The organism is Hansschlegelia zhihuaiae, assembly GCF_004103825.1.
Lineage (GTDB): Bacteria > Pseudomonadota > Alphaproteobacteria > Rhizobiales > Methylopilaceae > Methylopila > Methylopila zhihuaiae.
Map to the genome: position 1 here is coordinate 1 of NZ_RYFI01000004.1, position 56,556 is coordinate 56,556.

Consider the following 56,556-nt stretch of genomic DNA (forward strand, 5'->3'; position numbering starts at 1 on the left):
GCAAATATGGCGACACGCAGCGTAACTTGACCCAAAACACGGAAGATGCCCGGATCAAGTCCGGGCATGACGCCGAACGACGCGCCCCTCACCGCCTGCCCTCACGTATAGGCGATCGCGTCCTCGGGCTTTTTCTGCCGCTTGTCGTCGGGGCGGTCGAAGCATTCGCGGAAGACCCGCGCAGGGCAGGTCCGGCAGATCTCGGGGTCGAGCTGCGGGACGATCTTCTCGATCGCGTGGCCTTTGGAGTCGATCACGTTGTCCGGTCCCAGCACGTCCAGGACGTGGAAGCGCTCGAGCGTCTTCACGAGCGGCGGGAAGCGCGCGATGAGATAGAGGTCGCCGCCCGCCGCACGCCGCCGCTTCGCTTCGGAGATGAGGAGCTCCGCACCCGGCAGGTCGACGTCGCCGGTGCCGCGCAGGATCACGCCGAGACGCTTCTGATGCGGCCGCGTCGTCCGCAGCCTGTCGAACTCGCGCTCGAGATAGTCGACCGAGCCGAAATAAAGCGGTCCCTCGAGCCGCGCGAAGGCGAGCTGCGGGCATTCCGGCAGGCCGTAGACCTCGGAGTTGCGGAACGGCCGGTGCGCCTGGTTCTGGTCCGGCGCGCCGATCGAGAGCGCGGGCTTGGCGGTCCGCGAAAGAAAGATCAGCAGCGAGACGATGACGCCGCCATAGACCGCGAATTCGAGATTGACGAACAGGCCCGCGCAGAAGGTGACGGCGGTGATGATCGTCTCGGTCCGGCTGGTCGCGAGGATGTGGCGGATCGCCCTCACGTCGATCAGCCGGTAGGCGACATAGAGGATGACGCCCGCGACCGCCGGGATCGGCACCTCGCCGAACAGCGGGGCCACGACCAAGAGGATCGCGAGCAGGAAGCCCGAGGACAGGATCGCCGACAGCGGCGTCGCGGCGCCGGCCTCGTAGTTCACGCCCGAGCGGGTGAAGGAGCCCGAGGCCGGGTAGCACTGGAACAGGCCGCCGACGACGTTGGACACGCCCTGCGCCGCGATCTCGCGATTGGCGTCGAAATGGCGGCCCTGCTTCAGCCCGAAGGCGCGGCCGATCGAGATCGCCTCGACAAGCCCGAGCAGCGCGATTGCGAAGGCGCCCTCTGAGAGCTGGTGGAGATAGTCGAAGGAGAAGGGCGGCGGCGTCAGCGCCGGGGTGATCGAGGGCAGCGCGCCGACCATCTTGACGCCGAGCGCCTCGGCGTCGATCGCGACGCCGATCAGGCTGCCGACGCCGAGCGCGATGATGAAGGCGGGAAGCTTCGGCGCGAAGATCTTGAACAGCACGAGGGTCGCGAGCGTCGACGCGGCGATGCCGACCGCGGCGAAGTTGATCGCGTCGAACGAGGCCGCGAGCCTCGCGACCTGCTGGAAGATGCTGTGGCCCCGCTCGACCGCGACGCCGAGCGCGTCCTTGAGCTGGCTCACGGTGATCAGCAGCGCGGCCGCCGCCGTGAAGCCGATCATCACCGAATGTGAAATGAAATTCACGAAGCGGCCGAGCCGGAGCGCGCCGAACGCGCATTGCAGCAGGCCAACATAGAGCGTCAGGAACATCGCCATGGCGACGAACTGAGCCGAGAACGGTTCGGCGAGCGGCGCCAGCGCGCTCGAGGTCAGCGCCGAGATCACCAGCGTCGGGCCCGACACCATGACCCAGGACGAGCCGAACAGGCCGGCGACGATCGGGGTCACGATCGCGGTGTAGAAGCCGTATTGCGGCGGCAGGCCCGCGATCGCCGCGAAGGCGACCGCCTGCGGCAGCACAACGGTCGCGCTGGTCAGCCCCGCAAGGGCGTCGGCCTTCAGGGTGCGGGGCGTGACGGAAGACAGCCACACCGGCCGCACGGCCTGGCCGAGCTCCGACCAGAACCGGCCGATCGGCGCGGCGGGATGCGGCTGATCCGTCACGCGGCCCTCGCGCCGTAGAACAGCGTCACGACATGGGTCGCCTCGGCGAAGAACAGCCAGCGCTCGACCAGCACGCCGGCGCCGGCGGAGATCACCGCGAGAACCGCGGCGAAGCCCGCGATCCAGCCTCCGGCGAGAAGCGCGATGAGCGTCAGCAGCAGCGGCGCGCCGAACAGCGCCGCGAGGCAGAGCCGGCGGAGCTTGGCGGCGTGCTTGCGCGCGATGGAGAAGCCCATCTCGCGCATCAGGTAGTTCTCTTCGGTGTGCGGCGCCTCGAACAGGCGCACCGTCCCGAAGCCCCCGAGGCCGGTCGCGCTTTCGGCCGTGCTCGCGCCCCTGCCCTCGATCGAGCGCCAGTAAGCGAGCTTGAGCGCAAGCGTGGCCGCCCCCACAACCAGGACGGCGATATCGACCGCGACGGTCTCGCGTCCGAACAGCCGCAGGATCGCGGCGAACAGCAGCGCGCCGGTGAACAGGCCGAGCGCGTAATAGTTCGGCACGGTGAAGCGGTTGCGCCACTGCCGCACGGTCTTCAGCGAGGCGTAGATCATCGCCGTGCAATAGGTCGTGGCGAGCGCGGCCGGGATCATGAGCAGGGCGGGCAGGATGGCGACGCCGCCGGGCCTCGGCCAGACGATCCAGGCGAGCGCCAGAAGGCCCGCCGGGACATAGGCCGCGATCGCCGCGACGCCCTCGCGAGAGAGCCAGGAGGTGCGCCACTGCGAGAGCGCGCGCCAGGCGCGCTCGGGACGGCCGAGATGCAGCGTGGACGAGCCGAGGCCCGCGCTCACCAGCGCAAGTCCGAACAGCAGAGTCGTCAGCGCGAGCGGCCGGTCGATCCAGTCTGGCGCGGCCAGCGAGCAGAGCGCGAACCAGAGCAGCAGGCCGTAGCCCGCGCCGGACGCGGTCGTGAACAGGATGACGGAAAAAGCGGGATGCATCGCGCGCGGGCCCTCAGCGAGACAGCACGCGGTCGGCCCAGCGCAGGAAGGCCGCGCCCTTGCCATCCGCCTTGGCCAAGGTCGGCTCCGCGCCGGTCTTCACCGCGATCTCGTCCTTGGCCGCGCGGCGCTCCGCGAGGTCGATCAGCGAGAACTCCTCGCTGGCCTTCGACCCGCAGGACGCGCCGGTCTTCTTCGGCCGGGGCGGCAGGTATTTGTTGACGGGCTTGTAGCCCATCTCGGGCATCAAATCGTAGCCGCCGCGCTCCGCGACGAGCTTCGACACCTTGGAGTTGGGATCGCCCAGGTCGCCGAAATGGCGCGCGCTCGCGGGACAGGTCGCGACGCAGGCCGGCTGGCGGTCCTCCTCGGGGAGGTTCTCGTTGTAGATCTTGTCGACGCAGAGCGTGCATTTCTTCATCACGCCGTCGTCTTCGTCGAACTCGCGCGCGCCGTAGGGGCAGGCCCAGGAGCACAGCTTGCAGCCGATGCAGGTGTCGGCGTTGACCAGCACGATGCCGTCCTCGGCGCGCTTGTAGGAGGCGCCGGTCGGGCAGACGGTGACGCAGGCCGGCTCCTCGCAGTGCAGGCAGGAGCGCGGGAAATGCACGGTGCGCGACGCCTCGCCCTCGCCCGCCTCGTAGGTGTGGACGCGGTTGAACCAGACGCCGTCGGACTTCGCCTCGAAGTCGGAGAGCGGTCCGGAATGCCCGCTCGCGTTCCACTCCTTGCAGTTCACCGCGCAGGCGTGGCAGCCGACGCAGGTGTCGAGGTCGATGACGAGGCCGAGCTTCTTCTGCCCCGGAAAGGGCGCGGGCAGGCAGGTCACGAGGCGGCCCTCCGGCCGGCGCGCGGATCGGGGCGCCGGTCCCAGGGCTGCTTGCGGCCGCCGGCCTCGAAGCGCAGCACGTCGGGCCGGTCCGGCATGCCCGGCGGCCTCTCGAGCGGCGGGAAGCTCGGGTCGCAGGCCTGCTCGGTCTCGGCCGCCTTCTCGATCCGGACGCGCAGATCGTACCAGGCGGCCTGCCCGGTCACCGGGTCGGAGTTCGAGTAGCGGTAGCCGTCCTTCTCGGGCGGCAGCAGCTCGGAGATGGTGTGGTTGAGCAGGAAGCCCTGTTCGCCCTCGGGCGCGTCCTTCGGCAGGTTCCAGGCGCCCTTGCGCTTGCCGATCGCGTTCCAGGTCCAGACCGTGTTGGGGTTGACGCCCTCCATCGTGCGCACCGGCACCTTGATGCGTGAATGGTGGCTCGTGACCCAGACGAAATCGCCGTCGACGAGGCCGTGCTTCTCGGCCGTCGCGCGGTTCATGTAGAGGAAGTTCTTCGAGAAGATCTGGCGAGCCAGGCGTTCTGCGAGTGCCAGGAATGGTACATCGCCATCGGTCGCTGGGTCAGCGCCGACAAAGGAAAATCGTCGAGCGCGATCTTCTGCTCCTCGAGCGGCTGGTACCAGATCGGCAGCGGGTCGAAATAGGTCCTGACCCGCTCGCGGTCGCGCTCCGGCGGCTGGATCGCGCCGTGGCCCTCGGCCGCCAGCCGGAACTTCTGCAACGGCTCGCAATAGAGCTGCAGGACGATCTGGTCGGCCTTGTCGATCATGCCGAGCTTCACGGCGTGGTCGAGATAGCCCTTGTTGGAGTGCTTGAAGTAGGCCTCGTCATGCGGCAGCTCGAGCCGCCAGAAGCTCTTATTGGCGATGTAGGCCTCGAGCTGGCCCTTGTTGGGCGCGCCCTTCCCGGGCGTCTGTCCGTCCTCGCCGCGGAAGCCGGCGAGCGGGCCGATGCCGGGCTTGCGCTGATGATTGACGATGTAGTCCGAATAGCCCCCCGGGAACTTGGGCGAGCCGTCCTCATTGGTGAAGCCCGGCAGGCCGAGCCGCGCGCCGAGGTCGATCATCACGTCCTGGAACGGCCTGACGTCTCGGTCGGGCTTCAGCACCGGGCGGCGGATGGCGTCCGCGGGCCCGTGCGCGCTGCCGATCGGCCGGTCGAGCAGAGAGATGCAGTCCCAGCGCTCGAGATAGGTCGTGTCCGGCAGCACGAGGTCGGCGTAGGAGACCATCTCGGAGGCATAGGCGTCCGAATAGATGATCTTCGGGATCTTGTAGGACCCGTCCGGATGCTTGTCGGTCAGCATCTTCATGGTCCCCGCCGTGTTCATCGACGAGTTCCAGGCCATGTTGGCCATGTACATGAAGAGCACGTCGACGGGGTACGGGTCGCCCGCCCAGGCGTTGTGGATCGCCATGTGCATCAGCCCGTGGGCCGACAGCGGCGCCTCCCAGGAATAGGCCTTGTCGAGCCGCTTCGGCGTCCCGTCGGCCTCGACCAGGAGGTCCTCCGGACCCATGGTGAAGCCGAGCGGCATGCCGCTGAGCGGCGTGTTGGGCGCGGTCGTCTTGCCGCCCGGCGGCGGGCCGCCGGGGATCGGCTTCGGATACGGCGCCTTGTAGCGCCAGGAGCCCGGCGTATCGATCGCGCCGATCAGCATCTGCAGCACGTGGATCGCGCGGCAGGTGTGGAAGCCGTTCGAATGGGCCGAGATGCCCCGCATGCCGTGCATCGCCACGGGACGGCCGATCATCTTCTCATGCCGGCGGCCGGCCCAGTCGGTCCAGGGCTGGTCGAGCACGATCTCCTCCTGGAACGCCGCATGGGCGATCTCAGCCGCGATGCGGCGGATGCGCTCGGCCGTCAGCCCGCAACGCTCCGCGACCGCCTCGGGGGCGTATTGCTTGTCCAGATAGCGCTCGGCGAGCAGCTGGAAGGACGGGACCGCCTTGCGGCCATCGGCCAAGTCGAACGTCCCGACGACAGCGGGCGAGATGTCGGCGCGGCTCGACGCCGCGGCTGCGCCCTCGGTCTTGTCCCAAGCGAGCGGGACGCCGTTCGCGTCGCGCGCGAACAGGCCGTGGTCCGGCCCGCCGGGGTTCTGCACCACGAGCCAGGTCGCATTGGTGTATCGGGCGAGGAAGTCGAAATCGATCGCGTCGGCTTCGAGCAGCGCGTGGATCAGCGCGAAGACGAACAGGCCGTCGGTTCCCGGCGTCAGCCCGACCCACTCGTCGGCGACGGCCGAATAGCCGGTCTTGACCGGGTTGACGGAGACGAATTTGGCGCCGTTCGCCTTGAGCTTCGACAGGCCGATCTTGATCGGGTTCGAGTCGTGGTCTTCCGCCACGCCGAACATCACGAAGTAGCGGGCGTGGTCCCAATCCGGCTCGCCGAACTCCCAGAAGGCGCCGCCCATCGAATAGAGCCCGGCGGCCGCCATGTTGACCGAGCAGAAGCCGCCATGGGCGGCGAAGTTCGGCGTGCCGAACTGCATCGCCCACCAGCCGGTGAGCGACTGGCTCTGGTCGCGGCCGGTGAAGAAGGCGAGCTTCTTCGGATCGGTCCGGCGGATCTCGCCGAGCCAGTCGGTCGCGAGGCGCATCGCCTCGTCCCACTCGATCTCCTTGAACTCGCCGGAGCCGCGCTCGCCGGTCCGGAGCAGCGGCTTGCGGAGCTTCGCGGGCGAATATTGCTGCATGATGCCGGCGGAGCCCTTGCCGCACAGCACGCCCCGGTTCACCGGGTGGTCCCTGTTGCCCTCGATGTAGCGGATCTTGCCGTCCTTGAGATGGACTTTGATCCCGCAGCGGCAGGCGCACATGTAGCAGGTGGTGTACTTCACCTCGTCGCCGACCGTGGGCGAGGTCTCCACGACTTCGGGCGGGCCGGCGAGCGCCTCAAGGGGATCACGCCTCGCTCGAGCCGCCGGCCGCGCCGGCGCTTCGGTCAGCGCCATGCGGCGGAACAGGCGGCCCGCCTGACCAAGGGCGTCGGCGATCAGCGCCATCGAGATAAGAACCCTTCCGGTCGGGGCCCGAAAGCGGGCCTGGAACGAGGGCTTAGATTACCGAGACGACCGCGTGTATTCTAACGCCAAAAATCGATCAGAACGTTCGGCGAAGCTCATTACAGTCATAAAAATACGTCTTTGCTGAGTATAATACTGATTATTCACATTCTATATGTGCAATGAAATTGAATGCGCGCGACATCCGCGGACAATGCGTTCGTTCAATATGTCTCCCGCCGCCGGTCGAGGGTCCGGCCAAGATCAATTTTGGGAAAGACACGAAACCTGAAGTGACGCCGGTCCGGGATCAGGCTGAAGACTTCGCCGCGAATTGATCGTCTGCGCAGAACGACCACCCTTGAACAATCGCCGGGAAAGAACGAATGTCACCTGCATGACGGGGACGATGGTCTCCGGCCCCGGCGCGGCCGCCGGTCTGGCGCTCTGCAGGCTTCCCCGATGACTCTCGAACAGCTCCGCATCTTCGTCGCCGTCGCGGAGCTCGAGCACGTCACCCGAGCCGCGGCCGAGCTGCATCTGACCCAGTCAGCGACCAGCGCCGCGGTCGCGGCGCTCGAGGCGCGCTACGCCACCAGGCTGTTCGACCGCATCGGCCGCCGCATCGCGCTGACCGACGCCGGCCGCCAGTTCCTGCACGAGGCCCGGGCGGTGCTGGCGCGGGCCTCCGCGGCCGAGACGGTGCTGGCCGATCTCGCCGGCCTCAAGAAAGGCAGGCTGGCGCTCGGCGCGAGCCAGACCGTCGCGAGCTACTGGCTGCCCGCCTATATCCACCGCTTCCAGGAACGCTTTCCCGGCGTCGCCGTCACGCTCACCATCGGCAACACCGAAGCCATCGCGGCGCTCGCGCATGACGGTGCGGTCGATCTCGGCGTGGTGGAGGGCGAGGTCGACGATCCTGCGCTGAGCGTGACGCCGGTGGCCGACGACGAGCTCGCTCTGGTCGTCGCGCCCGACCATCCCTGGGCCGCGGCCGGCATGATCGGCCCCGGTGGGCTCACGGCCACGCGTTGGGTGCTGCGGGAGCAGGGCTCCGGCACGCGCTCGATCCTCGAGGAGGCGGTCGCGGCCGCGGGGCTTTCGGTGGCCGACCTAGACGTCGCGCTGGAGCTCCCGTCGAACGAGGCGGTGCGCGCCGCCGTCGAGGCCGGCGCCGGGGCGAGCGTCATGTCGAAGCTCGTCGCCGCCGCTTCGCTGCGCGCGGGCTCGCTAGTCGCCGTGGAGCTGCCGCTACCGACCCGCCGCTTCCTCGCGCTCCGTCATGTCGAGCGCTACGCCACCAAGGCGACCCAGACGATGCTGGCGTCGTTCAGCGAAGGCCACGTCGGCGCAGGCTGACCGGCAGTTTCGGCGACGTGCACGCCATGTCGCCCAGTCTGCGCATCGTGCGCCACGCGGCTCGACGTCACGCCGCGCTCAGTTCGGCGCGGCGCAGCGTCGCGCCGCGGACGGCCGCCCCCCGTCGCAGCGTTCGTAGAACAGGGCGTAGAGGATGTTGTCGGCGACGCGGTCGACGGTCTCTCCCGCCTCGGCGGCGTCGGCCGGTCGCGAGTTCATGAACACGACCACGCCGAGGCCGTGCTTCGGCATCACGGCGACGGCGCTCCAGTAGCCCGGCAGCCCGCCGATCTTTGAAAAGATCGGTGCCACGCCATTGACGCGGTCGCGGGGCGCCGCCATCCAGGCGAGCGCGGACCGCGTGGCGCCGGCCGGACAGGTCTTCAGGCTTGGCGGGTTCTCCGTCCCCTGGCAGGCATACGGCGTCTGCGCCACGCGGAAGCCTTCCAGCAGCAAAGCAGGGACCGTCGGCGCCGGCCGTCTCATGGCGGCGCGGGCGAACTTCGCCATGTCTTCGAGCGTGGACGACAGAGCGCCCGCCGGAGCCCAGGCCGGGATGGCGGCGGCGGGGACCGGTTTCCCGGGAGCGATCACGACTGTGAGCGGCTCGACATAGCCGGCGCCCGGATCGTCGACCGACACGTAGCTGACTGCGCCGTTCGACACATGCGCCGTGGCGGAAGCCGCCCGGCCCCCGGGGCCGAGACCGCCGACGACCGTCACCGTCGGGATCCGCTGGTAGCCGGCGCCGCCATGCCGGATCCTGACGCCTATGATCGTCCCATCGGCGATGACCGCCTCGGCATCGGCGGTGATCGTCGAGCCGCCGTCGGTGAACACCACCTGCGGCGGCGGGAGATAGCCCTGGCCGGGCGCCGTCACCGCGATCGAGCCGACGGCGCGGCCCTCGAGAGTGGCGACCGCCGTCGCGCCCGACCCGTTTCCGCCGGTGATGGCGACCTGCGGGGCGACGAGGTAGTCGCCGCCGGGATTGACGAGCGTGACGCCCGTGATCGCGCCGTCCGTCACCTGCGCCAGCGCGGTCGCCCGGTCGTAACCTGATACGCGCCTGTCCGCCAACCGGGCCGGGATCTTGAGGAAGGTGTCCCGCATCGCGAGCGGCTTGAAGATGTCGGACTGCACGGCGTCGAACCAGCCGCGGACGGCGCCGTCGCCAAGCGGCTTGTCCGGCGCGCCTCCCAGCAGGAGGCCCAGCATCCCGACGCTGAAGTTTGAATAGAGGTAGGGCGCCGGAGCGCGCGTGGCCTCCGGTGGCGTCACGGAGAAGTCGAGAGGCACAATGGCGCGAAAATAGGCCGCCATGTCGCCCGGGCCGTAGGCCTCGATGGTCGGACGCTCGGACGGCATGCATCCAGGCGTCGGCGGGGCGCCGCACAGGGGCGCGCTGTTGGCGACGCCCGCCGTGAAGTCTCCAAGCTCCTTCAGCGTTATGCGGCCTGTTGCTGGCTTTAGCTGTCCGAGTTGCGCGGCGAAGCCGGACAGTGGGTCGCCGAGGCGGAGCTCCCCCGCCGCCACGCGCTGGCCGAGCAGGTTCGTGGTGAAGAGCTTCGTGTTCGAGCCGATCTCGAACAGCATATCGGCGCGGAAAGGCCTCGGCGGCGCGCCGTCGGCGGCGACGGTCGCGTCGCCATAGGCGAAGAATTTCGGTTCGCGGTCGCCCTCGAGGATCGCGACCGCTATGCCGGGCGTCTGGCCCGACGTCACCAGCGGCCTGGCCTGGGCGCGCGCGATGTCGCCGACAGACATCGGCTCGGCCGCTCTCGCCGAGACCGGAAGCAGGATCGCGAGCGTCACCGCGGCGATGCGCTTGCGACGAATGAAAGCGCGATGGTGAAGCCGCGTCATCGCAGTCCTTCCCTCAGCGGACGGCGACGACCGCCGCCGACGCTCGCAATCAGTAGCCGATGATCATTAACGCGGAGTCCATGCCCATCCCAAGAGCTCCGCCCCCCGGGTCTCTTCACCGTGCTTCCGGGTCGGGGATCCGAGCTAGCCGAGCAGCGTCGCGGCCAGTTTCCCCGCCGCCGCCCGCAGGGTGGGCAGGTGCCGGCGGGCGTCGTCGAGGTCGAAGCGGGCGCTCGGGCCGTGGCAGGCGACCGCGGCGAGCGTCGCGCCGTCCCGCCCCACCACCGGGGCCGAGATCGCCACCAGGCCGAGCAGGAACTCCTCGCGGTCCTCGCTGAAGCCCTGTTTTCTGATCCTCGCGAGCTCGGTCTCCAGCGCAGTTCGGTCGGTGATGGTCGAAGGCGTGAAGGCGGCGAGGTCGATCGCGTCGAGCATGCGGGCGCGCCGCGCCGGCGTCATGGCGGCGAGGAACAGCTTGCCGCTCGCCGTGCAATGCAGCGGCACGCGCGAGCCAGGCTCGAGATGCATCCGGAGCGGCCAGCGCGCCTCGACGCGCTCGAGATAGACCACCTCATGGCCGACCAGCGTGGTGAAGTTGCAAGTCTCGCCGATCTCGCGGACGACCTCCTCCAGCACCGCCCTCCGGTCGGCGCCGATACCAGAGCGCAGCGCGTCGAGACCCATGCGCAACAGCCTCGGACCGGCCGCGAAGCGCCGGCCGCCGGGCTCCCGCGCGAGATAGCCCTCCGCCTCGAGCCGCTGGCAGAGGCGGTGCGCCGTGGGCTTCGGCAGCGAGAGCTTGTGGCAGAGCTCGGCGACGGTCGGCGCCTCGGCCGCGGCCGCCACGGTCTCCAGAAGCTCGAGCGAGCGCGTCAGCGCCGAACCGGCCGGCTGTCGGTCGCCATCCTCGTCCTGGGCCAAAGCCATGCCGCCTTCCGCCGCGCTGATCCGATGATCTAGGCCCAGCTTCCCGATCGCGGAAGGGCCACGCATTCAGACGAAAGTCTCATCCGCTATCTCATTCAGTGAGACATTTCGTCTCAATATGGCGTTGACTATCGGCCGATAGGAACTCAGCATCACGCCGCTGAGGAAACGTCGCATGGCCAAAAAGAAAATGGACGACGAGTTCGACTTCATCATCGTGGGCGCCGGTTCGTCCGGCTGCGTGCTCGCGAACCGTCTGTCCGAGAACGGCCGTTACAGCGTCGCGCTGCTCGAAGCCGGGCCGCGCGACCGGAGCTTCTGGATTCATCTGCCCATCGGCTACGGCAAGACGATGTGGCACGAAAAGCTGAACTGGCGTTTCTACACCGAGCCCGACGACAACATGGACGGCCGGCGGATCTACTGGCCGCGCGGCCGGGTGCTGGGCGGCTGCTCGTCGATCAACGGCCTGATCGTGATCCGCGGCCAGCGCGAGGATTACGACGGCTGGGCGCGGATGGGCGCGCGCGGCTGGGGCTGGGCCGACGTGCTGCCCTATTTCGTCAAGCTCGAGACCAACCCCGACCTCGCCGACGACCGCCAGCTCCACGGCGCGCACGGGCCGCTGCATGTCAGCAGCATCCCCGTCCGTCACGAGCTGATCGAGGCCGTGATCGGGGCCGCCGAGGCCAATGGCGTCAAGCGCACCCGCGACTTCAACGGCCCCGAGCAGGAAGGCGTCGGCTATTTCCAGCTGACGACCAAGGATGGCTGGCGCATGAGCGCCGCCAAGGCCTATCTCAAGCCCGCCGAGAAGCGCGACAATCTCGCGATCGTCACCGACGCGCACGCCACCGAGGTGCTGTTCACGCAAGGCCGCGCGACCGGCGTCGCCTATCGCCAGGGCGGCGAGACGCGCCGCGCCGTCGCGCGCCGCGGCGTGGTGTTGTCGGCCGGCGCGCTGCAGTCGCCGCAGTTGCTGATGCTGTCGGGCCTCGGCCCCGCGGAGCATCTCCGCGAGCACGGCTTGGCCGTGAGGGCCAACCTCCCCGGCGTCGGCCAGAACCTGCAGGACCATCTGCAGTTCCGCCTGACCTATCGCTGCGCCAAGCCGATCACGACCAATGACGCGCTGAACTCGCTGTTCGGACGGGCGCGGATGGGGCTGCAATGGCTGTTCACGAGGGGCGGCCCGCTCTCGATCGGCATCAATCAGGGCGGGATCTTCACCCGCGTCCTGCCGGAGTCCGACACTCCCGACGTGCAATTCCACGTCGGGACGCTGTCGGCCGACATGGCGGGCGGCAAGGTCCACGATCATCCGGGCTTCACGCTGTCGGTCTGCCAGCTGAGGCCGGAGAGCCGCGGCGAGGTCATGCTGGCCTCCGCCGACCCGCTGGCCGCCCCGCGCATGCGCTCGAACTATCTGTCGGCCGAGCTCGACCGGCGCTGCGCCGTCGCCGCGATCCGCTTCGCGCGCAAGCTCGCCGCGACCGAGCCGCTCCGCAGCTATGTGGCGGCCGAGCTCCAGCCCGGCCCCGAGGTCGGCGGCTCCGACGAGGAGCTTCTCGCCTTCGCGCGCCGCAACGGCGCGACCATCTTCCACCCCTCCGGCACCTGCCGGATGGGGCGCGACGACGACCCCATGACGGTCGTCGACAACCGACTCCGGGTGCGCGGCGTCGACGGCCTCTGGGTCGTCGACTGCTCGGTCATGCCGACCCTCGTATCCGGCAACACGAACGTCCCCGCGATCATGATGGGCGAGAAAGCCGCCGACATGATCCGAGAGGACGTCGAAAGAGGAAACGCGAGGAGAGCGGCATGAAAGAGGAAATAGCCGAAGCGGCGGCCCAACAGCCGACCAAGGAAGACATCAGACGCGTGGTGATGGCGAGCGTCATCGGCGCGACCATCGAGTGGTACGACTTCTTCCTCTACGGGATCGTGGCGGGAATCGTCTTCAACAAGCTGTTCTTCCCGGCCGGCGATCCGGTGGTCGGGATCATGCTCGCCTACACCACATTCGCGATCGGCTTCGTGGCGCGGCCGCTCGGCGGCGTTATCTTCGGCCATTTCGGCGACAAGATCGGCCGCAAGAGCATGCTGGTCCTGACGCTCATGATCATGGGCGTCGCGACGGTTCTGATCGGCCTTCTGCCGACCTACCAGCAGATCGGCCTCGCGGCGCCCGTCCTGCTGCTCGTTCTGCGCATCGCGCAGGGCATCGGCATCGGCGGCGAATGGGGCGGCGCGGTGCTGATGGCCTATGAATACGCGCCGGAGAACAAGCGCGGCTTCTACGCCAGCCTGCCGCAGATCGGCCTCGCCATCGGGCTCTGCCTCGCCTCCGGGGTCGTCGCGATCATGTCGAGCCTGCCCGACGAGCAGTTCATGGCATGGGGCTGGCGCGTCGGCTTCGTCGCCAGCATCATCCTGGTCGCGGTCGGCCTCTACATCCGCCTGAAGATCCTCGAGACGCCGGAATTCGCCAAGGTCAAGGCGTCGCAGGCCGAGGTGAAGATCCCCTTCGTCGAGATGATCACCCGCTATCCGAAGAACATCCTGCTCGGCATGGGCGCACGCTACATCGACGGCGTGTTCTTCAACGTCTTCGCTGTGTTCTCGGTCGTTTACCTGTCGAACTACGTGAAGATGCCGCGCACCACGGCGCTCTGGCTGGTGACGCTCGCGGCCTTCGTGATGATCTTCGCGATCCCGTTCTTCGGGCGGCTGTCCGACAAATGGGGACGGCCGAAGACCTATGCGATCGGCTCGTTCCTGCTCGCGCTCTGCGCCTTCCCGTCGTTCTGGCTGCTGAGCTCGGGCGATCCTCTGCTGGTCGCGCTCGCGATCGTCGTGCCGTTCGGCATCGTCTACGCGATGTGCTACGGGCCGGAGGCCGCCCTGTTCTCCGACCTGTTCGACGCGCGGGTGCGCTACACCGGCATCTCGTTCGTCTACCAGTTCTCGGGGATCTTCGCCTCGGGGCTGACGCCGATCATCGCCACCTGGCTGCTGGCGAAGGGCGGCGGCCAGCCCTGGCTGATCTGCGCCTATGTGGTGTTCGCGGCGCTGGTCAGCATGTTCTCCGCGCTCGCGATCCGCTCGCCTGCGCCAAAGCAGGTCGAAAGCCCAAGCCGCGTCGGCGCCGCTGCCTGACGCCCAAGCGCCACGTCCGGCCCGCGTGACCACGTGGGCCGGGCGATCCCTCGATCGCTCCGCCGGCCGTCATGCCCGCGCGCAGCGCGGGTATCCACGACTTGGGCGTCGAGCTCTTCGCCCGAGTAAGTCGTGGATGCCCGACTGCCGTCGGGCATGACGGGCGCGACAGCGTCTTGTCGGTCGAAGGGTCCCGAGCCGCCTCAGAGCGCCGGTTCGCGAGCCGCCGCGACAAGCGCGAGCGTCTCCTCGGCGATCACCCGCTCCTCGTCGGTCGGCAGCACCAGCGTCGCGACCTTGCCGCCGGGCGAGCTGATGCGCTCCGCGGCCGCCTCATTGGCCTCTTCGTCGAGCGCGACGCCGAGCCATTCGAGGCCACGGCAGACTCGCGCGCGGATCTCCGCCGACCGCTCGCCGATACCCGCCGTGAAGATCAGCGCGTCGAGGCCGCCAAGGATCGAGGTCAGCGCGCCGACCTCGCGGACGATCCGGTAGACGAACTGGTCGGCGGCGAGCCGCGCCTCGGGCGCGTCGCTCGCCAGCACCGCCCGCATGTCGGCGCTGACGCCCGACAGTCCGAGCAGCCCGCCACGGCGGTAGAGCAGCTCCTCGAGGCTTGCGGCCTCATAGCCGTCGCGCAGCAGATAGAGCAGCACGCCGGGATCGAGCGACCCGCAGCGCGTGCCCATCATGAGCCCGTCGAGCGCCGAAAACCCCATGGTGGTCTCGACCGACCGACCGTCGCGCATCGCGCAAAGGCTCGCCCCGTTGCCGAGATGGGCGACGACGACGCGTCCGCGCTCGGCCTCGGAGAGACGCTCGGGCAGCAGGCTCGCGATGTAGGAATAGGAGATGCCGTGGAAGCCGTAGCGCCGCAGCCCCTTGTCGCGGAGCTCGCGCGGCAGCGCGATGGTGCTCGCGACCGCGGGGATCGTGCGGTGGAAGCTGGTGTCGAAACATGCGATCTGCGGCAGCTCCGGCGCGACTTCCGCCACGGCGCGGACGCCAGCGATGTTGTGCGGCTGATGGAGCGGCGCGAGCGGAACCAGCCGATCGAGTTCCGCCAGCACCTCCGCGCCGATCCGCGCCGGCCCATCGAAGACCGCTCCGCCATGGACCACGCGGTGCCCGGCGGCGAGCAGGCGCTCGCGGCCGAACAGCTCGAACAGGCGTTCGAGCGCGATCTTCAGCGCGCTGGCATGGTCGCCGACGCCGCTCGCCTTGAGCCGCTCGCCGTCGACGATGCGACGGCCGTCCTCGCTGACCGTGAGCGCCGGATCGCCCGGTATGCCCTCGACCTGCCCGCGCCATTTCGCCTGGGCGAAGCCTTCGCCCTCCGCCTCATAGGCCGCGAACTTGACGCTGGAGGAGCCGGCGTTGAGGACGAGAACGATCGGGGGCGCCATCGTGGACCTGATGCCTGTCTGGATAGGAAACGCGATCCGGCCAGAATGAACCGTCATTGCCGGGCCTGGCCCGGCACTCCATCTCCTTGGTGAAAGGGATGGATGCCCGGATCAAGTCCCGGCATGACAGAAACGTCTCGATTCAAACGAGATTTGCCGTCGGAGGCGCCCTTCGCCTTAGGCGTAGACGTCAGCCAGCGCGAGGGCGATCTCGTGCGGCGTGTCGACCACCTTGACGCCCGCGCGCTCCAGCGCCTCGCGCTTGGAGGCGTAGCCGCCCTTGCCGCCGGTCACGATGGCGCCAGCGTGGCCCATCTTCTTGTCGGGCGGCGACGAGCGGCCGGCGATGAAGGCCGCGATCGGCTTCTTCATCCCGGCCGCGTATTCGGCGGCCGCCTCCTCCATGGTCCCGCCGATCTCGCCCACCATGGCGATCGCGTGGGTGCGGTCGTCGCGGTCGAGCGCCTCCAGCGCGTCGCGCGTCGTCGTGCCGATCATCGGATCGCCGCCAATGCCGATAAAGGCCGACTGGCCGAGCTTGGCGCGGGTGAGGTTGAGGCAGATCAGCGTGCCGAGGCTTCCCGAGCGCGAGATCACGCCGACATGGCCGGGCTGGAAGATGTTGGGGTTGTGGCCCGGCATGATGCCGACGAAGCCCTCGCCCGGCGTCACGATGCCGGCCGTGTTCGGGCCGACGATGCGGCAACCGGCGCGCTTGGCGCGGGCGTGGATCTCCAGCACGTGCTGCGCCGGGATGTGCTCGGTGAGCACGACGACGGTGGCGATCCCGGCGTCGATCGCGTCGACGATCGCGTCGCGCGCGAGCACGGGCGGCACGAAAATCACCGAGACGTCGCAGGGCGTCGATTTCGTCGCCTCCACGGCCGTGCCGTAGACCGGCACGCCGAGATGGGTCTCGCCGGCGCGCTTCGGGTTGACGCCCGCCACGACCTTCGTGCCCGTCTCCATCATCTTCTGGGCCCAGAAGGTGCCCTGCTTGCCGGTGATCCCCTGGACGAGGACCCGTTGACCGCTGCGATAGATCATTGCGCCGCCTCGACCGCCGCCTTCACGGCGTCCTCCATAAGATCGTAAGGCTCGATGCCGAGCCGGCTGCGGACGAGCTCGACCGCCTCGTCCTCTCCCGTGCCGTGGATCGAGAAGAAGACCGGGACATCGGGCTTCAGCGCCTCCCAGGCCTTGACCACGCCCTCGGCCATGACGTCGGTGCGCGCGAAGGCGCCGCAGAAGTTCACGACAAGGCTTTTGACGCCGGGGTTCGACAGCACGAGGTCAAGGGCGATCTCGGCCTTGGTGTAGGCCTCGCCACCGATCTCGAGGAAGTTCGCCGGCCGTCCCCCAAAATGGTTGACCACGTCCATGGTGGTCATGGTGAGGCCTGCGCCGTTGGCCAGAAGGCCGACATTGCCGTCGAGCTGGATGAACTTGAGCCCGGCCTCCGCGCCGCGCTTTTCGAGCTCGGTCTGCCTGTCGGGCGTCGCGGCCGCGGCGATCTCGGGCTGGCGGTCGCGCGAGGCGTCGTCGCCCACGAACTTGCAGTCGAGCGCCATGACGCGCCCGTCCTTGAGCTCGGCCAGCGGGTTGATCTCGACCAGCTCGGCGTCGCGCTCGCGGAAAATCGCATAGAGCTGCGCAAGAAGCTTCGCGACGCCGTCCTCTGCGGCGCCGAGACCAAGGCCTTTGAGCATCGCCCGGGCCTCGGCCTCGCCGAAGCCCTCGAGCACGTCGACCACATGGCGGCGGATCGCGTCGGGCCGCTCCGCCGCGACCTCCTCGATGTCCATGCCGCCCTCTGTCGAGAACAGCACCAGCGGGCTTCGGTTCACGACGTCGATCAGCACCGCGGCGTAGAACTCGCGCGCGATCTCGGCCTTCTCCTCGACCAGCACGCGCTCCACGACGTCGCCGCCGATCGTCATGCCGAGGATTTTTCGCGCGACCTCGGCGCCCTCTTCGGGCGTGTCAGCGCCCTTGATGCCGCCGGCCTTGCCGCGCTTGCCCGTCGGCACCTGCGCCTTGACCACCGATGGGCCGATCTCGCGGACCGCGTCCGCGACCTCCTCGGGCGTCGCGCAGAGACGCGAGTTCCCGACCGGCGCGCCGGCCGGCCGCAGAACGACCGCCTTCGCCGCATGTTCTTCGAGTTTCATCTTGGTCTTACTTTCCGTACTTGGCCCAATGCGGCCCGAATAGCTCCTCCTCCGAAGGCCTGTCTTCGGGGATCGGCGTCACGAGGTGCGTGATGTTGAGGAAATGGCGGTAATTGAGGTTCTCGGAGATCGAGTTCTTCTGCCAGGAGCCGCAGCCCATGGTGAGGGTGAATTCGAGCCCGCTGTCGAAGCCGCCGCCATTGCCAAAGGTGTGGGCGAAGTTGACCAGCACCCGGACCACGTCCATGTCCTCGGCGAGCTCACGCGCGCGGTCGAGATTTGTGGTGTGCAGGCCGAGCGAATGGCCCTTGCCCTGGAAGTCGAGGATCTCGCCGACCTTGGTCTTGGCGGAGGCGAAGTCCGGGGCGCGGTAGACGGTCAGCACCAGCGCGAGCTTCTCGCCCGACAGCGGATAGCCGCGCCCGACGCCAGTCTCCTCGACCATGAAGAACTTAGCTTCTTGCGCCTCCTCCGGCAGGCCGAACGCCTTGGCGAGCAGCGGCGCCTCGCGCGCCAGCAAATGGCGGTTGAGCTTGCCGTTCTTCCAGAGCTCGGTGATCACCCTGTCCTTGCGGGCGGGCTCGATCAGGTAGCCCCCTACCCGCTCAAGCGCCGCGATCGCCTGGTCGTAGACAGCGTCGACGATGACGACGGCGTTTTCCGACGAGCACGAGGTCGCGTTGTCGAAGATCTTGGACGCGCAGATCTTGCGCGCCGCGGCGTCGAGGTCGGCGGTCTCGTCGATGATGACCGGCACGTTGCCCGCGCCGACGCCGATCGCCGGCGTCCCGCTCGAATAGGCGCGCCGGACATTGTCCTGCGAGCCGGTGACGACCACGAGGTCGACGGCGTTCATCAGCGCCTGGGTCGTCTCCTTGGTGACGGGCGCCGGGATGATCTGCACGAGGTCTTCGGGCAGGCCGATGCGTTTCAGCTCGGCGCGCATGTAGTCCACGACCTTCTGAGTCGTGCGATAACCGAGCGGCGACGGCGCGATGATGATGGCGTTGCGCCCCTTGATCGCCATCATGGCCTTGTTGACAGGCGTCGCGCCCGGATTGGTCGAGGGAGTCACCGCCCCGACCACGCCCATGGGCTTGGCGAATTTCACGAGGCCGCGCTTCTCGTCGCGCTCGATCTCGCCGACCGACTTCGCTCTCAAGAGGTCGCGCAGCGTGCCGAACGTCTTGCGCTGCTTTTTCACCACCTTGTCCGGCACATTGCCGAGACCGGTGTCCTCGACCGCAAGCTCCGCGAGCTCCTGCGCCCGCTCCGGCTTGTAAAGCGCCCAGGCGAGCGCCCGGACCGCCTCGTCGGCGCGCTCCTGGTCGACATTCGCGAAGGCCTTCTGGGCGGCCCTAGCCCGCGCCATCAGCTCGGCGACGGGGCTCTGTTCGTCGGAAGCGACGGAAAGTGCTGCGGCGCTGGACATTTCAAAGGCTCCTGACATGGAGGAAGATGGCCGCCCGCCGCCTGCGGACGGCGCTGTCATCGTGCTGCGGGTTCCGCGGGGATCGACGTGCCGCCCGGCGTCGGATCGCCGGACCGCCGGCCGCGGATCATCCCGATGATCGGCAGCAGCAGGGTCACGGCCGCGAGCGCCATCACCGTTCCGGCGATCGGCCGGGTGAAGAACACCGTCCAGTCGTTCGAGAAGGAGATCATCGAGTTCATGAACGACTCCTCGGCGAGCGGGCCGAGGATGACGCCGAGAACCAGCGGCGCGATCGGGAACCGGAACCGCTCGAACAGATATCCGAGCACGCCGAAGCCGATCATCAGCCAGAGATCCGTGACGTTGCTGCGGATCGCGAGCGCGCCCACGAAGCAGAACAGCATCACGAAGGCCGACACGATCGACTCGGGGAAGTCGAGGATCTTCACGAGCGGCCGGATCGCGAAGTATCCCAGCACGCACATCACGATGATGCCGATGAAGATCGACGCGAAGATGGTGTAGACCATGGCCGAGGACGACGCCATGATCTGCGGGCCCGGCTGAATGCCGTGCAGCATGAAGGCGCCGAGGATGACGGCGGTCGCGCCGCTCCCCGGGATGCCGAGCGCGAGCAGCGGGATCAGCGCGCCGCCGACCGAGGCGGTCGCCGCGCTCTGCGGAGCCACGATGCCCTCGACGACGCCCGATCCCATCTCGCGCTTGCGGCGGCCGAACTGGGATTCGACGCCGTAGGCCACGAAGGACGCGACGGTGGCCCCCGCCCCCGGCACGATGCCGATGATGTGCCCGAGCACGCTCGAGCGCAGCAGCATGCCTTTGACTTTCATGACCTCGGAGAAGCTCGGCAGTTCGGTCCTGGTGGTCCCGGCCTCCGAGAGCGGCTTGCTCGAGAAGCCGCGCTCGAGCCGCGACAGCACCTCGCCGACGCCGTAGGCCCCGACCATCACCACCAGGAACTCGATGCCGTCCGCGAGGATCGGCAGGTCGAAGGTGAAGCGGTATGCGCCGTAGATCGCGTCGGTGCCGACCGAGGCGATCAGCAGTCCGAGCGCCAGGCTGATCAGCGCGTTGGCGAGCGAACCGCTGCCGAGCGCGATGACGCTGCAGAGTCCGAACACCAGGATCGCGAAATATTCCGGCGAGGAGAAGCTGAGCGCGAACTGCGCGACGGGCTTGGTCAGCACCACCATCGCCACGGCCGACAGCAACCCGCCGACCAGCGCCGCGATCAGCGTCCAGCCGAGCGCCCGGGCGGGCTGGCCCTTGCGGGCCATCGCATAACCGTCCCACAGCAGCGGCACATGGATCGGCTCGCCGGGAATCCGAAACAGGATGGAGGTGAAGGCGCCGCCATAGGTGCCCGATACATACATCGCGCTCAGCAGCACGATCGCGTTGGTCACGTCCATCTTGTAGGTGAAGGGCAGGAACAGCACGACGCCCATGACGAGCGTCAGGCCAGGCAGCACGCCGACCAGCAGGCCGACGATGATGCCGAGCACGAGCATCAGCATCGTGAGCGGGTGGAGGCAGGCGAGGAAGCCGCTTCCGAGCTGGGTGAGGACGTCGATCATGTCCGCTGTCTCCGGCTTCTCATGGCTCAGAAGCCGGTGATCAGGTCGGCGACGCGGTCGAAGGGCGCCGCGCCGCGGGGCAGCGAGACATAGACGACCTTCAAGAGCAGCACGGTGACGAGCAGCACACCGACGACGCTCGACGCCCAGATCGCGAGATGGCTGCGCGAGCCGCCGAGATACATGAAGGCGACCAGAAACGCCGTCGTCGCGAGCGGAAAGCCGATCGTGTTCAGGACGAGTCCATAGGCGATCGTCAGGCCGATCCCGGCGAGCAACAGAACAGGCTGGCGCGGCGCGTCGTCCTCGTCTTCTTCCGTCACGAGCTGGGCGCCGACGCCGCGCGCCCCGGCTTCCGCTCCTGCGAACAGAGTCGTGACGATCTGGAGCAGGGAAAGCGCGCCCATCATGACCAGGGCGGCGCGCGGCCAGAAGCTCGGGCCGAGCTCGCCCGGCCGCGCGTCATATTCGATCCCGTCGGCGACGGTCCAAAGCCAGACCGTCGCCACGAGGAGGAGGATGTAGGGAAGAGCCTGCGCGAGCCTCCCGCCGACGCCCTGTTCTCTGGCCGGAGCCGAGCTCATCGCTCAGCTCGCCTGTTTGATGGCGGACTTCATATCCTCGAGCTGCTTGGCCACGAAGGCCCCGGCGCCCGACTGATCGATGAAGCTGTTGGCGTCCGCGAACTGCTCCTTCAGGAACGCCTTGTAGCCGTCGCTCGCCGCGACCTTGGCGAGGGCGTCGGACAGCTTCTTGATGTTCTCCGGCGGCGTGCCGCCGCGCACCACGAGCGAGCGGAACTGCGGCAGCGCGATGTCGAAGCCGACCTCCTTGGAGCACGGCGTGTCCGGGAACGCCTCGAAACGCTTGGCGCCGAAGACAAGAAGCGGACGCATCTGCTTGCCGTTGAGGAAGCTGCCGACGTCGCCGGCCTGCTCGTAGAGCGCGTCCGCATGGCCGCCGAGGATCGAGACGTAGCGCTCGCTCGGCTTCGAGAACGGCACCTGGTTGACCTTCACGCCCTTCGACCCGAGGAAGCTCAGCGTAAAGTCGTCGACGCTGCCGAAGCCGAGCGTCGCGACCTTCAGCGCGCCGGCCTTCTCCTTGGCTTCCTTGGCGAAGTCGTCCCAGGTCTTGAAGCGGCTGTCCTGCGCCACGAAGATGAAGGACGGCGCCTGGATCAGAACCGCGACCGGCGCGATGTCGTCCATCGTCCAGCGCGGGTTCTTGCCGGCGAGCAGCGCGTGGCTGTCGGCGATATAGATCGCCGCCGTCTGGCCGTCGGCCGGGTTGGCGAGCAGCTTAGCCATGCCGGTCGCGCCAGTGCCGCCCGGAATGTTCACCACCGGCATCGGCTTGCCGATCTCCGGCTCGCCGAGCTGGGCGATCTTGCGCGCAAGCTGGTCGGCGCCGCCGCCCGGACCCCACGGCACCACGAGTTCGATCGGCCGGCTCGGATAGTCCTGCGCCCGAACTCCGCCGGCCGCCGTCATGGCGACCAAAGCAGCGCCGCCGGCAAGCACGTCCCGTCTGCTGAGATGCATGGTTTCCTCCCTTGAGCGTGCGGGTCTCCGCCGGGTTGTCCCGGTCCGTCGCCGCATCGCATGGCCCTTATTGAGCCTTATCGCGGAAGTCTGCGCCAGAACCGCAGGGCGAAAAGCCTGCTTCTGGAGTCGAACCTTCTGCGTTTCGACGAAGGTTACAGGCGCAATTCGCCGCAACAAAGTTCATTATGTGCATATCGATCATGAACAGGCTTCATCGATATGACCGACCTCGACCTGTCGCTGCTGAGGACCTTTGTGGCGATCGTGGACACCGGCGGCGTCACCTCGGCCGGGCGCGCGGTCGGCCGGACGCAGTCCGCCATCACTCATCAGATCAACCGGCTCGAGGCGCAGCTCGGCCGCCCGGTGTTCCACCAGAACCGCCGCGCCATAACGTTGACGGCCGACGGCGAGATTCTGCTGGAATATGCCCGCGCGATGCTGCGCCTGTCCGAGGAGGCGAAGGCGCGCTTCGCCGCGCCCGGCATCGCCGGCCAGGTGACGCTCGGCACGCCGGACCTCTACGCCGCCTATCTGCTGCCCGAGGTGCTCGGCCGCTTCTCGCGCGCCTATCCGGAGATCGAGATCCAGCTTCACTGCCGGCGGAGCGTGCATCTGCATGCCGAGCTCGCGCGAGACAAACTCGACATCGCGATCCTGACCGAGCAGCCGGACCTGCACGCGGGCGAGATCGTGCGCGCCGAGCCGCTGATCTGGGTCGCCGCGCGCGGCGCGCGCCCCGAGCTCGACGACCCGATCCCGCTCGCGGTGCTGCCGTCGGGAAGCGTCTATCGACAGCGCGCGCTCGAGGCGCTCGGCGCGGCCGGCCGGCGCTGGGCGATCCGCTCCGTCAGCGACACCATCGCGGGGCTGCAGGCGGCGGTGTTCGCCCGGCTCGCTGTCTCGGTCTTTCCGCTATGCGCGATGGCCCTCGGCATGCGGCGCCTCGGCGAGGACGAGGGCATGCCGAAGCTCCCTGACATCAATCTCGTTCTGCTTCGGCGTCCCGCCGGGATCTCGGACGCGGCCGAGCACCTCGCGCAATACATCTCGCGCGAGCTCCAATCCGCGGCGCCGTTCCGCCCTCCGCTCCGCGAGGCGTGACGTGGAAGGGGCGCGCGACGCCCTCTCCACCGTCGTCCTCCGGCTTGACCGGAGGACCCATCGTCGGCGTCGAGCGCAGGATCGACATGGATGGTCCGGTCAGCCGGACCATGACGGAAGCGCCCGTCAGCTTGCGAAGGCGCCAGCCTGCGGGCGCATGTCCTCGCGGCGGATGCCGGCGACCTTCACCGGCTTTTTCATCGCGTCGCGGCGGAACGGCTCGCCAAGCTCCTGATTGAGCACGACCTCGATGAAGGTCGTGATCCGCTTCTTCTGGTCCTCGCAGGATTGCCGAAGCGCGTCGGTCAGTTCCTGCTGCGTGCGCGCCACCACGCCCTTGAAGCCGCAACCCTCGGCGACCTTGGCGTAGCTCAGATGCGGGTCGAGCTCGGTGCCGACGAAATTGTCGTCGTACCAGAGGATCGAGTTCCGCTTCTCCGCGCCCCACTGGTAGTTGCGGAAGATCACCATGGTGATGCCCGGCCACTCCTCGCGGCCGATCGAGCTCATCTCGCTCATCGAGATGCCGAAGGCGCCGTCGCCCGCGAAGCCCACGCAGGGCGTGTCCGGATTGCCGATCTTCGCGCCGATGATCGACGGGAAGCCGTAGCCGCAGGGGCCGAACAGGCCGGGCGCGAGATATTTCCGCGGGCTGTCGAAGGTCGGGTAGGCGTTGCCGATCGCGCAGTTGTTGCCGATGTCGGACGAGATGATCGCGTCCTTCGGCAGGCCGGCCTGGATGGCGCGCCAGGCCTGGCGCGGCGACATGCGGTCCGCGTCGCGCTTGCGGGCCTCGGCGTTCCACACGGTGCCCTCGTCGTCGTCCTCGTGGTCCATGCTGGAGAGCGTCTGGAGCCAGTGCGACTTGGTCTGGTGGATCAACGCCTTGCGCTCGTCGCGCCCGGCGTCGCCGGCCGTGTCGGAGAGCTTCGACAGGATGCCGCGCGCCACCGCGGCCGCGTCGCCGCAGATCCCGACCGTGACCGGCTTGGTCAGGCCGATGCGGTCGGCGTTGATGTCGACCTGGATGATCTTCGCATCCTTCGGCCAGTAGTCGATGCCGTAGCCCGGAAGCGTCGAGAACGGGTTCAGCCTCGTGCCGAGCGCCAGCACTACGTCGGCCTTGGCGACCAGCTCCATCGCGGCCTTCGAGCCGTTGTAGCCGAGCGGTCCGACGGCGAGCCGGTGCGAGCCCGGGAAGCTGTCATTGTGCTGGTAGTTGTTGCAGACCGGCGCGTCGAGGCGCTCGGCGAGCGCGACGCAATCGGGGATCGCGTTGCCGATGACGACCCCCGCGCCCGACAGGATGACCGGGAACTTCGCCTCGGACAGCAGCCTGGCGGCCTCGGCGACCGCTTTTTCGCCGCCCGAGGGCCGCTCGAACTCGACGATCGCCGGCAGGTTGACGTCGATCACCTGCGTCCAGAAATCGCGCGGAATGTTGAGCTGGGCGGGCGCCGACAGCCGCTTCGCCTTCAGGATGACGCGGTTCAGCACCTCAGCGACGCGCGACGGGTCGCGCACCTCCTCCTGGTAGCAGACCATGTCGCGGAACAGCGCCATCTGCTCGACTTCCTGGAAGCCGCCCTGCCCGATCGTCTTGTTGGCCGCCTGCGGCGTCACCAGCAGCATCGGCGTGTGGTTCCAGTACGCGGTTTTGATCGCGGTGACGAAGCCGGTGATGCCCGGCCCATTCTGCGCGATCGCCATCGCGATCTTGCCGGTGGTGCGGGTGTAGCCGTCGCAGATCAGCCCGCCATTGGTCTCGTGCGCGACGTCCCAGAACGTGATGCCGGCCTCGGGGAACAGGTCGGAGATCGGCATGAAGGCCGAGCCGATGATGCCGAAGGCGTGCTCGATGCCATGCATCTGGAGCACTTTCACGAAGGCTTCCTCGGTCGTCATCTTCATCGCTTCGATCCTTCTGACGGGCGGCGCCCGGCTTGGCGCGGCGGCGTTTCGCTCGCCGTCTCCCATGACACGCCTCGCATCAGATCGCAACAGCGAGATCGATTTCGATCATTTTCATTTCACTTTCCGAGATAATCGTGCATTTTGTCGCCATGGATGATCTCGCTGGCGGCCTCAAGCCCATCGCCCTTCTGGAACGCGTCGCCGCGATGGAGCATCCGGTGACGCTCGCCGAGCTCGCGGTCGGCTCCGACGTGCCGCGCCCCACTCTGCACCGCTGGCTGAACGCGCTGACCGCCGCAGGCCTGCTCCAGCGCGCGCCCGACGGACGGCGCTTCGAGCTCGCGCCGCGCGCCTCGCAGCTCGCCTTTTCGATCCTGTCGAACCAGCCGGGCGCGGCGCTCCGCCACGGCCTGCTGGAGAAGGTCGTGCGGACGGTCGGGGAGTCCTGCAATCTCACCGTGCTGCACGGGACGGAGGTGACCTATATCGACCGCGTCGAGGCGATGTGGCCGCTCCGGATCACGTTCCAGCGCGGCTCGCGCGTGCCGGCGCACTGTTCGGCCAGCGGCAAGCTGTTCCTCGCGCTGATGCCGCCGGCGAAACGCGACCGGATGCTGCGCGACCTCTCCTACGAAGGGTTCACGGAGAACACGATCACCGACCGCGACGCGCTGCTCGCGGAGCTCGCCGCCGTGCGCAAGCAGCGCTACGCGCTCGACCGGGAGGAGTATCTGTCGGGATTGGTCTGTCTCGCGGTCCCGGTCATCCAGCGGATCGGGCGTTCGCCCGCCTGCATCGCGGCGCTCGCCATGCAGGCCCCGGTGTCGCGGCTGTCATGCGACGCGATGATCGAGAAGCTGCCTGCGCTGCAGGACGCCGCGCAGGCGATGTCGGGCACGCTGGAATAGACTGCGCGGCGTCCGCTCCCTCTCCCCTCAGGGGAGGGTAAGGGTGGGGATGACGGCGGCGCGATATCCGGATTCGCAGGGACCGCGCGGCCATTCTGAAAAGGCGCCGCCCGCACCCCCACCTCCGACCCCTCCCCTCAAGGGGGAGGGGAGAAAGAGCCTTCAGCTCTTCTTCGTGATCTCGTGCCCCGAGAGCCGCTCGATCGCCTTGCACATGATCGAGTCGTCCTCGTCGAGCTCGCCGGCGGCGACGCAGGAGTTGAACATCTGCTGGGCGAGCGCCGTGCCCGGCAGCGAGACGCCGAGCGCGCGGGCGTTGGACAGCGCGACCTCGAGGTCCTTCATGTGCAGCCTGGTGCGGAAGCCCGGCTTGAAGGTGCGGTTGATCATGCGCTCGGCGTGGACCTCGAGCACCCGCGAATTGGCGAAGCCGCCCATCAGCGCCTGACGCACGCGCACCGGATCGGCGCCTGCCTTGGAGGCGAACACCAGCGCCTCGGACACCGCCTCGATGTTGAGCGCCACGATGATCTGGTTCGCGACCTTGCAGGTCTGGCCCGAGCCGACGTCGCCGACCAGCGTGATCGTCTTGCCCATCGCCTCGAACAGCGGCCTGGCGCGCTCGAAATCCGTCTCCGACGCGCCGACCATGATGGTCAGTGTCGCGGCCTTGGCCCCGATGTCGCCGCCGGAGACCGGCGCGTCCACATAGCCGCAGCCGAGCTCGCCGATGCGCTTCGCGAAGTCCTTGGTGGCGACCGGCGAGATCGAGCTCATGTCGATGACGAGCTTGCCGGACGAAAGCCCGGACGCGACGCCGTTTTCGCCGAACAGCACCTTTTCGACGTCGGGCGTGTCCGGGACCATCGTGATCACGGCCTCGGCCTTCGAGGCGACCTCGGCCGGGCTCCCGCAGGCCGTCATGCCCTCGCCCTGCAGATCTGCCGGGACGCCGGAGCGGCTGTGCAGGAAGAGCTCGTGGCCGGCCTTGCGCAGGTTCTGCGCCATGGGCAGGCCCATGAGCCCCAGACCGATGAACCCGACTTTCATGGCGCGTCCTTTCCGCAGGATGGGGAGGGCCGCGAGGCGCGGCCGATGGAACCGCCTTCGCTCTAGCGAAGCGCCGCGACGATCGCCAGCCCGGCCGGACGTTTCGAAGGGATCTTGAGAGGCGGACGCCTCAGGCTGCGCCGGCGCGCTCGCGGTCCATGCGCGCGGCGCGGTAGGCGTCGGGCAGCGACAGCGCCCAGACGAAGAAGCCGCCGGCGTGGCGGCCGATGAAGGATGCGTCGGGGTCTGCGAATTTGGAGGTGAGCCAGAAGCCGATCGCTGCGAAGAACGCGAATCCGAGGCCGCGCGCGGCGCGCCCGATCATCACATGGCCCATCCCGGGCAGCAGCGCCGCGACCAGCAGCACGAGCCGCGGATCAGGCGGCGCGGACGTCGTCTTGGGCATCTGGCTCTTGGGCATCTGACTTTCGGGCGTCGGAGTTCTGGGCGGCGAGCCGCAGGGCGATCGCCGCCGCAAGCTCGAGCGCGGCCTCCGCGTCGGAGACCGAGATCCGCTTCGCGAAACGCGACTCGCGGAACAGCAGGTACGATGCCCGCTCGCCCTGCGCCGCCTGCCGGACGACCCGCACGCCGCGTGGCGTGACGGCGACCGATTTCAGCTTCGGATCGGAAAGCGGCTCAGCGAGCAGCGGCCCAAGTTCGGCGAGCAGCGAAGATGCGTCGCCGGAGCCGCGCACCGCCGTGTCCTGAGGCCAGTGGGGCGGCGGCGTATAGGCGAGCGGCAATGCGCCGGCGCCCGTGAAGAACTCCGTTCCCGTCGGCCGCCGGACGATCTCGACGGCCCGTCCGTCGGCGGCCGGCCTCGCGACGTCGGCCGCGATCCAGAGCTGCGGCAGCCGGCGAAACACGAGCGCCTCGGAGATCGGGACGAGCCGGGCGGACAGACCGCCGAACCGCCCGCGGAGCTCGCCATAGCCGGACGGCGCGATCTTGCGGACGACGCCGTCGAGCAGCCCCTCGCAGTCCGCCAGCGCCGACCGCCGTAAGGCCGCCTCGCGCCGCCCCGCCCGCAGAATCGCGGCGAGGGCCGCGCCTGCGGACAGGAGGGCGAGGAGGACGGCGAACGCGGTCACCAGAGAGCCTCAGTACCCCTTGGGCTTCGGCCAGGGCATCGTGAACTGGTCGCCGCGCCGACAGTATTTGTAGCGGTGCAGAACGAACCAGGCGGACGCGAAGATGTAGAACGCCATCATGGCGAGCAGCTGCGTGCCATAGCCGAGGAACACCGCGAGATAGGTCACGGCGCAGAGCCCGAGCAGCAGGATCGCCGGCAGCGGGTGCAGCGGGTGCACATAGCCCCGCGCGATCGAGCCCAGCGGCCATTTGCGGCGGAACATCATCACGCCGATCGCCATGATGGTGTAGCCGAGCAGGCCGGACAGGATCGACAGCGTGATGGTCTGGTCGAGCGGGGTCGAGACCGCGAACAGGATCGCGATCGGCACGAAGAACAGGATCGACCGGTAGGGCGTGTGGTAGCGCGGATGCACCGCGCCGAACCACACCGGCATGTAGCGGTCGCGGCCCATCGCGAACCAGGCGCGCGACGCGTCGTTGATGCAGCCATTGGCCGACGCGAGAGTGGCGAACAATGTGCCGACAAAGAGGAAGAGCTCGAGCGGCAGGCTACCGGTCAGCCTAGCTGCGTCGTAGAGCGGCGTGATGGCCTGGCCGAGATACTCCCAGGGCATCAGGCCGGTGCCGATGTACCACGTCAGCGTCGCGGCGATCAGCAGCGTCATGATGCCGGTCAGCGTGCCGAGCGGCAGGGAGCGGGCGGGCGAGCGCACCTCCTCGGCCGCCTGGGTGGTGCCCTCGATGCCGAGATAGAACCACAGGCCGAAATGCATGGCGGCCAGGATGCCGAGCCCGCCATAGGGCAGCCCGGTCAGCAGCTGGTCGTGCATCACCGTGGCGCCGGGCGTCAGCGGGTTGACGGCCACGAACAGCGCGAGGATCGCCGCGAAGGCGATCGCGGTGATGATGTAGTTGAGCGTTAGCGTCGCCAGCACGCCGCGATAGTTGAGCCAGGCCAGGAACACGATGGTCAGCGTCATGTAAGCGCGTTTGTCGACCTCGCCCGCAAGGCCCATATTGGCCGCGAAGGCCTGGATCAGGTCGCCGGTGACGATCGCGTTCGAAACCTCGAGCATAGTGTAGGCCATGACGAGGTAGAGCCCGACATTGAAGGCCGCGAGCGGGCCGATGATGTGCTTGGCCTGGGCGTATTGCCCGCCGGCGGCCGCGACCGTCGAGGTCACCTCCGAATCGATCATGGCGACGCAGGTGTAGAGGATGCCGGCGAGCCAGCAGGCGGTCAGCGCGGCGATCGCGCCGCCCTTTCCGACCGCGAAGTTCCAGCCCATGAACTCGCCGACGAGCACGATGCCGACGCCCAGTCCCCAGACATGGGCGGGCCCGAGCACCCGCTTCAGCGCGACGCGCTTGGACGAGGAGTCGGCGGCGGAGGCCGGCGCCGCTGCGCCGGGAACGTTGGCGACGTCGACCATCACCGCCCCGCCGCCGTCTCGCCGATCTCGGCGTCGATGATCTCGCCCTCGGCGGACGAGGTCAGATAGGCCTCGCTATAGGCCCGGTTGGTGGACAGCATGTCCCACAGCATCCAGAGCGCGAGCGCGGCGGACACGCCCCACGCCGCGTAGTTCATGATGGCGATCATCGATGTCGTCCTTGAACAGGCGGGGTCAGGCGGTCGGGCCGCGCGGATCGGCCTTGGCGTCGTCGCCGAAACGTTCGGCGATGACGTCGCGGTATTCCTTCTCCGACCACCGCAGCATCCCGACGAAATAGCCGACGATCACGAGGGCGGTGACGGCGAGCGCGACCCAGGAAAACTCGTAGTCGAAGCGCTTGCCGATGATCTCGGAGGCCTTTGCGGGGTCGAAGCCGAGCTTCTCCCACTGCGCGGCCATCGTTGCGTTCTGGCCGAGCGCCTCCCAGGTCGGGGCGTCGAAGGTCTTGACCGTCGTGCCGCCGCCCGCGAGGCCGAGCAGTAGCGGCAGATAGAGGATGACCAGCACCAGCGCGAGCATCAGGAAGGCGTCGACCACCTGCCCGAAGACCGACTGGGTCGGCGGCTCGTAAGGCGCGCGTTTCATGACCGCGCCCTCCGCTCGGCCGCGATGCGGTCGAGATAGTAGATGTCGGTGCCGTAGATCGCCGCCCTGTCCTCGCGGTAGTGGCGGATCAGCGCGACCACGGCGGCGGTGTTGAGCAGCAGCACGAGGCTGGCCAGCACGAGCATCAGGGCCGTCAGGCCGCTCGCGGCGATGTGGTCGGCCATTCGCCAGAAGATGAAGAGGTATACGGCCCATACCGCGACGACGCAGATATAGGCGGCGAACTTGTCGCGCGAATACATCGCGTCGACCCGGGCGTCCCGGCTTGCAGCGTTCATCCCTCACCCCCGAATTTTTCTTAGGAGGATATTTTTGCTCTTAGGGCGAAAGTGAACGCCTAAAATCAGGGCGTCAAGCGCCTATTCATTGTGCAGCGCGGCATTTCAGAACTTGATGCAGAGGACGAGGGCGACGGTATTGCGTGCTTCGAGACGCGCCTTTGGCGCTCCTCAGCATGAGGACCGTTGAGGATGCCAAGGCACAAACTTCCTCATGCTGAGGAGCCGTCCGTCAGGACGGCGTCTCGAAGCACGCAGGACATGGGTGCGGGAGAAGCCTTCCAGACCCCTCGCCCCTCATCAGCCTGCACGCTCTTTGGCGAGCAGCGCACGCTTGCGCTCGACGCCCCAGCGGTATCCCGACAGCGCCCCGTCCGTCCGCACCACCCTGTGGCAGGGGATGGCGACCGCAAGCGCGTTGGCCGCGCAGGCGCCCGCGACGGCGCGCACCGCCTGCGGCGCGCCGATCGCTTCGGCGATCTCGGCGTAGCTCGCAGTTTCGCCCGCGGGAATTTCGCGCAGCGCCCGCCAGACCCGCTGCTGGAAGGCCGTGCCCCGAATGTCGAGCGGCAGTCCCAGACCGAGCGCCGGCTGCTCCACGAAGCGCACGACCTCGGCGACCAGCCGCTGGAAGTCCCGATCGCCGCCGATCAGCTCGGCCCTGGGGAAACGTCCCCGTAGATCGCGGGCGAGCGCCGCAGAATCGTCGCCGAGCAGGATCGCACAGACGCCCCTCTGGCTCGCCGCTACGAGGATCGCGCCGAGCGAACTCTCTGCGACCGCATGACGGATCACGGCGCCCGCGCCGCCCGCGCGGTAGTCGCTCGGCGTCATGCCAAGCATCTCGTCCGAACTCTCGTAAAAGCGGCCGTTGGAGTTGAAGCCGGCGTCGTAGATCGCTTCGGTGACGGAGGCGCTGCGCCCCGCGAGCCCCTCCCGCACGCGCTTCGCCCGCTCAGCCGCGGCGTAGGCCTTCGGCGTCACGCCCGTCGCCGCCTTGAACTGGCGGTGGAAGTGGAACGGGCTGACGCCCGCGCGCCGGGCGAGCGCAGCGAGGCTCGGCGCCTCCTCGGCCCGTTCGATGAAGCGGCAGGCCTCCGCCACCGTCGCGGCGCGCTGCTCGGCGAGGCCCACGCCATCCGGCCGACAGCGCTTGCACGGCCGGAACCCCGCGCGTTCCGCGGCCTCGGGGCTTGCATGGAAGGCGACGTGCTCCGGCCGCGCGCGCCGCGCCGGGCAGGACGGCCGGCAGTAGATTCCGGTGCTCGCGACCGAGAACACGAAGGCGCCGTCGGCCGACGCGTCGCGCGCGAGCACGGATGCCCAGCGCGGATCGCGTTCGACGGCTGCGGCTTGTTCGGAGGAATGTCTGGTCATCGGTCGCGCGTCCCGTCTGGCGGTCATGCCGCCCTGCTATCGCGCCCCCGCAGCCTTCGCGCTCCGGCTCTTGCGGTCAAATCAGGCGGAGCTGGACCTGCCTCGGCTCAGGGCCCGGCGCGGGCTCGGCGCCGTCCTCCCGCTCGCCGCGCGCGACGACGCGCAGCAGGCCGTCGGCGAGCGGGCGCTGGAGGGCCGCCGCCTCCGGCCAGTCGGCCTGCAGCCAGACATCGACCTCCCCGGACGTCGTCAGAACGACCGGCATCGCCTTCGGGTGGACCGGCGCGACCACCGCGTTCGGCTCCGTGGTGAGGAAGCCGAAGAGGTCGGCCGTGACCTCCCCCTCCCGCACCTTCCGCACGCTCGTCCAGCGCGCCCAGAGACCGGCGAAGAAGGCGATCGGCCGGCTCTCGTCGAGCGCGAACCAGACCGGGACCTTCCGCCCGTCCGGCGCCGTCTCATATTCGGAGAAGCTCGTGAACGGCGCGACGCAGCGATTCGCCGGCCCGAGCCAGCGCCGCCAATGCGGGCTCGCCACGTTGCGGATGTTGGTCACGCCCGGATCGGCGTTGCGGCCCTTCAGGACGGAAAGCGGCGACGGCATCCCCCACCGCGCGAGGGCGAGTTCACGCCCTTCGTCGCCGGTCCGGACGATCGGGGCCGGGTAGTCCGGAAAAATCGCCGGCATGGGCGGCAGGTTGCCGGTCCGGTCGACCATCGCCCGGGCGAGCTGGCGGATCGCCGCCTGCCCCCTTGTCAGGGAGTAAAGATTGCACATGAAGCCCGGTTCAGCAGTGCACGACGAGGCGGAACGGCGCATTGTCATAGTTGCGTCCGAACTCGGTGTACGCAAGCATTCGAACGCCGATCTGCGCCCATCCGCGTGGGAATTCCACAGACGTGTCGATGAACGCTGTCGTGTCGACGCCGTCGACTGTCAGAATTGGGATACAATTTCTGACGTCACGATCAAATGTTATGCGATACCCTCCAAGCAGAATGCGCTCCGCGTTCAAGACTCGGCTGGTGCCCGCTAGGATCTGCCCTTCGGCGCCGATATGGGCGACGAGTTGCGGCGCGTAATAACCAGTAATCGTTCCCTTGGCGCCTGCCGCCTTGCGCGAGAAAAGGCCGAGCCTGCCCGCCCCAAGCGGAGCCGTCACCCCGGAGCTGACCGAGGTCGATTCCAGATAGACCATCGACTCCGCGTCGGGCTTCGCGGCGCCTGCGGCGAACGCCGTGAAGTGGCCGTCGGCCGCCGGGTGGACCGCCGTCAGTTGAAGCGCGACCGCCGCCGCGGACGCCGGCACGCCGCATCCGTTGGCCTGGCCGCCCTGCGTGTCGAACCCGGTCGTGCCGGTGATCTGGAAGTTGCGCGTCTTGTTGGCGCGGATGCGCCCGCCCGCGCCGGGCGCTTCGGTGTCAAAGGCCCGGCACGGCGTGATCGGCGTGTAGATCAGTTCCGGCCCCGGCGACTGCGCCGCTGCCGACGTCGCGGCGAACACGGCCGACGTCATGACGAACGATGCGAAAAGTCCTCGCGAGAGCATTGGCGGCCCCTGACCGGAACGTTCAAGAATTGGATTGTCGCGCATGACGTCAAGCGACGCATTCGTAGAACCACTTACCATCTCGATTCGAGCGCGAAACGTGCAGTCAACAAGTAGAGAGGGATGTCGGTCGACCCGCGCCTCAGTCGGGCCGACTCGCCACACGCGCTTTTCCGCCCGCCGAAGACGCCGACGTTTCCAAGGCGGTCTTCTCAGGACCGCGGAATGACGTCCACGCCGTTCCCGGGGGCCGCCCGGTCAGGGAATCCGGAACGCCAGCAGCTTCCCCGCCTTGTTGAGCGGCACGAAGGCTGTGCGGCTCGCCGGATCGAAACTCAGATCCGCGCTCCCCGGCGGCAGTTCGGCGAGAACCTCGAAGGAGCCCTTCGCGTCGATCAGATAAAGCGGCCCCTTCAGATAGTCGGTCGCGAGATATTTGCCGCCGCCGAGCGCGACCAGCCCGTCGAGCGCGCCGACCGGCGAGCCGTCGCCGAGGTCGCGCGCGGTCTCGCCCGACAGCGGGGCCTCGACGAGGTTGCCGGGAACGGCCGCCTGCCCGTCCGAGGGCGGCTTGCCGAAGCCCGCCACGATCATGCCGTCGCCTTCCACCGTGAGCCCGTTCGGTCCCTTGAGCGCGTCATGCTTCAGCCAGGGCTTCATCTCGCCGCCCTGCAGGGTCCAGATCGTGTTGGTCATGGTGTCGGAGACGAAGACGCGGCCCGCAGGATCGGACGCGACGTCGTTCAGAAAGATCGCGCCCGGCACGGGGTGGCGCGCGACGATCCTGGCCGAGGCGATTTCGATCTCGACCAGCTGGTCGATGTCCGCGACATAGAGCTTGCCGCCGGACAGCGCGAGGCCCTTGGGCGCGTCGAGGCCCGTGACCCAGTCGGCCTCGACCATCTTGCCGTCGGGCGAGACCTTCGAGATCGCCCCGACGCCGTCCTTGGCCCGCATGTCGCCGACGACTTCGCTGACATAGATCACCCCGCCGGAGGCGTCGAAGAGCGCGGACTCCGGCTGCCTGAGGCCGTCGAGCTCCCAGAGCTTCTGCGGTTCGGCCGCCGCGGGACCGGCCGCGACGGCGGCGCCCGCGAGGATCGAGGCGGCGACGAGGAGGGCGCGCATGGATCTTGCTCCGGCTCGTGGACAGGAGCCCGCCATATAAGGCGCGGCCTCCGCAGCGGACGTGCCGCCGCGCAAGCCTCCGGGGCGCCCCGCGCACGATCCGACCGCCGTTCCACGGCCCGCGAGGCCACGCGGATGATCGAGCTCGCGGGGCCGGCGCGGTCTATGTCCGCCGCGTGGTCTTCAAGTGACCGGTCAGATCGCCCCAACCAGGATCGCGACCCCCGCGAGGCTCGCGGCTGCGCCGGCGAGACGAGCGATCATCGGCCCTCTCGCCTCGCTGACGCGCCCGATCAGGAAGCCGACGCCGACGCCGACGGCGTGGAGGGCGGCGGTGGCCAGCAGGAAGCCCGCCGCATAGGCGGCGCCGTCCGCGGTCTCGGGCATTTCCGCGCCATGGGCGTGGCCATGAAAGACCGCGAACACGCCGACCAGCGCCGTCGCGACGGCGACCGGCGCCTTGACGCCGAACGCCACCGCCGCGCCCAGGGCCACGATCGACAGCGCGATGCCGGTCTCGACGAACGGCCCCTCGACGCCCGCGACGCCGAGCGCGCCGCCGAGCGCCATCACGAGCACGAAGGTCGCGGGCACGAGCCAGACCGCCCTCCCGCCGAGCCGCCAGGCGAAGAGGCCGACCATCACCATCGCGAGCACATGGTCGAGGCCGCCGATCGGATGACCGAAGCCGGCCGTGAAGCCGACCGCGTCGCCGTGGCCGACATGGGCGAAGGCCGCGCCCGGCAGGAGCGCGAAGGCGGCCGCAAGGGCGGGACGGAGAAGACGGAGCGTCATGGGGCGGTTCTCCCGGAATGCGGCGCGGCGTCAGCCGGCGGATGTCTCGAACGAGGCGGCGCCGGAGCGGTCGGCGAGCGCCCGGACGGCTGCGAAATCAAGGCGCTGCACGGCGTTTCCGTCGTGATACAGGAAGGAGAGGCGCCGCCGCCGCGAGGCCATCTTGGCGGGCAGCGGATCGTATCGCATCGCGCCGCCGCCGATCAGCGGCGCGACCGAGCCGACATCCACCATCGTCTCGGTCTCGACCCTCAGGAGATGGAGCCGGCGGCCGTCCGGCGCCTCGCCCACGAAGGGCACGCCCGCGACGCGCAGGAAGCTCGTGACGTCGGTCGCCGTCGTGAACGCCTCCACGAAGGCCGCCTCGACCAGGTCGAGGTCGTGCTCGTGCGGCGCGTCGTCGGGATGCGCATGGTCGTGCGGCAGATGCGGCGTCTGCCACTGGACGGCCTTCGCGTGCGGCTGGTTGTGGCCGTGATGGTGATGATGGCCGGGATGGTGACCGTTCTTGGCGCGCGGACCGCCGCCGAACCCCTCGTCATGGTCGTGACCGAGATGCATGGCCGAAGTCTCCCTTCAGGGCCTCAGTAGCTCACCGGCTTGTCGATGATGGACTTGTGCTTGCCGAGCGTGCCGTGCGCGACCATCGAGCCGAGCGCCTCGACGATGACTCGGACGCCGAACAGCGCGGTGATGTCGGAGGTGTCGTAGGGCGGCGAGACCTCCACGACCTCGAGGCCGCAGAGCCCCGGCGCGCAGACCAGGCCGAGGATCTTCAGCGCCTCGCGCGGCAGGAAGCCGCCGGGCTCCGGCCAGCCGGTGCCCGGCACGAAGCCGCAGTCGATCGAATCCACGTCGAACGAGATGTAGACCGCGTCGGTCCCCTCCCAGGCGAGGTCGAGCGCGATCTCGGCGGTCTTCTCCAGCCCGTATTTCTCGATGTCCTCGATGGTCAGCACGTTTGTGTCGCGCCGGCGCGCCTCGGACACGCCGTAGCGCGGCACCTGCCAGCCGCCGATGCCGAGTTGCACGAGGTTCCTAGGGGACACGTTTGGCAGGTTCGTCGCCCAGAACCACGGCGTGGTGTGCATCCGCTCGTCCAGGTCCTTCTCCTGGATGTCGATGTGCCGGTCGAAATGGATGATGCCGATCTTCTTCGAGGTGCATTCCGCGATGCCGCGCACGCAGGGGAAGCCGATCGAATGGTCGCCGCCGATCATCACCGGCAGCGCGCCCGACGAGGCGACGTGCGCGACGCCGCGGGTGATCTGGTCGAAGCTCTTTTCGAGATTGGCCGGCAGGCAGAACACGTCGCCGGCGTCGCACAGCGTCATCTGCTCCCGCAGGTCCACGCCCATTTCGTAATTGTAGGGGGTGTAGAGCGCCGAGATGCGGCGCACGCCCTGCGGCCCGAAGCGCGTTCCGGGCCGGTAGGTTGTGCCGCTGTCGAACGGGATGCCGAGCACCGCGGCGTCGTACTTCCCGACGTCGCGCACGTTCTCGACATAGGGCGCCTTCATGAAGGTGTTGATGCCGGCGAAATGCGGAAGCTCGCCGCGCGCGAAGGTCGGGATCGTCTTGTCGGTGATGGAGTCGGCGCCGGGCAGGCCCATGTCGAGCGCCCATTGCTGCTCCTTCCGCCACATGGTCTCGGGCAGGCGGCCTTCGGCGTCGAGCGCCTTCCAGCCCTGCGTGTCCATCTTGGAGAAGTCGGGATGGTGGGCGCGCAGGCGCCCCTTCGACGGCGCGAGGCCTGCGGCGCGGCGGCGGCGGCGAGGCGAAAAGGTCATTCGGCAGGCTCCTCGGGTCTCGTCCGTGCGCCCGAGATGGGCGGACGTTCGGTTTCGGGAGCTCGCCGCGCGCAAGGGAGGTCGGTCCGCGGCGGCGAACCCGTGCAGTGACCTCCCGGGATTTTGCCCCGCCGTGTCTCCCCGCCTGGCGAGCGGGGAGCGCGTCTCTCGGACCAGCGCCGGCTCTTGCGAACCGGCCGGAACCCTAGACGCGCTGCACCGCGCCACCGCAGCAAGCGGCGAGGCCCGGGTCAAGCCCAAAGGTCGCGCGGCCAAGGAGACCCTTACAGGTAATTGGACACCTCATATCTGCTTAATTCGTCATCTCACGCCCAGATATGCATAACATTTATGCACCTGATCGATTGATGACCGGCCCTCGAGGACTTGAAACGGCTCTGCCTCTCCAAGTGGCGCCGCGCTTGCCTGCTATCGCAGGATGGGCGCGACGGCGCCCCAATCCATCAGGGGAGATGGCAATGAAAAAATTCTTCCGGGGCGCTCTGATCGCCGGCGCGTTCGCCGCCGCCGCGATCACGGCGGCGCCCGCCCGCGCCGAGGAGACCATCAAGATCGGCATCCTCCATTCGCTTTCCGGCACCATGGCGATCAGCGAGACCACGCTGAAGGACGCCATGCTCATGCTGATCGAGGAGCAGAACAAGAAGGGCGGCGTGCTGGGCAAGAAGCTCGAGCCGGTCGTGGTCGACCCGGCCTCCAACTGGCCCCTGTTCGCCGAGAAGGCCCGCGAGCTGATCTCGAACCAGAAGGTCGCAGTCGTGTTCGGCTGCTGGACCTCGGTCAGCCGCAAATCCGTCCTGCCGGTCTTCAAGGAGCTCGACAGCGTGCTGTTCTACCCGGTCCAGTATGAGGGCGAGGAGAGCGAGCGGAACGTGTTCTACACCGGCGCCGCGCCCAACCAGCAGGCGATCCCGGCCGTCGACTACCTGATGAAGGAAGAGGGAGTGCAGCGCTGGGTGCTGGCCGGCACCGACTACGTTTATCCGCGCACCACCAACAAGATCCTCGAGGCCTATCTCAAAGACAAGGGCGTGGCGCAGGAGGACATCCTGATCAACTACACGCCGTTCGGCCATTCCGACTGGCAGACGATCGTCTCCGACATCAAGAAGTTCGGCTCCACGGGCAAGAAGACCGCGGTGGTCTCGACGATCAACGGCGACGCCAACGTGCCGTTCTACAAGGAGCTCGGCAACCAGGGCATCAAGGCGACCGACATCCCGGTGGTGGCGTTCTCGGTCGGCGAAGAGGAGCTCGCCGGCATCGACACCAAGCCGCTGGTCGGACACCTCGCGGCCTGGAACTACTTCCAGAGCGTCGACACGCCGGACAACAAGGCGTTCATCGAGAAGTGGCAGGCCTTCACCAAAAACCCGAAGCGCGTCACCAACGACCCGATGGAGGCCCACTACATCGGCTTCAACATGTGGGTGAAGGCCGCCGAGAAGGCCGGCTCCGTCGAGCCCGACAAGGTGATCGACGCGCTGCCCGGCATCGAGCAGGCGAACCTGACGGGCGGCGTCTCCAAGATGCTGCCGAACCACCACATCACCAAGCCGGTGCTGATCGGCGAGATCAAGGACGACGGGCAGTTCGACGTCGTGGAGAAGACCGACGACCTGGTGCCCGGCGACGCCTGGTCGGACTTCCTGCCCGGCTCCAAGGACCTCGAGGCCGACTGGGTGGCCAAGAAGTGCGGCAACTTCAACACCAAGACAGGCAAGTGCGGCGGCCAGGGCAGCTGAGTTTCAGCCGCTCCCGCGCATGAGCCCCAGCGGAGGGCGGCGACTCCTCCCCGCCGCCCTCCGCGCCCAATGCGGCCAAGCCGCCGACAGACGCTCCGGCAGGCTGAGCCCCGCCGGTCCTCCGCGACACAACCTGGCCCACCCATGCGATTGATCGGACTTCGCGGCGCGACGCTCGGGCTGCTCATCGCCATCGCGACGCTCCTCGGCGGGCCGGCGTCGCCGGCCTCGGCCGACCCCGTCGACGACGCGCTCGCCCGCTTCGCGGCGGACAAATATGACGAGACCGACAAGGCGATCGAAGGCCTGGTGGCCGCGAGCGCCCAGAACGGCCAGGCGATCTTCGAGGCGATGAGCGCCGGCCGACTGCTCTACGATCCGGAGAGCAAAACGGTCCTGATCAAGGACGCGGGCGGCGCGCTCGTGCTCGCCAAGACCGGCGACCCCGCGCCGCAGGCGCTCGCCGCCAAGCCTCTGAAAACGGTTCGCCTCAACAACCGCGTGCGGCGCTCTCTCGAGGCCGCCTCCGGCGCCTTCGCGCTGCAGGCCCCGGACCCGCAGAAGCGCATCGGCGCGGCGCGCGCGATCTTCAAGACCCGCGAGCCGACCGCGCTTCCGGCGATCGAGGCGGCGCTCGCCAAGGAGAAGGACGCAAGCGCCAAGCAGGCGCTCGAGGCCGCGAAAGCCGCCATCATCCTGGCCAGGCAGGACGCCCCCGAAGCCGACCGGATCGCGGCCGCCGACATCGTGGCGGCCGTAGGCGACCAGGACGCGCTCGCGGCGCTCCGCACGCTGCCGGCAAATACGCCCCCCGCCGTCAAGCAGGCGGCCGAGGCCGGCGTCGCCTCGATCGAGCGCTGGCTCGGCGTCGCCAATGTCGTCCAGGACGTGACCTACGGCGTCTCGCTCGGCTCCGTGCTGCTGCTCGCCGCGATCGGGCTCGCCATCACGTTCGGCGTCATGGGCGTCATCAACATGGCGCATGGCGAGATGGTGATGATCGGCGCCTATGCGACCTTCCTGACGCAAGGGTTCATCCGAGACTACGTCCCGGCGCTCTCTGGCGCCTCGCTGATCCTCGCGATCCCGGTCGCCTTCCTGGTCGCGGGCGCGGTCGGGGTGCTGATCGAGCGCACGGTGATCCGCTTCCTCTATGGCCGCCCGCTCGAGACGCTGCTCGCGACCTGGGGCGTCAGCCTCATCCTGCAGCAGGCGGTGCGCTCGGTGTTCGGACCGACCAACCGCGAGGTCCAGACGCCCGAATGGCTGCAGGGCTCGGTGTCTTTCCTCGGCGTGTCGCTGACCTGGAACCGCATCGCCATCGTGCTGTTCGCGATGGCCGTGTTCTTCGCGCTGATGCTGCTCCTGAAGCGCACCAGTCTCGGCCTCCGGGTCCGGGCGGTCACGCAGAACCGGCGCATGGCGGCCTCGATGGGCATCCGCACGCCCTGGGTCGACGCCATGACCTTCGGGCTCGGCTCCGGCGTCGCCGGCATCGCCGGCGTTGCGCTCAGCCAGATCGACAACGTCTCGCCCAATCTCGGGCAGAGCTACATCATCGACAGTTTCCTGGTCGTGGTGTTCGGCGGCGTCGGCAATCTCTGGGGCACGCTGGTCGGCGCGCTGTCGATCGGCGTCGCAAACAAGCTGCTCGAGCCGTTCGCGGGCGCGGTGCTCGGCAAGATCATCCTGCTGGTCGCCATCATCCTGTTCATCCAGAAGAAGCCCCGCGGCCTGTTCGCGCTCAAGGGCCGGGCGGTGGAGGCGTGAGGCAGACCGAAGAGCGCAGACGCCATGTCCCGGCCTTGAGCCGGGACCCATTCGCGCATCGTGATGCAGGAAAGAACTGCGCGCCGCCTAGAGCGTCCTTCGACCTTGGCGGATATGGGTCCCGGCTCTCCGCTTCGCTGCGGCCGGGACATGGCGGGGAGCCTCGCCCATGAGCCGCTACCGCTTCCTCGACGGCGCGGGGATGATCTTCCTCGCCGTCGTGCTCGCCATGGCGGCGCTGATCCCCGCCTCGAACCTGCTGCTGCCGCCGGACTCCTGGCTCCATGTGCCGGACCACATGGTGCCGCTGCTCGGCAAGTACCTCGCCTTCGCGATGCTCGCGCTCGCGCTCGACCTGGTGTGGGGCTATTGCGGGATCCTGTCGCTCGGCCATGGCGCGTTCTTCGCGCTCGGCGGCTACGCGATGGGCATGTACCTGATGCGCCAGATCGGGCCGCGCGGCGTCTACGGCAATCCGGTCCTGCCGGACTTCATGGTGTTCCTGAACTGGACCGAGCTGCCGTGGTTCTGGCTCGGCTTCGACCATTTCTGGTTCGCGCTCCTGATGGTCGTGCTCGTCCCCGGGGCGCTGGCCTTCTGCTTCGGCTGGCTCGCCTTCCGCTCGCGCGTCACCGGCGTCTACCTCTCGATCATCACCCAGGCGCTGACCTTCGCGCTGATGCTCGCCTTCTTCCGCAACGACATGGGGTTCGGGGGCAACAACGGCCTCACCGACTTCAAGGACATCCTCGGCTTCCCCGTGCAGGCGCAGGGCACCCGCGCGGCGCTGTTCGCGCTCACCGCGTTCGCGCTCGCGGGCAGCTATCTGCTGTCGCGCTGGGTCGTGACCTCGAAGCTCGGCAAGGTCGTGGTCGCGATCCGCGACGCCGAGAGCCGCTCGCGCTTCATCGGCTACCGGGTCGAGCACTACAAGCTCGTGGTGTTCACGCTGTCGGCGATGCTCGCAGGGATCGCCGGGGCGCTCTACGTGCCGCAGGTCGGCATCATCAACCCGTCGGAATTCGCGCCCGCCAACTCGATCGAGGCGGTGATCTGGGTCGCGGTCGGCGGCCGCGGCACGCTGGTCGGCGCAGCGCTTGGCGCTTTCCTGGTCAACGCCGGCAAGACCTGGTTCACGGGCGTTCTGCCCTCGATGTGGCTGTTCGCGCTCGGCGGCCTGTTCGTGCTGACCACGCTGCTGCTGCCGAAGGGAGTGGTCGGGCTGATCACCGACCTCTTCGGGATCAGGCGGAAGTCCGAGCTGCCGGCCCCGACGGCGCCGGCCGCGCCCGCCAAAGCTGCGCCTGCGGAGTGAGTTGATGGCGATCGGCGGACTGACCACCAACGCGCTGCTCTATCTCGACAACGTCTCGGTGACGTTCGACGGCTTCCGGGCGCTGAACGCGCTGTCGCTGTCGATCGACGCGCAGGAGATGCGCGCCATCATCGGCCCGAACGGCGCCGGCAAGACCACGATGATGGACGTGATCACCGGCAAGACGCGCCCCAACCAGGGCGTCGCGGTGTTCGAGGCGAGCCACGACCTGACCAAGCTCGACGAGGCCTCGATCGCCGAGCTCGGCATCGGCCGCAAGTTCCAGACCCCGACCGTGTTCGAGATGCACACCGTCGAGGACAACATCCTGCTCGCGCTGAAGACCGACCGCCGGCCTTTCCCCACACTGTTCTCGAAGCGCACCAAGGCCGAGAAGGAGCGCATCGACGCCCTGCTGGAGCGCGTGCGCCTCACCGGCAGCCGCGACCGCAAGGCGGGCGAACTCAGCCATGGCCAGAAGCAGTGGCTCGAGATCGGCATGCTGCTCGCCCAGGAGCCGAAGCTGCTGCTGGTCGACGAGCCGGCCGCCGGCATGACCGACCAGGAGACCGCCGACACCGCCGACCTCCTGCGCGAGATCGCCAAGACCGCCTCGGTCGTCGTGGTCGAGCACGACATGGTCTTCGTGCGGGATCTGGGCGTGAAGGTCACCTGTCTGCACGAGGGCTCGGTGCTGGCCGAAGGCTCGCTCGACGCGGTGTCGACCAATGAACGCGTCGTCGAAGTCTATCTGGGGCGGTGAGGATGCGAGGCGGCGACCGAGTGCGTGCTTCGAGACGGCGCTGCGCGCCTCCTCAGCATGAGGAACGTTTGAGTTTCCTCGCTTCCTCAACGGTCCTCATGCTGAGGAGCGGCGGCGAAGCCGGCGCGTCTCGAAGCACGCAGTCCGGCCGTGAGCGGAGGTCTCTCCCATGCTGAGCGTCGAGGACGTCTCGCTCTATTACGGCTCGTCCCGCGCGCTGCGCGGGGTCTCGGTGACGGCCGCGGCCGGCGAGGTCACCTGCGTGCTCGGCCGCAACGGCGTCGGCAAGAGCTCGCTCTTGCGCGCCATCACCGGCCAGCGGCCGATCTCGGGCGGGCGCATCACGCTCGAGGGCAAGGAGATCGACGGCTTGAGGCCCTACGACCGCGCGGCGCTCGGCGTGGCCTATGTCCCGCAGGGCCGCGAGATCTTCCCGCTGCTCACCGTGAAGGAAAATCTCGAAACCGGCTTCGCGCCGCTGAAGCGCAAGGACAGGTCGATCCCCGAGGACGTGTTTGACCTCTTCCCGGTGCTGAAGTCGATGCTCGGGCGGCGCGGCGGCGATCTTTCGGGCGGCCAGCAGCAGCAGCTCGCGATCGGTCGGGCGCTGGTCACGCGGCCGAAGCTGCTGGTGCTCGACGAGCCGACCGAGGGCATCCAGCCGTCGATCATCAAGGACATCGGCCGCGCCATCCGCTACCTCAGGGACAAGGGCACCATGGCCATCGTGCTGGTCGAGCAGTATTTCGACTTCGCGCAGGAGCTCGCGGACCGGTTCATCGTCATGGAGCGAGGCGAGGTGGTCGAATCCGGCGACGCCAAGGCGCTCGAGGGGGACGATGTCCGTCAGCGCCTGCATTTCTGAACCGATCGACGGAAAGGCGAGCGATCCTCGCCCGTCATGCCCGCGCGAAGCGCGGGTATCCACGACTTCGTCGACCCCGCCCGTGACAACAAAAATCGTGGATACCCAGCCTTTGGCCGGGCATGACGGCGAGGATGCGGCGCCCGCCCTCCGCAGACAGCGCGCGGAGGGGCGGATCGCTCTGCGCGTCGAGGCCCGCGGCGGCCTGCCCCGCGTGACGCGCCTGGCCGAGAGCGGCTCGTCGCGGCTGCGATTCCCGAAGGCCGAGCACGGGCTAGACGGCGTGATGCTCAACATCGCGGGCGGCCTCGCCTGCGGCGACCGGATGTCCGTCGAGGCAGAGGTCGGGCCGGGCGCGGCGCTCGCGCTCTCCACCCCCGGCGCCGAGCGCGTCTACCGCTCCGACGGACCTGACACGCGGGTTTCCACCCGCCTCGCCGTCGAGGCCGGCGGCGCGGTCGTCTGGGCGCCGCAGGAGACTATTTTGTTCGACCGCGCCCGGCTCGCCCGCACGCTGGACGCCGAGGTCGCGCCGGACGCGGCCCTAACGGTCTATGAGGCGGTCGCCTTCGGCCGGCAGGCGCGCGGCGAGACCGTCGAACACGGGCTGATCGAGGACCGCTGGCGCGTCCGCCGTGGTGGTCGTCTGGTTTTTGCCGAGACGCTTCGGCTCTTCGGACCGATCCGGGACCTGCTCGCCAAGGGAACCGTCGCGGGCGGCGCGACCTCTCTCGCCACCATCTTGCATGTCGCGCCGGACGCCGAGGCGCGGCTCGACGCGGTCCGCGAGGTTCTCGCGGGCCACGACGTCGAGGCCGGCGCCACGGCCTGGAACGGCGTTTTGGTCGTGCGTATGCTCGCCCGCCTGTCGGAGGCGCTGCGCGACGCCGCGCGCGCCGTGCTGCCGATCCTGATCGGCCGCCCCCTCCCCCGCGTCTGGACCTGCTGATGAACCTCACGCCTCGCGAAAAGGACAAGCTGCTGATCGCGATGGCCGCGATCGTCGCGAGGAGCCGCCTCGCCCGCGGGGTGAAGCTCAACCATCCAGAGGCGATCGCGCTGATCACCGATTTCGTGGTCGAGGGCGCGCGAGACGGACGGACAGTGGCGGAGCTGATGGAGGCGGGCGCGGGCGTTCTCGCCGCCGACCAGGTGATGGACGGAGTCCCGGAGATGATCCACGACATCCAGGTCGAGGCGACGTTCCCGGACGGCACCAAGCTCGTCACGGTGCATCACCCGATCCGCGGCGAGGCCTCGTCGGTCGCGGCCGGCGAGGTCGTCACGCCGCCAGGCGACATCGAACTCAACGCCGGCGCCGAGACCGTCACAGTCACGGTCGCCAACACCGGCGACCGGCCGATCCAGGTCGGCAGCCACTACCATTTCTTCGAGACCAACCCGGCGCTGGAGTTCGACCGCGCGGCCGTCCGCGGCATGCGGCTCGACATCGCCTCCGGCACCGCCGTGCGCTTCGAGCCGGGCCAGACCCGCACTGTGACGCTCGTGCCGTTCTCGGGCACGCGGAAGGTGTTCGGCTTCCGCCAGGACGTGATGGGCGAGCTATAGCTTCAACGAGGCTCCGATGGAGTTTGGCGACGGAATTTCCATCGTAGCGCTCATTGTTTCGTTGGTTGCAGCCTGGTTCGCGTGGCATCAACAGCAGGCGTCGTTCCGTCTAGCGTGGTATGAGCAAGTCGTTACTTGGGCACGTGAATGCGTCCGTACATTCTCCGGAGCGCATGAGTTGCTGTCCATAACCGCCAGCGACGCAGAGGAGGTGAACAAGCGCAAATTGATACTGATGGAGTCTTTTAGTAGCCTTATAGATGAAGGTAGATTTATCTTCGAAAATGACAAGACGGCAGAATTAGGCGCATCAAAACCATACGCCTACATAGGCATACGCCCAGACGTTCTAGACTACTTGGTAGGCGCATATATTTCTCTCAAGGAATTTGATGCACAGAATGTTATAGATCGGGAAAGAACACGTAATTATATTATCGATCTCAAACGCCACTTTGTATCAGATGTCGTTCAAGTAATAGAGCCAAACTGGTTCTCACGTCGGGCAAAGACTACACCAAAGAACTCAAAAATCACGCGAATCTAAGGTAAAACCATGCCCGCCAGGATCTCCCGCGCCGCCTATGCGGACATGTTCGGGCCGACGACCGGAGACCGCATCCGGCTCGCCGACACGACGCTGATCATCGAGGTCGAGCGGGACTTCACCATTTATGGTGAGGAGGTGAAGTTCGGCGGCGGCAAGACGATCCGCGACGGCATGGGGCAGAGCCAGCACACGCGAGCGCAAGGGGCGGTCGACACGGTCATCACCAACGCCGTGGTGCTCGACCATTCCGGCGTCTTCAAATGCGACATCGGCATTTTGGGCGGCCATATCGTCAAGCTCGGCAAGGCCGGCAATCCGGACGTCCAGCCCGGCGTCGACATCGTGGTCGGGCCCGGCACCGAGGTGATCGCCGGCGAAGGCAAGATCGTCACGGCCGGCGGCTTCGACAGCCACATCCACTTCATCTGCCCGCAGCAGATCGAGGAGGCGCTGAACTCCGGCGTCACCTCCATGCTCGGCGGCGGCACGGGGCCTGCGACCGGCACCAACGCCACCACCTGCACGCCCGGCCCCTGGCACCTCGCCCGGATGATCGAGGCCGCCGACGCCTTCCCGATGAATCTGGGCTTCGCGGGCAAGGGCAACGCCTCGCTACCGGCAGGGCTCGAGGAGCAGGTCCGCGGCGGCGCCTGCGCATTAAAACTTCACGAGGACTGGGGCACGACGCCGGCCGCGATCGACTGCTGCCTTTCGGTCGCGGACGCGCTCGACGTCCAGGTGATGATCCACTCGGACACGCTGAACGAGAGCGGCTTCGTCGAGGACACGATCGCGGCCTTCAAGGACCGCACGATCCACGCCTTCCACACCGAGGGCGCCGGCGGCGGCCACGCGCCCGACATCATGAAGGTGGCGGGGCTCGCCAACGTGCTGCCCTCCTCCACCAACCCGACGCGGCCCTATACGCGCAACACCATCGACGAGCATCTCGACATGCTGATGGTGTGCCACCACCTCGACCCGTCGATTCCCGAGGACCTCGCTTTCGCGGAGAGCCGCATCCGCAAGGAGACGATCGCGGCCGAGGACATCCTGCACGATCTCGGCGCGCTCTCGATGATGTCCTCCGACAGCCAGGCGATGGGCCGCGTCGGCGAGGTGATCATCCGCACCTGGCAGACCGCCGACAAGATGAAGCGGCAGCGCGGCGCGCTGCCGGGCGAGACCGGCGACAACGACAATCTCCGCGCCCGCCGCTACGTCGCGAAATACACCATCAACCCGGCGATCGCGCACGGCGTGTCGCGGCATGTCGGCTCGGTGGAGGCCGGCAAGCTCGCGGACCTCGTGGTCTGGACGCCGGCCTTCTTCGGCGTGAAGCCCGATCTCGTCATCAAGGGCGGCGTGATCGCCGCGGCCCCGATGGGCGACCCCAACGCCTCGATCCCGACGCCGCAGCCGGCGCATTATCGGCCGATGTTCGCGGCCTTCGGCGCTGGGCCGATCGCGACCTCGCTGACTTTCGTGTCGAAGGCCGCGCTCGAGGACGGGCTGCCCGACAAGGTGCTGGCGCGGAAGCCGATGGTCGCGGTCGAGAACGTCCGCGGAGGCATCTCCAAGAAATCCATGGTGCTGAACGACGCGACGCCCGTCATCGAGATCGACGCCGAGACCTACGACGTGCGGGCCGACGGGGAGCTTCTGGTCTGCGAACCGGCCGAGGTGCTGCCGATGGCGCAGCGGTATTTTCTGTTCTGAAGGTTGGGGCAAGGCTGCGTGCTTCGAGACGCGCCTTCGGCGCTCCTCAGCATGAGGAGGACTTGCGCCTGCCATCCTCCACGTTCCTCATGCTGAGGAGCTTCGGCGCGAGCCGAAGCGTCTCGAAGCACGCGAATCGCGTCCGCCAGCCATGACCCGTGCCACCAACGTCGTCCGCCGCCCCGCCGTGAAGCCCGCCGCTGTCGCCGACCGCATCACGCTCGACCACGAGGCGCGCGGGGGCCGGCGGCTCGCCATGACGGCGGATGGCGGCCTCGCCTTCCTGCTCGACCTGCCCCGCCCCATGGGCCTCAACGACGGCGACGCGCTGGCGCTCGAAGACGGGCGATTGATCGAGGTGCGGGCGGCCGAGGAGGAGCTGATCGAGATCACCGCCGCGACGCCGCTGCGGCTCGCCAAGATCGCCTGGCACCTCGGCAACCGCCACACGCCGGCCGAGGTGACCGGAGACGCGATCTATGTCGCGCCCGACCATGTGCTGGTCGAGATGGTGCGGGGCCTGGGGGGCGCCTCACGGCCCGTCAGGCGCCCGTTCCGGCCCGAGCAGGGCGCCTATCACGGCCACGACCATGGGTGACGCCGTCACCCTCCTCGCATGGCTGTCGCCCGCCTTCCCGGTCGGCGGCTACGCCTACAGCCACGGGCTCGAACAGGCGGTCGAGGACGGCGAGGTCTCGGACGAGGCCTCGCTCGAGGCGTGGCTCCGCGACGCGCTCGCGCTCGGCTTCGGCAGGAACGACGCGATCCTGCTGCAGGCGGCGCATCGCGCAGCGGCCGCCGGCGACGCCGCGGCTCTCGCGGAGGTCAACGACCTCGCGCTCGCCTTCGCGCCGACCAAGGAGCTGCATCTCGAGACCAGCCAGCAGGGCCGCAGCTTCCTGGACGCCGTCCGCGCCGCCTGGCCGAACGAGCGGGTCAACGGCGTAGCAATGGCGCTGCCCGGCGCGGTCGCCTATCCGGTCGCGGTCGGGGCCGCGGCGGCCGCGCATGGGATCGACGCGCGCGAGACGGCGGCCGCCTTCCTCGTCGCCGTCGCGCAGGCGCTGGTCTCGGCCGCGGTCCGGCTCGCCCCGATCGGCCAGACGGCCGGCGCGCGGATCGTCGCGCGGCTCGCTCCCCTCGCCCGATCTCTCCCCGACGAGGCGTCGGCGCTGTCCATCGACGATCTCGCCAACGCGACCTTCAGGCTCGATCTCGGCTCCGCCCGCCACGAGACCCAGTACACGAGGCTTTTCCGCTCATGAGCTCTTCGAACGGTCCCTTGCGCGTCGGCGTCGGCGGCCCCGTCGGCTCCGGCAAGACGGCGCTGATGGAGGCGCTCTGCCGGCGCTTCCGCGAGACCTACGAGATCTGCGCCATCACCAACGACATCTACACCAAGGAGGACGCCCGCATCCTGGTCGAGGCCGGCGCGCTGCCGGAGGAGCGCATCATGGGGGTGGAGACCGGCGGCTGCCCGCACACCGCGGTCCGCGAGGACGCCTCCATCAACCTCGCGGCGGTGGCGGAGATGTCGGCGCGCTTCCCCGGCCTCGACCTGATCCTGATCGAGAGCGGCGGCGACAACCTCGCCGCGACCTTCTCGCCGGAGCTCGCCGACGTGACCGTCTACGTCATCGACGTCGCGGGCGGCGAGAAGATTCCGCGCAAGGGCGGGCCCGGCATCACCCGCTCCGACATGCTGGTGGTGAACAAGACCGACCTCGCGCCGATGGTCGGCGCGGATTTGTCGGTGATGGAGGCCGACACGATCCGCATGCGCAAGGGCGGGGCTTACGTATTCGCCAGCGTCCGCAACGGCGAGGGCGTCGACGAGGTCGCGCGCTTCATTGAGCGCGCCGGCGGTCTCGGCCGGGGCTAGCGGCCGGTCGGCGGCGATGCGACGAAGCGGCCCCCGAGCCGCAACCACTGGGCGCGAGGCTCGGCCTCCGCAGTTTCCCGAATGGCGCCCCGGTCACATTTTGTTAACCATGCACGCCCGAAGGGGCGCTTCATGGATTTCTCGTCGGGTCATTTCGCCGGGTCGAACGAGCCGCGGTTCCAGGCGGCGCGGACATTTCTCGCGTATTCAGTATTGCTTACCGGCCTCGTGGGCACGCTCTCGGTCGCGCCGCTCGCGATCTGGGCGCTGACCTCGGTGGGTTTCCGCTGAGGCGACCGCGCGCCGGCTTACGTATCTCTACGTATTGTCGCCTCGGAAGCGTCATCCTCCAATTCCGGCCGCTTCACGGGACCGTCCCCATGGACAGGCTGACGACGATCGGAGCCGAGTTCGCGCGCCAGGCGGGCGGGCGCCGCAACCTCGTCGCCGCGCTGCGCGCCGCGGCGGGCCTGATCGCGCTTTCGCTGTCGATCCTCGCGGCGCCGATCACCCTTTACGTGGCGGCCACGCGGCTCGTCGAGTGATCCGATCGGGCCACCCCGGCGTTCGCGCGAAGACTTCTAAGCGGCGGGTTTTTCCGTCGATTTCGCACAGCATCTGCGCAACCGCAGACGCCTCTTTAGGCGCCGCTCAAAAACCCGGCGCGCACGCTTGACGGCGACTGTCGTTTGGTGCGGCATTGTCATGGAAGCGGGGCCGCGGACGACCGCGGAGGGGGCCAACGCGCACTGACGGTTGAGGAACAATCATATGAAGAAGCTCGTCATCGCCTCCCTCGCGCTGCTCGCGGCGAGCGCGGCGCCCGCCTTGGCGGACCAGATGGACCAGGTCAAGCAGCGGGGCACGCTCATCGTCGGCGTCAAGGCCGACTACAAGCCTTTCGGCTTCCGCGACCCGTCCGGGCAGATCGTCGGCATCGAGCCGGACCTCGCCGCCGACGTCGCCAAGCGCCTGGGCGTCAAGCTCGAGCTGGTGCCGGTCGTGTCCGCCAACCGCATCGAATTCCTGCAGCAGGGCAAGATCGACATCGTCATCGCCACGATGTCGGACAAACCGGAGCGCCGGAAGAGCGTGCTGGCCGTCGATCCGCAGTACTATTCGGACTCGGTCAACATCCTGATGTCCAAGAAGGCCAAGTACACGAAGTGGGAGGACCTCAAGGGCAAGACGCTCTGCGGCACCTCCGGCGCGTTCTACAACAAGGACGTCTCGTCGAAATACGGCGCCGAGGTGAAGGCCTTCGACGGCTCGGAGAAGCCGCTCTTCGCGCTGAAGCAGGGCGAGTGCATCGGCTACCTTTACGATCAGACCTTCATCCAGGGCAAACTCCTCGACAAGGACTGGTCCGAAGGTTACGGCATGCCGCTGCCCGGCATCCTCGAGACGCCGTGGATCATGGCCGTGAAGAACGGAGAAGACGCCTTCGCGAAATACCTGTCCGACGTCACGGTCGACTGGATGAAGTCCGGCGCGATCGTCGACCTCGAGAAGAAATACGGCATCACGCCGACCGACTACGCCAAGCGCATGCATGAGGAGAAGGCGAAGAGCTGACGGGCTCTTGGCCGGGCGGGCCGCGCGGCGGCCCGCCCTTCGTCGTCGCTCACCGCGTCATTGGGAGCTTGGACGTGATGGTCTGTAGGACGCCCGCTTCGCCGGAGCCCGCGCGCTGATGGAAGGCGCCGTCGCCGACTTCGGCCGCTCGCTCTACGAATCCACCGGGATCAACCTGACGATCCTGTATGACGAGTTCGATCAGAAGCGGTTCATCTCGGGTCTCGGGATGACCATCTATCTGAGCTCCCTCAGCCTGATCTTCAGCCTGATCATCGGCATCGTCGGCGCCTGGGCGCAGGGCTCGCCGAGCCGGGTGCTGCGCTATTCGATCAACGGCTTCATCACGGTCTTCCGCAACACGCCGCCGCTGGTCCAGATCTTCTTCTTCTATTTCGGCCTCGGCGCGATCCTGCCGCGCGTCGAGGACGCCGACGGCATGATGGGGCCGCTGTTCACCAATGTGCAGTGGGCGATCTTTTCGCTGTCGCTGTTCGCGGGCGCCTTCAACATCGAAATCTTCCGTTCCGGCATCGAGGCGGTGCCGAACTCCACCAAGGAGGCCGCGACCGCGCTCGGCTACACCCGGCTCGGCACCTATCGGCACATCGTGCTGCCGCTCGCGATCCGGGTCTGCCTGCCGGCGCTCAACAACAACCTCGTCAACCTGCTGAAGACCACCTCGCTCGCCTACGCCATCGCGGTGCCCGAGATCACCTACGTCTCCAAGCAGATCTGGACCGACAGCCAGAACGTCCCGACCATGATGACGCTGCTGCTCATCACCTATGTGTCGCTGGTCGGCGTGCTGGTCTTCGTCATGAATCGGTGGGAGCGCTCGCTCGCGATCCCGGGCTACGGTCAGGGAGGCGGCAAGTGAGCGACGCATTCGCCTCCCCCGGCCGCCCCATGGCCGTGCTGCTGCCGCCGCGCGCGCCGGAGCCGATCGGCTTTCCGCGCCTGACATGGCGCCACGGCCTGTTCTTCGTGGTCGCCGCCGTGCTGATCGCCAGCATGGCGACCGCCCAGACCCCGCCCGCCCAGCCGCCGGCGTCGGCGGCCGAGGCGCTCTCCACGGCGCCCGCCACGCCCTTCTCGGTCATCATCAAATGGTCTCCGCTGCTGCTGAAGGGCTTCGCGTTCAACATCGTGATCTCGATCGCGGCGATGACGCTCGGCACGGTGACGGGCGTGATCCTCGGCCTCGGCCAGATCAGCGTCAACCCGATCGTGCGGAAGGTCTCGTGGTTCCTGACCCAGTTCTTCCGCAATTCGCCCTGGCTGGTGCTGCTGTTCTTCGCAATGTTCATGATCCCGTTCCAGTTCAACATCTTCGGCGTGATCATGCCGTTCCCGGACTGGGTGAAGGCGATCATCGGTTTCGCGCTGCCCGTGATGGCGAATGTGTCGGAACTCCTCCGCGGAGCCATCCGCTCGATCCCGAACGGACAGTGGGAGGCCGCGACCTCGCTCGGCTTCACGCGCACGCAGACGATCTGGCAGATCGTGCTGCCGCAATGCGTGAAGCGCATGCTGCCGCCCTGGATGAACCTCTATTCGCTGATCACCATGGCGACGGTGCTCGCCTCGGTGGTCGGCGTCACCGAGATGCTGACGCTCACGGCCCAGGTCCACGCCGCCGAGGGCGGCCGGCCCGAACTGTTCGCTCCTCTCTACGGCTTCGCGGGCTTCTGCTTCTTCCTCTACTGCTACCCCATCGGTAAGCTGACGCAGCGCCTCGAGCGCCGCTTCAACGTCAAGACCTAAACCCAGCCAGGAGGCTCGATTTGGCGACTGCTCCCACCGCCGACGCCGCCCCGGCCTGGACGCCCGACCAGCCGATCGTCAGCGTCCGCGACGTCCACAAATCCTTCGGCGGCTTCGAGGTGCTGAAAGGCGTCTCGATGGACGTGAAGAAGGGCGAGGCGATCTGCATCATCGGCCCGTCGGGCTCCGGCAAGTCGACGCTGATCCGCTGCATCAACGCGCTGGTCGAGGTCACCAAGGGCTCCATCCTGGTCGAGGGCCAGGAGGTCAACGACCCGAAGCTCGACCAGCTCGCGCTGCGCCGCAAGGTCGGCATGGTGTTCCAGCAGTACAATCTGTTTCCGCACAAGACGGCGCTGCAGAACGTCATGATGGCGCCCATCAACGTGCTGAAGCAGGACAAGCGCGAGGTCGAGGAGCGGGCCCGCAAGCTGATCGCCAAGGTGCGGCTGACCGGCAAGGAGAACTCCTATCCGGGCGAGCTCTCGGGCGGCCAGCAACAGCGCGTGGCGATCGCCCGCTCGCTCTGCATGCGGCCCGACGTCATGCTGTTCGACGAGGTCACGGCCGCACTCGACCCCGAGACGGTCAAGGAGGTGCTGGTCACCATCCGCGAGCTCGCCGAGGAGGGCATGACCTGCATCCTCGTCACCCACGAGATGAAGTTCGCGCGCGACGTCGCGGACCACATCTATTTCACCGACAAGGGCGTCATCGTCGAGCATGCGCCGCCCGCCGAGTTCTTCGACAACGCCAAGGACGAGCGCACCAAGACGTTCCTGGGGCAGATTCTTTAGGGCGGCGTCGCGCCCGAGTGAAGCGTCATCGCCGGGCTTGACCCGGCGATCCATCGCTTCGGAGAGCATCTTCGCTCAGCGATGGAGCCCCGATCAAGTCCGGGCATGACGTCGCGGTTTCGACGCTCCCGGGTTTCGCGCTATGCCGCCGCGGGCAGGCCGAGATCCTGGGCGAACCGCTCCAGCAGCCGTCCGAACCCTGCGCCCGTCGCGGACGTCCCGCCGCATGCTCGACCGCCTGAAACGCGCCGCCTCCATCCCGCTCGCCGCGCTGATCCTCGCCTATGACGCGCTCGACGCTGTCTTCGGCCCGGTCGTCCGGCCGGTCATCGCGGCGCTCGCGCGGCTGCGGCCGTTCCAGCGCATCGGCGCGGCGATCGCGGCGCTGCCGCCCTACGGGGCGCTGGCGGTCTTCGCCGTGCCCTTCGCGATCATCGAGCCGTTCAAGGCGCTCGCGGTCTATTGGATGGCGCACCATCTCGCCTCGGGCCTCGTGGCGCTTGGCGCCGCGCATCTCGGCAGCATCTTCATCTGCGAGCGCATCTTCCACGTCGCGAAGCCGAAGCTGCTGACGATCGGCTGGTTCGCGCGCGGCTACGGCGTTGTCGTCGTGGTGCGGAACCGCGCGCTCGCCTGGGCGCGGGCGACCGCCGCGTGGCGGGCCGCCAAGGCGATCGCCGTCCGCGTCCGCGCGGCCCTCAGGGCCTGAACGGCTCGAGCTCAATCACGTCGGCCTCGTCGCCGAGCGCCCCGCGGGCGGCCTCGACCACGGCGCGATGATGGGTGAACAGGATCGGCTGCGCCCGGCCGCCGATCTCGGCGAGCGCCCTCAATCCCTGCGCAGTGCGGCCGTCGTCGAAGCTCGCGAACAGGTCGTCGGCGATGAAGGGCGGCGCCGCGGCGCGCGACGCGTAATCCTCGACCGCGGCGAGCCGGAGCGCGAGATAGAACTGATCGCGCGTGCCCTCGCTGAGGCCCGGAATCGCGACCTTCTCGCCCGACGCGCGGCGGGCGACGAGACGCGGCTCGTCCTTGTCGTAATCCTCCGCGAAGCCAGAAAAGGCGCCGCCGGTCAGCGTCCCGAACAGGCTCGCCGCGCGATCGAGCGTCGGGTTCCGGTCGGCCGCATGGGCCCGCTCGACCGCGGCGCCGAGCAGCAGTCCGGCGACCTTGAGCACCGCCCATTCGCGCGCCATCGCGCCGAGCGCGGCGCCGGCCGCGCGCTGCTCGGCGGCCGCCCGTTCGGCGTCGGCGCCGCCGAGCGCGTCGCGCCGCCGACGCTCGCGGTCGAGCTCGGCGAACACCTCGCGGTCCTCGACGGCGAGCCGCTCCTCCTCGACCTTGAGCGCCTCGATCGCGGCCGGCGCGGCGTCCGGATCGAAGCCTTCGAGCTCGGCCACGAGGGCGGCCTCGTCGGCGGCCCGGCCGACCTGAAGCAGATGGGCAAGACGCTCGCCAAGCGTCGCCCGCAGGCGCTCTCGCGCCGCGACCCGCGCAAGCAGCTCGCGCAGATCGACGTCCGCCGGAAGTCCGGCGCCGGCCTCCGCGAGTTCGAGCCGCGCGGCGTCGAGCTTGCGACGGGCCTCGGCGTCGCGCGTCGCCGCGTCGGCCCGCCTGCGCCGCGCCTCTCCGCGGCGGGTCTCAGCGTCGCGCGCGGCCGCCGCCCGCTCGTCGAGCCGCCGAAGCGCAGCGTCGGGCGGAAGGTCGCCGAGATCCGGCGCGATCTCCGCGACGAGCCGACCGACGCCATCGGCGAAGGCTTCGGCGTCGCGCCGCATGCCGCGCACGCGGCTGGTCCGGTTCTGGCGCTCGGCGATCAGGCCCGGGGCCTCGCGCCAGGCCTCGAGCGCCGCCTCGGCGGCCGCGAAGGAGACGTCGGCGGGGAGACCGAGCGAAGGCAGCGCCGCCCGCCACCGCATGCGATGGGCCTGGGCGGCGAGCTCCGCGGCCCCCTCTTCCCGCTCGAGCCGCGCGACGCGTTCCTCGAGGTCGGCGATCTGGGCCGCGTCCCTGTCGGCCCGGCTCCATCGCTCGGCGAGGACAGAGAGCCCGCTTCCGATCCGGGCGGCGAGCGCGGCCGCGCCCTCCCCCGGTTCTTCCGCGAGGCCGCAGCCCTGCGCGAGACGCTCCAGCGAGGGACGCAAAGCGGCCTCCACGGCGTCGAGACGGGCGAGCATGGCGCGGCGCTCCTCGTTCTGCTCGCGACGCCCGAACAGCACGAGGAGCTCCCTGCGCCAGCCGTCCATCACCTCGGGAGACGCCGGCGCGACCCCAGAGGCGTCCCACGTCTCGACCCATGCCTGCCCGACGGCTTCGCGCCGCGAGGCGAGTTCGGCGAGGCGCGCGCGGGTGATTTCGGCGGCGCTGGAGAGCTCCATGCGGCGGCCCACGAGCTGGCTGCGGCGCGCCAGCCGGTCGGCGTCCTGGGCCAGCCGGTCGGCCAGCCGGTCGGCCGCCGCCGTCTCGCTGTCGAGGGCGGCGACGTGGTCGCGGAGCTCGTCGGCCGGCAGGGCCGCCGCCCCGAGCAGATGCGCTTTCAGCGGCGTCCAGGCGGCGTCGCGGGCCGCGCGGGCCGCCGCGACCGTCTCCGCCGACGCGATCGGCTCGCCCTCGGCCAGCACGGCTAGCCCGGCCTCCACCCGGACGATCTCGCCGAGGTCCTTGGCGAGCGCCTCGTCCGCGCGCGCGATCTCGGCCGCGAGCCGTTCGTCTTCGCGGCGCGCATGCGCGATCGCCTCCGCGCCGGGCATGGGACGGGTCGCGAGCCGGTCGAGGTCGTCGACCGGCGGCGACAGCCGCGCCGCGGCCTCGGCGAGCCCGCGGGCCTCCCGCCCCGCCTCCGCCGCAAGCTCCTCGCGCCGCTCCAGAGGCTTAAGCCGCGGCTGAAGCGCCGCGAAGGCCTCCTGCAAGGGCCGCGGATCGACGGGTTGCTCCGACCCCCGCTCGGCCCGAAGCTTCTCAAGGCGCGCGCTTTCGCCCTCGAGGGC

The 56,556-nt window shown here is 68.6% G+C and carries 52 protein-coding genes, 1 pseudogene and 1 riboswitch (1 of these 54 only partly in view); of the genes and pseudogenes, 24 read left to right on the top strand and 29 right to left on the bottom strand.

The genetic code is table 11. The annotated features are described in order from the left end of the window. Positions 1-101 precede the first annotated feature (101 nt). From EK403_RS05385 to EK403_RS05400, 4 genes and pseudogenes are all read right to left on the bottom strand, one after another. Positions 102-1,925 (bottom strand): SulP family inorganic anion transporter, encoded by a 1,824-nt coding sequence (locus EK403_RS05385; protein ID WP_206659486.1) that lies wholly within the window; start codon positions 1,923-1,925, stop codon positions 102-104. Next, complete coding sequence (locus tag EK403_RS05390) at positions 1,922-2,866, bottom strand: dimethyl sulfoxide reductase anchor subunit family protein (protein ID WP_128776489.1); 945 nt, start codon at positions 2,864-2,866, stop codon at positions 1,922-1,924. Before EK403_RS05390 ends, EK403_RS05385 begins: the two co-directional genes overlap by 4 nt. 13 nt (positions 2,867-2,879) lie before the next feature. Next, entirely contained in the window at positions 2,880-3,695 is an 816-nt protein-coding gene (locus EK403_RS05395; protein ID WP_128776490.1) for a 4Fe-4S dicluster domain-containing protein, read from the bottom strand. Then, a pseudogene (locus EK403_RS05400) lies at positions 3,692-6,654 on the bottom strand (molybdopterin oxidoreductase family protein). Before EK403_RS05400 ends, EK403_RS05395 begins: the two are co-directional and overlap by 4 nt. 513 nt (positions 6,655-7,167) lie before the next feature. On the opposite strand from EK403_RS05400, the gene EK403_RS05405 reads away from it, so the two are divergent. After that, positions 7,168-8,064, top strand: a complete 897-nt coding sequence (locus EK403_RS05405; RefSeq protein ID WP_128776491.1) for a LysR family transcriptional regulator — start codon at positions 7,168-7,170, stop codon at positions 8,062-8,064. 78 nt (positions 8,065-8,142) lie between these two features. Here the strand turns inward: EK403_RS05405 and EK403_RS05410 are convergent, their stop codons facing one another. Beyond that, positions 8,143-9,930 carry a serine hydrolase gene (locus EK403_RS05410; RefSeq protein ID WP_128776492.1) on the bottom strand — a complete coding sequence of 596 codons (1,788 nt, stop codon included), beginning with the start codon at positions 9,928-9,930 and terminating at the stop codon, positions 8,143-8,145. 144 nt (positions 9,931-10,074) lie between these two features. After that, a complete protein-coding gene (locus tag EK403_RS05415; RefSeq protein WP_128776493.1) occupies positions 10,075-10,857 on the bottom strand; it encodes an IclR family transcriptional regulator in 783 nt (260 codons plus the stop codon). A 175-nt stretch (positions 10,858-11,032) separates the two neighbouring features. Between EK403_RS05415 and EK403_RS05420 the strand changes: the two genes are divergently transcribed. Continuing rightward, entirely contained in the window at positions 11,033-12,685 is a 1,653-nt protein-coding gene (locus EK403_RS05420) for a GMC family oxidoreductase (protein WP_245479528.1), read from the top strand. Continuing rightward, positions 12,682-14,019 carry an MFS transporter gene (locus tag EK403_RS05425; RefSeq protein WP_128776494.1) on the top strand — a complete coding sequence of 446 codons (1,338 nt, stop codon included), beginning with the start codon at positions 12,682-12,684 and terminating at the stop codon, positions 14,017-14,019. Before EK403_RS05420 ends, EK403_RS05425 begins: the two co-directional genes overlap by 4 nt. A gap of 203 nt (positions 14,020-14,222) precedes the next feature. On the opposite strand, the gene EK403_RS05430 is transcribed toward EK403_RS05425, so the two are convergent. The 7 genes from EK403_RS05430 to EK403_RS05460 all read right to left on the bottom strand — a co-directional run bounded on the left by EK403_RS05430 (position 14,223) and on the right by EK403_RS05460 (position 22,173). Continuing rightward, positions 14,223-15,425 carry an acetate/propionate family kinase gene (locus EK403_RS05430; protein WP_128776495.1) on the bottom strand — a complete coding sequence of 401 codons (1,203 nt, stop codon included), beginning with the start codon at positions 15,423-15,425 and terminating at the stop codon, positions 14,223-14,225. 177 nt (positions 15,426-15,602) lie between these two features. Then, complete coding sequence (gene sucD / locus EK403_RS05435) at positions 15,603-16,472, bottom strand: succinate--CoA ligase subunit alpha (RefSeq protein ID WP_128776496.1); 870 nt, start codon at positions 16,470-16,472, stop codon at positions 15,603-15,605. Further along, positions 16,469-17,596 carry a succinate--CoA ligase subunit beta gene (locus EK403_RS05440; RefSeq protein ID WP_128776497.1) on the bottom strand — a complete coding sequence of 376 codons (1,128 nt, stop codon included), beginning with the start codon at positions 17,594-17,596 and terminating at the stop codon, positions 16,469-16,471. Before EK403_RS05440 ends, sucD begins: the two co-directional genes overlap by 4 nt. A gap of 7 nt (positions 17,597-17,603) precedes the next feature. After that, positions 17,604-19,028 carry an acylating sulfoacetaldehyde dehydrogenase gene (gene sauS, locus EK403_RS05445; RefSeq protein ID WP_128776498.1) on the bottom strand — a complete coding sequence of 475 codons (1,425 nt, stop codon included), beginning with the start codon at positions 19,026-19,028 and terminating at the stop codon, positions 17,604-17,606. Between the two features lie 56 nt (positions 19,029-19,084). Next, entirely contained in the window at positions 19,085-20,629 is a 1,545-nt protein-coding gene (locus tag EK403_RS05450) for a tripartite tricarboxylate transporter permease (protein ID WP_128776499.1), read from the bottom strand. 26 nt (positions 20,630-20,655) lie between these two features. Further along, positions 20,656-21,213 (bottom strand): tripartite tricarboxylate transporter TctB family protein, encoded by a 558-nt coding sequence (locus EK403_RS05455; RefSeq protein WP_128776500.1) that lies wholly within the window; start codon positions 21,211-21,213, stop codon positions 20,656-20,658. 3 nt (positions 21,214-21,216) lie between these two features. Then, positions 21,217-22,173: a Bug family tripartite tricarboxylate transporter substrate binding protein gene (locus tag EK403_RS05460; RefSeq protein ID WP_128776501.1), complete on the bottom strand. Its 957-nt coding sequence runs from the start codon at positions 22,171-22,173 to the stop codon at positions 21,217-21,219. 222 nt (positions 22,174-22,395) lie between these two features. Here EK403_RS05460 and EK403_RS05465 point away from each other — a divergent pair, with 222 nt between their 5' ends. Then, the gene (locus EK403_RS05465; protein WP_128776502.1) at positions 22,396-23,280 is read left to right on the top strand and encodes a LysR substrate-binding domain-containing protein; all 885 of its coding nucleotides are present in this window, start codon (positions 22,396-22,398) and stop codon (positions 23,278-23,280) included. A gap of 126 nt (positions 23,281-23,406) precedes the next feature. Here EK403_RS05465 and xsc read toward each other — a convergent pair whose 3' ends face one another. Further along, entirely contained in the window at positions 23,407-25,191 is a 1,785-nt protein-coding gene (gene xsc / locus EK403_RS05470) for a sulfoacetaldehyde acetyltransferase (protein WP_128776503.1), read from the bottom strand. A 137-nt stretch (positions 25,192-25,328) separates the two neighbouring features. Between xsc and EK403_RS05475 the strand changes: the two genes are divergently transcribed. Then, positions 25,329-26,102, top strand: coding sequence for an IclR family transcriptional regulator (locus EK403_RS05475; RefSeq protein ID WP_342633774.1), 774 nt, complete (start codon positions 25,329-25,331; stop codon positions 26,100-26,102). A 162-nt stretch (positions 26,103-26,264) separates the two neighbouring features. On the opposite strand, the gene EK403_RS05480 is transcribed toward EK403_RS05475, so the two are convergent. The 14 genes from EK403_RS05480 to EK403_RS05540 form a co-directional block, all read right to left on the bottom strand. Then, positions 26,265-27,152: a 2-hydroxy-3-oxopropionate reductase gene (locus EK403_RS05480; RefSeq protein ID WP_128776504.1), complete on the bottom strand. Its 888-nt coding sequence runs from the start codon at positions 27,150-27,152 to the stop codon at positions 26,265-26,267. A 130-nt stretch (positions 27,153-27,282) separates the two neighbouring features. Next, positions 27,283-27,558 (bottom strand): hypothetical protein, encoded by a 276-nt coding sequence (locus tag EK403_RS05485; RefSeq protein WP_128776505.1) that lies wholly within the window; start codon positions 27,556-27,558, stop codon positions 27,283-27,285. Next, positions 27,530-28,246: a hypothetical protein gene (locus tag EK403_RS05490; protein WP_128776506.1), complete on the bottom strand. Its 717-nt coding sequence runs from the start codon at positions 28,244-28,246 to the stop codon at positions 27,530-27,532. Before EK403_RS05490 ends, EK403_RS05485 begins: the two co-directional genes overlap by 29 nt. A gap of 9 nt (positions 28,247-28,255) precedes the next feature. After that, positions 28,256-29,683 carry an APC family permease gene (locus tag EK403_RS05495; protein ID WP_128776507.1) on the bottom strand — a complete coding sequence of 476 codons (1,428 nt, stop codon included), beginning with the start codon at positions 29,681-29,683 and terminating at the stop codon, positions 28,256-28,258. Further along, on the bottom strand, positions 29,683-29,853 hold the full coding sequence (locus EK403_RS22220; protein ID WP_164919503.1) for a hypothetical protein: 171 nt from the start codon (positions 29,851-29,853) through the stop codon (positions 29,683-29,685). The genes EK403_RS05495 and EK403_RS22220 overlap by 1 nt, the downstream gene beginning before the upstream one ends. A 25-nt stretch (positions 29,854-29,878) precedes the next feature. Further along, positions 29,879-30,292 carry a hypothetical protein gene (locus EK403_RS05500; protein ID WP_128776508.1) on the bottom strand — a complete coding sequence of 138 codons (414 nt, stop codon included), beginning with the start codon at positions 30,290-30,292 and terminating at the stop codon, positions 29,879-29,881. Then, a complete protein-coding gene (locus EK403_RS05505; RefSeq protein WP_128776509.1) occupies positions 30,289-30,591 on the bottom strand; it encodes a hypothetical protein in 303 nt (100 codons plus the stop codon). The genes EK403_RS05500 and EK403_RS05505 overlap by 4 nt, the downstream gene beginning before the upstream one ends. A 300-nt stretch (positions 30,592-30,891) precedes the next feature. Continuing rightward, on the bottom strand, positions 30,892-31,968 hold the full coding sequence (gene ada / locus EK403_RS05510; protein WP_128776510.1) for a bifunctional DNA-binding transcriptional regulator/O6-methylguanine-DNA methyltransferase Ada: 1,077 nt from the start codon (positions 31,966-31,968) through the stop codon (positions 30,892-30,894). 76 nt (positions 31,969-32,044) lie between these two features. Beyond that, positions 32,045-32,746 carry an SOS response-associated peptidase gene (locus tag EK403_RS05515; protein WP_128776511.1) on the bottom strand — a complete coding sequence of 234 codons (702 nt, stop codon included), beginning with the start codon at positions 32,744-32,746 and terminating at the stop codon, positions 32,045-32,047. A 10-nt stretch (positions 32,747-32,756) separates the two neighbouring features. Beyond that, positions 32,757-33,563: a hypothetical protein gene (locus EK403_RS05520; protein WP_128776512.1), complete on the bottom strand. Its 807-nt coding sequence runs from the start codon at positions 33,561-33,563 to the stop codon at positions 32,757-32,759. Between the two features lie 213 nt (positions 33,564-33,776). Further along, positions 33,777-34,646 carry an SMP-30/gluconolactonase/LRE family protein gene (locus EK403_RS05525; protein ID WP_128776513.1) on the bottom strand — a complete coding sequence of 290 codons (870 nt, stop codon included), beginning with the start codon at positions 34,644-34,646 and terminating at the stop codon, positions 33,777-33,779. A 195-nt stretch (positions 34,647-34,841) separates the two neighbouring features. After that, a complete protein-coding gene (locus tag EK403_RS05530; RefSeq protein ID WP_128776514.1) occupies positions 34,842-35,441 on the bottom strand; it encodes a HupE/UreJ family protein in 600 nt (199 codons plus the stop codon). 30 nt (positions 35,442-35,471) lie between these two features. After that, the gene (locus EK403_RS05535; RefSeq protein WP_128776515.1) at positions 35,472-36,002 is read right to left on the bottom strand and encodes a hypothetical protein; all 531 of its coding nucleotides are present in this window, start codon (positions 36,000-36,002) and stop codon (positions 35,472-35,474) included. A gap of 23 nt (positions 36,003-36,025) precedes the next feature. After that, positions 36,026-37,231, bottom strand: a complete 1,206-nt coding sequence (locus EK403_RS05540; RefSeq protein WP_128776516.1) for an agmatinase family protein — start codon at positions 37,229-37,231, stop codon at positions 36,026-36,028. A gap of 110 nt (positions 37,232-37,341) precedes the next feature. After that, positions 37,342-37,451, bottom strand: a riboswitch (guanidine-I (ykkC/yxkD leader). A 259-nt stretch (positions 37,452-37,710) separates the two neighbouring features. On the opposite strand from EK403_RS05540, the gene urtA reads away from it, so the two are divergent. From urtA to EK403_RS05625, 19 genes are all read left to right on the top strand, one after another. Next, positions 37,711-38,997 carry an urea ABC transporter substrate-binding protein gene (urtA, locus tag EK403_RS05545; protein ID WP_428979574.1) on the top strand — a complete coding sequence of 429 codons (1,287 nt, stop codon included), beginning with the start codon at positions 37,711-37,713 and terminating at the stop codon, positions 38,995-38,997. A 144-nt stretch (positions 38,998-39,141) separates the two neighbouring features. Continuing rightward, complete coding sequence (gene urtB / locus EK403_RS05550; protein WP_128776518.1) at positions 39,142-40,767, top strand: urea ABC transporter permease subunit UrtB; 1,626 nt, start codon at positions 39,142-39,144, stop codon at positions 40,765-40,767. A gap of 169 nt (positions 40,768-40,936) precedes the next feature. Further along, positions 40,937-42,082: an urea ABC transporter permease subunit UrtC gene (gene urtC / locus EK403_RS05555; protein ID WP_128776519.1), complete on the top strand. Its 1,146-nt coding sequence runs from the start codon at positions 40,937-40,939 to the stop codon at positions 42,080-42,082. 4 nt (positions 42,083-42,086) lie between these two features. After that, complete coding sequence (urtD, locus tag EK403_RS05560) at positions 42,087-42,845, top strand: urea ABC transporter ATP-binding protein UrtD (protein WP_128776520.1); 759 nt, start codon at positions 42,087-42,089, stop codon at positions 42,843-42,845. Positions 42,846-43,014: 169 nt separating this feature from the next. Then, the gene (urtE, locus tag EK403_RS05565; RefSeq protein ID WP_128776521.1) at positions 43,015-43,710 is read left to right on the top strand and encodes an urea ABC transporter ATP-binding subunit UrtE; all 696 of its coding nucleotides are present in this window, start codon (positions 43,015-43,017) and stop codon (positions 43,708-43,710) included. 82 nt (positions 43,711-43,792) lie between these two features. Continuing rightward, complete coding sequence (locus EK403_RS05570; protein WP_245479529.1) at positions 43,793-44,659, top strand: urease accessory protein UreD; 867 nt, start codon at positions 43,793-43,795, stop codon at positions 44,657-44,659. Next, positions 44,659-45,279 carry an urease subunit gamma gene (locus tag EK403_RS05575; protein WP_128776523.1) on the top strand — a complete coding sequence of 207 codons (621 nt, stop codon included), beginning with the start codon at positions 44,659-44,661 and terminating at the stop codon, positions 45,277-45,279. The genes EK403_RS05570 and EK403_RS05575 overlap by 1 nt, the downstream gene beginning before the upstream one ends. 16 nt (positions 45,280-45,295) lie before the next feature. Beyond that, positions 45,296-45,826, top strand: a complete 531-nt coding sequence (locus EK403_RS05580) for a hypothetical protein (RefSeq protein WP_128776524.1) — start codon at positions 45,296-45,298, stop codon at positions 45,824-45,826. 9 nt (positions 45,827-45,835) lie between these two features. Beyond that, on the top strand, positions 45,836-47,548 hold the full coding sequence (ureC, locus tag EK403_RS05585) for an urease subunit alpha (RefSeq protein WP_128776525.1): 1,713 nt from the start codon (positions 45,836-45,838) through the stop codon (positions 47,546-47,548). Between the two features lie 151 nt (positions 47,549-47,699). Then, positions 47,700-48,146, top strand: a complete 447-nt coding sequence (locus tag EK403_RS05590) for an urease accessory protein UreE (protein WP_128776526.1) — start codon at positions 47,700-47,702, stop codon at positions 48,144-48,146. Beyond that, positions 48,139-48,813, top strand: a complete 675-nt coding sequence (locus tag EK403_RS05595; protein ID WP_128776527.1) for an urease accessory protein UreF — start codon at positions 48,139-48,141, stop codon at positions 48,811-48,813. The genes EK403_RS05590 and EK403_RS05595 overlap by 8 nt, the downstream gene beginning before the upstream one ends. Further along, entirely contained in the window at positions 48,810-49,430 is a 621-nt protein-coding gene (gene ureG, locus EK403_RS05600) for an urease accessory protein UreG (RefSeq protein WP_128776528.1), read from the top strand. Before EK403_RS05595 ends, ureG begins: the two co-directional genes overlap by 4 nt. Before the next feature lie 132 nt (positions 49,431-49,562). After that, complete coding sequence (locus tag EK403_RS22225; RefSeq protein WP_164919504.1) at positions 49,563-49,721, top strand: hypothetical protein; 159 nt, start codon at positions 49,563-49,565, stop codon at positions 49,719-49,721. A gap of 89 nt (positions 49,722-49,810) precedes the next feature. Beyond that, positions 49,811-49,975 (top strand): hypothetical protein, encoded by a 165-nt coding sequence (locus EK403_RS22230; protein WP_164919505.1) that lies wholly within the window; start codon positions 49,811-49,813, stop codon positions 49,973-49,975. A gap of 226 nt (positions 49,976-50,201) precedes the next feature. Next, positions 50,202-51,005, top strand: coding sequence for a transporter substrate-binding domain-containing protein (locus tag EK403_RS05605; RefSeq protein WP_128776529.1), 804 nt, complete (start codon positions 50,202-50,204; stop codon positions 51,003-51,005). A gap of 118 nt (positions 51,006-51,123) precedes the next feature. Then, positions 51,124-51,885 carry an amino acid ABC transporter permease gene (locus EK403_RS05610; protein ID WP_128776530.1) on the top strand — a complete coding sequence of 254 codons (762 nt, stop codon included), beginning with the start codon at positions 51,124-51,126 and terminating at the stop codon, positions 51,883-51,885. Positions 51,886-51,914: 29 nt separating this feature from the next. Beyond that, positions 51,915-52,772 carry an amino acid ABC transporter permease gene (locus tag EK403_RS05615; protein WP_128776703.1) on the top strand — a complete coding sequence of 286 codons (858 nt, stop codon included), beginning with the start codon at positions 51,915-51,917 and terminating at the stop codon, positions 52,770-52,772. Between the two features lie 20 nt (positions 52,773-52,792). Further along, positions 52,793-53,569: an amino acid ABC transporter ATP-binding protein gene (locus tag EK403_RS05620; protein WP_128776531.1), complete on the top strand. Its 777-nt coding sequence runs from the start codon at positions 52,793-52,795 to the stop codon at positions 53,567-53,569. 226 nt (positions 53,570-53,795) lie between these two features. Then, positions 53,796-54,278 carry a hypothetical protein gene (locus EK403_RS05625; protein ID WP_128776532.1) on the top strand — a complete coding sequence of 161 codons (483 nt, stop codon included), beginning with the start codon at positions 53,796-53,798 and terminating at the stop codon, positions 54,276-54,278. Here EK403_RS05625 and EK403_RS05630 read toward each other — a convergent pair. Continuing rightward, positions 54,268-56,556, bottom strand: part of the annotated coding region (locus tag EK403_RS05630) for an AAA family ATPase (protein WP_164919506.1) (this coding region is incomplete at its 5' end). 762 nt of the annotated region lie beyond the right edge of the window; 2,289 of its 3,051 annotated nt are in view. The two genes, EK403_RS05625 and EK403_RS05630, sit on opposite strands and share 11 nt — an antisense overlap.

Coding starts and splice junctions, on each gene's coding strand:
- EK403_RS05390 (WP_128776489.1), bottom strand. CDS start 2,866: ATGCATCCCGCTTTTTCCGTCATCCTGTTCACGACCGCGTCCGGCGCG.
- EK403_RS05405 (WP_128776491.1), top strand. CDS start 7,168: ATGACTCTCGAACAGCTCCGCATCTTCGTCGCCGTCGCGGAGCTCGAG.
- EK403_RS05410 (WP_128776492.1), bottom strand. CDS start 9,930: ATGACGCGGCTTCACCATCGCGCTTTCATTCGTCGCAAGCGCATCGCC.
- EK403_RS05415 (WP_128776493.1), bottom strand. CDS start 10,857: ATGGCTTTGGCCCAGGACGAGGATGGCGACCGACAGCCGGCCGGTTCG.
- EK403_RS05420 (WP_245479528.1), top strand. CDS start 11,033: ATGGCCAAAAAGAAAATGGACGACGAGTTCGACTTCATCATCGTGGGC.
- EK403_RS05425 (WP_128776494.1), top strand. CDS start 12,682: ATGAAAGAGGAAATAGCCGAAGCGGCGGCCCAACAGCCGACCAAGGAA.
- EK403_RS05430 (WP_128776495.1), bottom strand. CDS start 15,425: ATGGCGCCCCCGATCGTTCTCGTCCTCAACGCCGGCTCCTCCAGCGTC.
- sucD (WP_128776496.1), bottom strand. CDS start 16,472: ATGATCTATCGCAGCGGTCAACGGGTCCTCGTCCAGGGGATCACCGGC.
- EK403_RS05440 (WP_128776497.1), bottom strand. CDS start 17,596: ATGAAACTCGAAGAACATGCGGCGAAGGCGGTCGTTCTGCGGCCGGCC.
- sauS (WP_128776498.1), bottom strand. CDS start 19,028: ATGTCCAGCGCCGCAGCACTTTCCGTCGCTTCCGACGAACAGAGCCCC.
- EK403_RS05450 (WP_128776499.1), bottom strand. CDS start 20,629: ATGATCGACGTCCTCACCCAGCTCGGAAGCGGCTTCCTCGCCTGCCTC.
- EK403_RS05455 (WP_128776500.1), bottom strand. CDS start 21,213: ATGAGCTCGGCTCCGGCCAGAGAACAGGGCGTCGGCGGGAGGCTCGCG.
- EK403_RS05460 (WP_128776501.1), bottom strand. CDS start 22,173: ATGCATCTCAGCAGACGGGACGTGCTTGCCGGCGGCGCTGCTTTGGTC.
- EK403_RS05465 (WP_128776502.1), top strand. CDS start 22,396: ATGACCGACCTCGACCTGTCGCTGCTGAGGACCTTTGTGGCGATCGTG.
- xsc (WP_128776503.1), bottom strand. CDS start 25,191: ATGAAGATGACGACCGAGGAAGCCTTCGTGAAAGTGCTCCAGATGCAT.
- EK403_RS05480 (WP_128776504.1), bottom strand. CDS start 27,152: ATGAAAGTCGGGTTCATCGGTCTGGGGCTCATGGGCCTGCCCATGGCG.
- EK403_RS05485 (WP_128776505.1), bottom strand. CDS start 27,558: ATGCCCAAGACGACGTCCGCGCCGCCTGATCCGCGGCTCGTGCTGCTG.
- EK403_RS05495 (WP_128776507.1), bottom strand. CDS start 29,683: ATGGTCGACGTCGCCAACGTTCCCGGCGCAGCGGCGCCGGCCTCCGCC.
- EK403_RS22220 (WP_164919503.1), bottom strand. CDS start 29,853: ATGATCGCCATCATGAACTACGCGGCGTGGGGCGTGTCCGCCGCGCTC.
- EK403_RS05500 (WP_128776508.1), bottom strand. CDS start 30,292: ATGAAACGCGCGCCTTACGAGCCGCCGACCCAGTCGGTCTTCGGGCAG.
- EK403_RS05505 (WP_128776509.1), bottom strand. CDS start 30,591: ATGAACGCTGCAAGCCGGGACGCCCGGGTCGACGCGATGTATTCGCGC.
- ada (WP_128776510.1), bottom strand. CDS start 31,968: ATGACCAGACATTCCTCCGAACAAGCCGCAGCCGTCGAACGCGATCCG.
- EK403_RS05515 (WP_128776511.1), bottom strand. CDS start 32,746: ATGTGCAATCTTTACTCCCTGACAAGGGGGCAGGCGGCGATCCGCCAG.
- EK403_RS05520 (WP_128776512.1), bottom strand. CDS start 33,563: ATGCGCGACAATCCAATTCTTGAACGTTCCGGTCAGGGGCCGCCAATG.
- EK403_RS05525 (WP_128776513.1), bottom strand. CDS start 34,646: ATGCGCGCCCTCCTCGTCGCCGCCTCGATCCTCGCGGGCGCCGCCGTC.
- EK403_RS05530 (WP_128776514.1), bottom strand. CDS start 35,441: ATGACGCTCCGTCTTCTCCGTCCCGCCCTTGCGGCCGCCTTCGCGCTC.
- EK403_RS05535 (WP_128776515.1), bottom strand. CDS start 36,002: ATGCATCTCGGTCACGACCATGACGAGGGGTTCGGCGGCGGTCCGCGC.
- EK403_RS05540 (WP_128776516.1), bottom strand. CDS start 37,231: ATGACCTTTTCGCCTCGCCGCCGCCGCCGCGCCGCAGGCCTCGCGCCG.
- urtA (WP_428979574.1), top strand. CDS start 37,711: ATGAAAAAATTCTTCCGGGGCGCTCTGATCGCCGGCGCGTTCGCCGCC.
- urtB (WP_128776518.1), top strand. CDS start 39,142: ATGCGATTGATCGGACTTCGCGGCGCGACGCTCGGGCTGCTCATCGCC.
- urtC (WP_128776519.1), top strand. CDS start 40,937: ATGAGCCGCTACCGCTTCCTCGACGGCGCGGGGATGATCTTCCTCGCC.
- urtD (WP_128776520.1), top strand. CDS start 42,087: ATGGCGATCGGCGGACTGACCACCAACGCGCTGCTCTATCTCGACAAC.
- urtE (WP_128776521.1), top strand. CDS start 43,015: ATGCTGAGCGTCGAGGACGTCTCGCTCTATTACGGCTCGTCCCGCGCG.
- EK403_RS05575 (WP_128776523.1), top strand. CDS start 44,659: ATGAACCTCACGCCTCGCGAAAAGGACAAGCTGCTGATCGCGATGGCC.
- EK403_RS05580 (WP_128776524.1), top strand. CDS start 45,296: ATGGAGTTTGGCGACGGAATTTCCATCGTAGCGCTCATTGTTTCGTTG.
- ureC (WP_128776525.1), top strand. CDS start 45,836: ATGCCCGCCAGGATCTCCCGCGCCGCCTATGCGGACATGTTCGGGCCG.
- EK403_RS05590 (WP_128776526.1), top strand. CDS start 47,700: ATGACCCGTGCCACCAACGTCGTCCGCCGCCCCGCCGTGAAGCCCGCC.
- EK403_RS05595 (WP_128776527.1), top strand. CDS start 48,139: ATGGGTGACGCCGTCACCCTCCTCGCATGGCTGTCGCCCGCCTTCCCG.
- ureG (WP_128776528.1), top strand. CDS start 48,810: ATGAGCTCTTCGAACGGTCCCTTGCGCGTCGGCGTCGGCGGCCCCGTC.
- EK403_RS22225 (WP_164919504.1), top strand. CDS start 49,563: ATGGATTTCTCGTCGGGTCATTTCGCCGGGTCGAACGAGCCGCGGTTC.
- EK403_RS22230 (WP_164919505.1), top strand. CDS start 49,811: ATGGACAGGCTGACGACGATCGGAGCCGAGTTCGCGCGCCAGGCGGGC.
- EK403_RS05605 (WP_128776529.1), top strand. CDS start 50,202: ATGAAGAAGCTCGTCATCGCCTCCCTCGCGCTGCTCGCGGCGAGCGCG.
- EK403_RS05610 (WP_128776530.1), top strand. CDS start 51,124: ATGGAAGGCGCCGTCGCCGACTTCGGCCGCTCGCTCTACGAATCCACC.
- EK403_RS05615 (WP_128776703.1), top strand. CDS start 51,915: ATGGCCGTGCTGCTGCCGCCGCGCGCGCCGGAGCCGATCGGCTTTCCG.
- EK403_RS05625 (WP_128776532.1), top strand. CDS start 53,796: ATGCTCGACCGCCTGAAACGCGCCGCCTCCATCCCGCTCGCCGCGCTG.